Genomic DNA, 55,631 nt, shown 5'->3' with positions numbered 1-55,631 from the left:
TGCGCGGACGCGCGCGCCATGGGTCGCGCGCGACGAGCGGCACGAAGCAAAGAACGCCGGCCCCCATGGCCAAGAAGCCCGCGCCGCCGATGCCCTGGTCGACGAGGCCTTGGAATCCCACGGAAGGGGCGAACTCCCCATATATGAGCGCTGCGAACCCCCCGAACAACGCAACAAGGCCGCCTATGGCGAGCACCTTCTCGGCCAAAACTAAATCGGGGCGCAAAAAGGCCATGCGGTTTCATCCTCCCGGGATCGCGCGACGATACGAGATCAGTATAACGCGAGCAGGCGGCCGGCACGCCAGAGCCTTGACGTAGGATCAGGATGACGCGTACAGCGCGTACGGAATCGCATGACAAGAGGACGCTTTGCAGCGCGCATGCTCTCCTTTGCGCGCAAGGGAGAGCATATGTTCAGGAAAGCTTCCCCATCCTTTAACGAATCTTTAGAAACGAGGCGCATCCTGTTCTCGAAGCTAGAGAAAGGAAAACGAATGGCATATATGCTGGAAACGAACGCGATCACGAAGACGTTCAAGGGACAGACGGCGGTCGATCATGTGTCGCTGCACGTGCCGGAGGGCTCGGTGTACGGCCTTTTGGGGCCAAACGGCGCGGGGAAGTCGACGCTGCTTAAAATGGTGTGCGGCATGCTGCGCCCCACGTCGGGCAGCATCGCCTTCGCGGGGCGCCCGTGGACGCGCGCCGACCTCGACGGCATCGGCGCGCTCATCGAGACGCCGCCGCTCTACGACAACCTCACCGCGCGCGAGAACCTGCGCGTGCGCACGACGCTCTTGGGCGTGCCCGAAAGCCGCATCGACGAGGCGCTGGCCACGGTGGAGCTCGCCCATACGGGCTCGAAGCGGGCGGGGCAGTTCTCGCTTGGCATGAAGCAGCGCCTCGGCATCGCGCTCGCGCTCGTGGGCAGCCCGCGCCTGCTCATCCTCGACGAGCCGACGAACGGCCTCGACCCGGTGGGCATCCAGGAGCTGCGCGCGCTCATCCGGTCGTTCCCGGAGCGCGGCATCACCGTGGTGCTGTCGAGCCATATCTTGAACGAAGTGGAGCACGTGGCCGACCTCGTCGGCATCATCGTGGAGGGCCGGCTGGCCTTTGAGGCGCCGCTCGACGCGGGCGTCGATCTGGAGAGGCTGTTCATGGACGTGTGCATGGGGAAGGCGGTGGCATGATGGGAGCCGAAGCGGGAACGTTTCCCTCCGTGTTCAAGGCGGAGGTGCTCAAGGGCCGCCGCGGCGCCCCGCGCAAGGTGGCGCTCATCGCGCCGCTGCCGTTCTGCGCGCTGGGCGTGCTGTCCTCGGGCGTGATCCCGGGCACGGGCGCCATCGGCGGCATCGCGACGTGCTTGTGGAACTACTGGTACGCGCTCATGATGCCGGTGGCCATCGCGCTCATCTGCGCGTCCATCGCGAACCTCGACGCGCGGCAGAAGCTGCGCCCGGTGCTCGGGCTTCCGCTGCCGCCGGCGCGCACGTGGTGGGCCAAGGTGGCCTACGCGCTCGCGCTCGTGCTGGGGGCGAACCTCGTCGTGCTCGCCTGCTCGACGGTGCTCACGGCGCTCGGCGCCGAGGGGCCGAGCTTCGCCGAAGGGCTGGCCGCGGCGGTCCTGCTGACCGTCGCCAGCTCGTGGATGGTTCCCGCCGCGCTCGCGCTGACCCTGCGCTTCGGCACGCTCGCCGGCATCGCGATTCCGGCTTTGGCGCAGGTGGGCGTGGGCATCGCGCTGTGGACGTCGGGCGCGTGGTTCGCGTTTCCCCCGGCCACGACGCTGTGCGCGGTAGCGCCGCTCTTGGGCGTGGCGCCCTCGGGCGTGCCGCTCGAGGCGGGAGACGCGCTCGGCACCTTCGGCGGGGACGCCGCGTGTGGCATCGCGGTGGCCCTCGCCCTGTTCGCGGCGCTCGCCATCGTCGGGGCGGCGTGGTTCTCGAAGCGCGAGGCCGCATGATGGCGCGGGTGACGTTCGCGCACGCGCTGCGCTCGGAGGCGGCGCGGTTGCGCCGCTCGCCCCTCGTGTGGCTCCATGCGGTGTTGGCGACGGTCCTCGGCGGGCTGGCGGGCGCGTACTTCGCGTTCTCGGCCTGGGATTCGCTCATGGGGACCGACGCGTTCTTCCAGCTGCTCGGCGCCGGCGCGCCGCTTTTGGCGGGCATCTCGTGCGGGCTGGCGGCCGACGCGGAGCAGCGGGCGGGCGAGGCGGCGAACCTCTTGGGCGTGTCGTCGCGCAGAAGCGCGCTCGCGGCGAAGATCGTCGCGCTTTTGGGGCTCGGCCTCGCGGCGGCTGCCTGGGCGGCGGTGCTGTTCTGCGCGGCCCTCGCGCTGGCCGGGCGCCCGATGCCGGAGCTTCCGGCCCTCGCGCTGGCCGTGCTGGGCATCGCGCTGGGAAGCGCGTGCTCGTACGCGATCTTCCTGATCGTGGCGCTGAAGTGGGGGCGCAACGCGTCCATCGGCCTGGGAGCGCTCGGGTTCATCGCCGCCATGGCGCTGCTCGGCGGGCTGGCGAACGGGCTGGTGACGGGAACGCTGTCGGGCGCGCTGGGCGTCGAGGCGGCCGCGCTCGTGCCGTTCGCCTGGCCGTCTCGCCTGGCGACGCTGCCCCTCGAGGCGTCCATCGCCTCGGCGATGGGCGCGGCCGGCCAGGCCCGGGCGCTCGCGTCGGCCTGGATAACGGTGGCGCTCGCATGCGTCGTCCTGACGGCCGTCGTGGCAGCCGCGGTGCTGGCCTGCGCGAACCGTTTCGAAGGCCGGCGCGGCGGGGAATAGAGCGTACCCGCTTCGTCCGCATCGTTGCCCGATGCTGGTTGCCGCGGGAGAAATCGCGCTCTTCGGACGACAATGCAGGATCGAGATTCGGGCGGGTACGGAAACGAGGACCCATGTTACACTCGGCGGCGATAGGAAGGAGATCGCGGATGGCGCGGATACTGGCGGTGGACGACGAGCCGGCGATCAGGAACCTGCTTGCGCGCGTGCTGATCAAGGACGGCCACGACGTACGCTGCGCGGCGTGCGCCGAGGAGGCGCTCGCTGCGCATCCCGAGCGCTACGACCTCGTGCTGCTCGATGTGATGATGCCCGGCATGGACGGTTTCGAGCTGTGCCGCATCGTCCGTCAGCGCACGGATGCGCCCATCGTGTTCCTCACGGCGAAGGCCGCGGAGGAGGATGCCGTGTTCGGTCTGGGCGTGGGCGCGGACGACTACATGCGCAAGCCCTTCGGCGCGGCCGAGCTGCGCGCAAAGGTGGCGGCGCATCTTCGGCGCGAGCGACGAGAGCGCACTCATGCGCTCACGTTCGACGATGTGCGGCTTGACCTGGGATCGAGGATGGCTTACGTCGCAGGAGCCGAGGTGGCGCTCACGCCGAGCGAGTACGCTATCTGCGAGTTCTTGGCACGTCATCCCGGTCAGGTGTTCTCGCGCGATCAGATTGCCGAGTCGGCCTTCGGCTGGGACGTCGGTGCGAAAGGAGCATCCGTGCCGGTGCACGTGGGCAATCTGCGGGCGAAGTTCAAGGAGCGCGGTGTCGATCCGCTGCGCACGGTGTGGGGGATGGGGTACGCATGGAATCTGTAACGAAAGTGCGTTGCGACGACGCTGGCCGTGCGTCCTTTTGGTCGGGCATGGTCGATCCTGCCGCAGCCCCGGATTCCAAGGCGGCGGGCGCGAAGCGCGGTCTGCGTTTCCCCCTGAGCGCGCTCATCCTACGCTACTTCTTCTATGTGCTGGCGGTGACCATCGCGCTCGCGCTGTGCGTGTACATCGCATTTGGTCTGCTCTTGGAGACGGGCGTCGCGTATCCGGCCAACTACGGCGACACGATGCTCGCGGAGACATCGGAACGTCTCGCCCCGCTTGGTTCGAACGACGTGGAGGCGATCGATGGTGCGGTACCGTCGAGCTTCCGCTGGGCTGTGTTCGCGGCAGACGGTGCGTACGTAGCCGGAGATGCGTCCGAGAGCACCCAGGAAGCGATGCACGCCGCTGCGTTTGATGGCTTGTCCGTCGAGTACGGGGCGCTCAGTACGACCCGTTATGATCCGGTCGAACTGGCTGACGGATCGGTGTGCGTGCTGATGCACGACTATCTGCCTCAGTTCGTATCGAAGGAGGTGCGTGATGCGCTGCCTAACCCGCAGAACCTGCTTCTCGCCTTGTTCGCCCTGTTGTCGCTCGTCGCGCTCGTCGGTATCGCCGCGCGTGCCTCGCACGTGCTGCAGCGGAAAATGGATCCCCTCGTCCGGGCTGCAGGGCGCATTGAGGATCGAGATCTGGATTTTGACGTGGGCAGCAGCAACGTGAAGGAGATCGACATGGTGCTCGCGGCTATGGAGCGCATGCGAAGCTCGCTTGAGGAATCGCTCGATGCACGCTGGCGTTCAGAACGGCGTCAACGCGACCAGGTGGCTGCGCTCGCTCATGATTTGAAGACTCCGCTCACCGTGGTGCGCGGCAACTTGGACATGCTTTTGGAAGAAGACCTGGGCGTGGAGGCGCGTGCATGCGCGATCGATGCGGCCGCGGGCTGCACTCAGATGCAGCGGATGCTCACGGCGCTTCTGGAGGTGTCTGTCGCTGCGGATGATCAGGACAAGGACGGCAGGATCCGATCGAAGCTGGCACTGCGTCCGTTCGCGGCCGATATGTGCAGACAGGCCGAGGCGCTTGCGGCGACGGGGCGAGTCAGGCTCTCGTACAACGAGCGTGCGCTACCGGAGAGCGTTCCAGGTGACGAGGAGCTGCTCGCGCGCGCTGTCATGAATCTTGTGGCGAACGCCGTGGATCATGCGCCTGCAGACTCGACGGTCGAACTCTCTTTCACGGTCGAGGATCCGGCAGCGCCAGCTTACGATGAGCCGGCGGATGAGTATGGCGGGAACGGCGGCGCGGGCGGCAGTGTTCAGGTAGAAGGGAGCGCAGTCCGAACGCACGGAGCTTCCGATTCCGCAATGCTCTCAATTCGCGTGAGAGACGAAGGACCCGGCTTTTCGGCGCAGGCCCTCGTGCATGCCGTCGAGCGCTTTTGGCGCGGAGATTCGGCACGTACGGTTGGCGACCATAGTGGATTGGGTCTGTCCATTGCGGCCTCCATCGCGCAGCGCCATGGAGGAAGGCTCGATCTGGCGAACCGAGAGGATGGAACAGGGGCCTGTGCTACGCTGCGCATCCCCCTCGTGTAGTCGATACCGGCGTAGCCGGGCATTCGGATCAGACGCTGCAAGCACTCCGACTCAACGCCGTATGATGATTTCGCGAAGCGCAGCGATGAGCTTCTCGTTGTCGGCGCGCGTGCGAACAGCCACGCAGAAGAACCGCTCGTCCAGACCGGTCGTGCTCTCAAGCTTGCGGATGAGGAAGCCGGCGAGTTGAAGGCGACTTGCCAGCTCGTCGGTGCTCGAGACGCCTAGATCGAGATCCGATCCGCCATCGAAGGTGCACATGACATAGTTCGCCTCGGCGGGAAAGATGTCGATGCCTGGAATGAGGTTAAGCATGCACTGCATCCAGGGGATCTCGGCGTCTAGGAACTCGCGCGTTCGTTCCAGGTGCTCGGTCTCGGCGAGTGCAAGCTCTCCTATGACCTCGGCGAACATCGGAACGCCGGAACTGTCGTAGAAGCGCGCGATCTGAGCGATGGTATCGGTATGGGCGATGCAGTAACTCACGGGAATGCCCGGCATGGCGAATGGCTCGCAGAGCGATCGCACCACGATGAGGTTGCGATGCTCGGACACGAGCGGCACCATGCTCTCCCCGCCGAGCGTGAGTTCGATCGAGCGCTCGTCGACTACCACCCAGGTGCAGGACTTCAGATATGCGAGAAGCGTCGGCACCGGCAAGAGGCGGCTTGTCGGGTATCCTGGATTGGCCAGCACAGCCGCGTCGAATTCGATGCCGCAGCGCTCGGCGGCCGAGGGGTCGGGCACCACGAAGCCTGCAGGGCTGGCGATGTCCACGACGCGGTGCCCGGCGTTTCCTGCGGCGAGGGCGTACTCGACCGGTCCCGGCACGGCGACGCCCACGGTGCAGGGCTGATAGGTTTGAGCGACGGCGCGCACCATGTCGCCAACGGTGGAACCCACGAGAAACGACCCGACGGGAAGCCCGAACTTGCGTGCGAGCACGCTTCTGAGCGCATGAGCCTCGCGATCGGGAGGGTAGTTCAACTCTCCGGCCTCCAACGCGCACTTCATAGCCTCAATAAACGAGGGAGGCGTGCCGAGTGGATTGGCCGTGCCTGAGAAGTCTATCCAGTTCATCTCAGTGCGGAGCTCGTAAGGAGGGGAGAGCAGCTGCTCAGGCAGTGCGGTCACGCAGTCGCGCACGTTGGGACGCGCATCGGCTCGCATCGTCTCTCCTTTCCGGCATGTCCTTGTCGGACCGCAGATGAGCTCGATGTCTGAACCGGAGGGATGTTCCAGCTAGCGGGTGTGCGGTCTCGCTTGCAATGCTCACGCCCCGGAAGCGGGACGAGAATCCATATCCTAGCACAAATTGGTTGCATGCGAGCCGCGCATGGTAGACTTATTCAGGCAATGACCGATAGATTTCAGCATACGCGTTTCGAAGAACCTGCCGTCGGCGGCGGGCTGCCGCCGCTTGATCCCTGGGAGGGGCCCGCTATCCTGCTCGTGGATCTCGATGCGTTTTTCGCTTCGGTCGAGCAACTCGACCATCCTGCTTGGCGCGGCAAGCCCGTCATCGTGGGGGGCGATCCCGACAAGCACGGCGTGGTATCCACGGCATCCTACGAAGCGCGCCCCTTCGGCGTGCGAAGCGCCATGCCGTCCTCCACGGCCAAGCGCCTCTGTCCCGATGCCATCTGGACGCATGGGCACTTCGACCGCTACCGCGAGATGTCCGATGCCATTATGGGAATCCTTCGTGCCGAAACGCCGCACGTGCAGCAGGTGAGCATCGACGAGGCGTTCCTCGACGTCACGCCAACCGCGGTGAACCGCGAGCATCCGGCGCGGGTGGCAGAGCGCATCCAGCGCCGCGTGGAGGAACAGGGCGTGACGTGCTCGATCGGCGTTGGCACGTCGAAGACTATCGCGAAGATCGCCTCCGACATGGACAAGCCGCGGGGCTTGACCTTGGTGTACCCCGGCGGCGAGCGCGACTTTTTGGCGCCGTTGCCCGTGCGCACGATGAGCGGGATCGGCGCGGCGGCCGAGGAGAAGCTGAGATCGCGCGGTATCTGCACGCTCGGGCAGCTGGCCGACGCCGACCTGCGCATGCTCGAGCGCGTGTTCGGCAAGCTGGGGCGCGTGATGTACGTGCGGGCCAACGGCGGCGATGACGCGCCTGTCGAGCAGGACGACGAGGTGAAATCGGTGTCGAACGAGATGACGTTCGCTCATGACCTCACGAAACGCCAGGATGTGGAGGCGGCTATAGCCACCATGGCTGCGAAGGTAGGCCGGCGCCTGCGGCGCAAGGGCCTCCGCGGCCGCACGCTGGCCCTCCGCGTAAAGTTCGACGATCTGAGCGTGCGATCGGTGCAGCGACAGCTGATCGAACCGAGCGATGACGAGCTGGCGTACACGCCCCTTTTGTACCGTATGATAGACGAGGTATGGCGGCCCGGTACGCCTGTGCGGCTCATCGGCGTGGGTATGAGCGGCTTCGAGGAAGAGGGCGCTGTGCAGGAGAGCCTGTTCGACGTAACCGAAGCCGCACCGTCGACAGGCGACGTCGAGCCTGTCGTGCGCGACAAGTGCAAGCGTCGCGGTCTCATCGAGGCAACCGACCTCGTGAAGAATCGTTTCGGCGAGACAGCCGTCCGTTTCGGACGCGAGCTGCGCAACGAGGAGAACACGACCGGCTCGTCCAGCAAGAACCCGGCGGATTACAAGTAAGAGAAGCATCGCAGGTTGTTCCCCAAAGCGAAGCCGGTCGCAAGCCCCCCAGTTTACAGCCTGCAAACGACGAAGGGAGGCCAACGGGGCATGCCTCGCGCAGTTCCGCACGAGCCGAAGCGTCCTGTGGACGCTTCGCGCGAGCTCAGGACTGTCCGAGCACGGCATGCCCTGCCGGCCTCCCCGGCAGGTTAAATCAGGTGGAAAGAGCCTAGCGCTTGTCGGCCAGGAAGAACAGGGCCATCGTGCCGGGACCGGAGTGCGCGCCGATGACGGGGTCGACGTAGTTGATGACGACTTCTTTCACGCCGAAGCGCTCCTTCACCTGATCGGCCACGTACTCGGCCTCCTCCAGGCAGTCGCCGTGCGTGATGAACACCATCTGGTTGTCAATGGGTTGGACGGCGCTCTTCTCCATATGGTCAACGAGCGCGTTCAGAGACTTCTTGCGCCCGCGCACCTTTTCGAGGGGGATGAGGTGCCCATCGTCGTCCACGTGCATGACCGGCTTGATGTTGAGCATGGTGCCTGCCCAGGCTGCCGTCTTCGATACGCGCCCGCCGCGGAACAGGAACATAAGGTCGTCCACCGTGAACCAGTGGGCCAGGTGCAACTTGTTCTCCTCCACCCAGTCGCGCACCTCCCCGATGGTGGCGCCGGCGCGGGCGCGCTGCACGGCGTGCCACACGAGCAGGCCCTCGCCACCGGAGGCCGCCAGCGTGTCGACCGCGTACAGCTTGCGCTCGGGAAATTCTGATGCAAGGTCGCGAATAAGCAACTCAGTGGCCTCGAACGTGCCGGAAAGGCCGCTTGAGAAACCGAGGTACAGGATATCGCGCCCTTGCTCAAGAAGGCCGCGCATGAGCGCTTCAGAGTCGGCCAGGTTCGGCAGCGAGGTGGTGATCACTTTGCCCTCGCGCATCATGGTGTAGAACTGCTTGAGGTCGGTGTGCCGACCTTTGAGATAGCTCTGGTACTCCTTGCCGTCCACCATGAAGGTAAGGGGCAGGATATGCAGCCCGAATTCGTCGATCATCTCCTCGACGAGGTTGCTGCTCGAGTCGGTGACGATTTCAAAATCCATGTCGTTCCTCCGATGTGCGGGGCCGCCGCGAAAGGGCGCCGTGGTTACCTTCTAAAGTATACCTATTTCCCTGCAATTTCTTGTGTCGCATTTTTGAAATGTGGCCGAGGGGAGGGGAATATGCCCCTGGCGCGCGTGCAATCCGCGCACAATCGCCTATACTATACAGGTTTGAATCGGAAACGCCCTGAAACTCATGCACAGGATGAAAGGTACTCACAACCGTGGCGAACACGTACAAAGAAACGATGAACCTGCCCAAGACCGACTTCGCGATGCGGGCGAACCTGCCCGAGAACGAGCCGAAGCGCCTCGCGAAGTGGGAGGAAGAGCGCATCTACGAGCGCGTGCTGGAGAAGAACAAGGACGGCAAGCCCTTCATCTTGCACGACGGCCCCCCGTACGCCAACGGCCCCATCCACATCGGCCACGCCTTCAACAAGATCCTCAAGGACTTCGTGAACAAGTCCCATGCGCAGCGTGGCTTCTTTACGCCGTACGTGCCGGGCTGGGACTGCCACGGCCAGCCCATCGAGCACATGGTGGAGAAGACCCTCGGGCCCGAGAAGATGGCGAAGATCGACCAGCCCACGCTACGCCGCCTGTGCCGCGAGTGGGCCGAGAAGTACGTCGACGTGCAGCGCGAGGGCTTCAAGCGCCTCGGCGTGAACGCCGACTGGGACCATCCGTACCTCACCTTCACGCCGAACTACGAGGCGGGCAACGTCGAGGTGTTCAAGAAGATGTACCTCGACGGCTCGGTGTACCGCGGCCGCAAGCCCATCCACTGGTGCAAGCGCTGCCACACCGCGCTCGCCGAGGCCGAGATCGAGTACTCCGACGAGACGTCGCCGTCCATCTTCGTGAAGTTCAAGATGGACCTCATGCCCGGCATGTTCGAGGCCGCCGGCGCGACGGGCGACGCCTACGTGCTCATCTGGACCACCACGCCCTGGACGCTGCCGGCGAACACGGCCGTGTCGCTGGCGCCCGACGCCGACTACGTCATGGTGGTCGCCGACGGCTCCAACATGATCATGGCGCGCGAGCTGGTGGAGCAGGTGGCCGAGATCGCGGACTGGGAGTCCTACGACCTCGTGCGCGGCGCGGACGGCGAGCCCGTCTCGCTCAAGGGCCGCGAGTTCACCGGACTGACCTACACGTGCCCCATCCGCCAGGACCTCAAGGGGACCATCATCTACGGCGACCACGTCACGCTCGACTCGGGCACAGGCGCGGTGCACACCGCCCCCGGCCACGGCCAGGACGACTACCTGGTCGCCCTCGAGTTCGACGTGCCGCTGCTCATGCCGGTGGACGACAACGGCGTGCTCACCGACGAGGCGGGTCCCTTCGCGGGCCTCGACGTGGACGAGGCGAACCCGGCCATCATCGCGTGGCTGCGCGAGCGCGGCACGCTCGTGGCCCAGAAGGAGATCCTCCACAGCTACCCGCACTGCTGGCGCTGCCACGAGCCGGTCATCTTCCGCGCCACCGACCAGTGGTTCGTGTCGATGGACAAGAACTCGCTGCGCGAGAACGCGCTCAACGCCATCGACCGCGAGGTGGAGTGGATCCCCGCATGGGCGAAGAACCGCATCGGGTCCATGGTGGCCGACCGTCCCGACTGGTGCATCTCGCGCCAGCGCTCATGGGGCGTGCCCATCCCCGTGTTCAAGTGCGCCAAGTGCGGCAACACCGTGGCCACGGCCGAGACGTTCGACGCGGTGATCGACCTGTTCTACCGCGAGGGCGCCGATGCGTGGTTTACGCACGATCCGTCCGACTACCTGCCGCGCGGCGTGAAGTGCGAGACGTGCGGCTGCACCGAGCTGACCCCTGAGAAGGACATCCTCGACGTGTGGTGGGAGAGCGGCGTGTCGCACACCTCCGTGCTGAAGCACCGCGAGGCCGAGGGCCTGCGCTTCCCGGCCGACATGTACCTCGAAGGCTCCGACCAGCATCGCGGCTGGTTCCAGTCCTCCCTGCTCACCAGCATGGGCGCCTACGGCGTGCCGCCGTACAAGTCCGTCATGCACTGCGGATTCACGGTGGACGAGCAGGGCCGCAAGATGTCGAAGTCGCTCGGCAACGGCGTGGATCCGGCGGACGTCATGGCGAAGTACGGCGCCGACGTGCTGCGCCTGTGGGTGGCGAGCGTCGACTACTCGCAGGACGTGAGCATCTCCGAGAACATCCTCAAGCAGGTGTCCGACGCGTACCGCCGCTTCCGCAACACGTTCCGCTTCCTGCTGGGCAACCTGGACGACTTCGACGACGCGCGCGATATGGTGGCGTGGGACGTGCTGGAGCCGCTCGACCGCTACATGATGGTGAAGACGGCGTCGTACCTGTCGGACGCGGAGGAGGCCTACGACGCGTACCGCTACAACACGGTGTACCGCATGACCTACGACTTCGTGGACGACCTGTCGGCCGTGTACATGGACGTGACGAAGGACCGCCTGTACGCCGAGGCGCCGGACTCGCCGCGTCGCCGCGCCGTGCAGACGGTGCTCATGAACATCCTGGAGGTGCTCGTGCGCGTGCTGGCGCCGGTGCTCACGTTCACGTGCGACGAGGTGTGGGAGCACTACCCCCGGGCCATGCGCGAGCGCGCGGGGCGTCCCGGCAGCGTGCAGCTTGCCGGCTGGCCGAAGGCGTCCGACTTCGCGCCCGCCATCCCCGCGAGCGCGGCGGGCGAGACGGCCGTGTTCTCCATGGTGCTGACGGCGCGCGACGCCGTGACCAAGGCGCTCGAGGACGCGCGCACCGCCGGCGCGGTGAACAAGAGCCAGGAGGCGAGCGTCGTGGTGCGCGGCCCGGAGGCCCTGGTGGGCTTCGCGGAGCGCTTCGACGCCTCCGTGCTGGAGGAGCTGTTCATCGTGGCCGCCGTGCGTTTCGAGGACAACGGATCCGAGGACGAGATAACGGCGCAGGTGGAGCGCACGACGGCCGAGAAGTGCCCGCGCTGCTGGAACTACCGCGCGCTCGGCGGCAACCCGAACCATCCGGATGTGTGCGAGCGCTGCGGCGACGCGCTCGACGCCCTCGGCTATGCGGAGGGCGAGTAGCACGTGGAGCAGGCAAACGCCATAAAGTCGCACCGTGGACGCGCCGCGTTGTTGTTTGCGGCCGTCTTCGTCGTCTGGCTCGCCTTCGACGTGGTCACGAAAGGTTGGGTCGCGGGCGGGTGGTCGGAGGGAGAGCTCGTCACGGGACCCATCCTGGGCCTCGTGCGCTTCCATCTCGTCCATAACACGGGCATGGCCTGGGGCATGTTCGGCGATTCGACGTTCGCGCTGGGCGTCATGTCGCTTGTGGTGTGCGCGATTATGGTCCTGTACCTGTTCGCGTTCTCGCCGAACGCCGGCAAACTGGAAATCGTGGGGATCGCGCTTGTGGTGGCGGGCGGCATAGGTAACGCGCTCGATCGCTTTACGCTCGGTTACGTGGTGGACTTTATCGAGCCGGTGTTCATCGACTTCCCGGTGTTCAACGTGGCCGACATCGGCGTGACGTGCGGATTCGTTCTGTTTCTTGCAGGCATGCTGCTTTCATGGCATCGCGGCGATCGCGCGGATGCCCAGGCTGCGCCAGGCCCCGGGGAATCCGACGCTCGATGACGCGCCTTTTGAGCCATATCGTCGACCCTGCTGACGCGGGGCTGCGCCTCGACGCGCTCCTCGCCGCGCGCGGACTGTATCCCAGCCGCAGTGCGGCCGCTCGGGCCGTGGACGAGGGAGCCGTGTACGTCAACGGCTCCACGGTGCCCAAGAAGCACGCCGTGACCGCAGGCGACACCATCGTGTTCCAGGTAGAGAACGCGCCGACGCCCGGGCCTGTGGCGGGGCAGCCTATCGATCTCGATATCCGCTACGAGGACGAGCATCTCATCGTGTTGTCGAAGCAAGCGGGTCTCGTGTGTCATCCGTCCGTCGATCACGACGACGGCACGCTCGTGAATGCGCTCATCTATCATTGCGGCGCGGATAATCTGTGCAACGTGCAGGGTCAGGATGATCGCCTGGGCATCGTGCATCGGCTCGACCGCGACACCACCGGGCTTATGCTGGCGGCGAAAGACGATGTGACCGGCTCTGCCCTCATGGCCGATATTCGCGACCGCGCGGTCGATCGCCGCTACTTGGCGCTCGTTCACGGCGTGATTGCGCATGACACCGGCATGATCGATGCGCCCATCGCGCGTTCCGCCTCCGAGCGCACGCGCATGGCCGTGCGCGACGCGCCGTCGGCTCGCGAGGCGGTCACGACGTTTCGCGTGCTCGAGCGCTTCGAGCATGGATCACGCGACGACGGTTACACCCTCGTCGATTGTAAGCTGTTCACGGGGCGTACACATCAGATCCGCGTGCACATGGAATACGCGAAGCATCCCCTCGTAGGCGATCCGTCGTATACGGCGAACGCACCGAAGGATCCTACTGCTGATCTTGGACTCGCGCGACAGTTCCTCCACTCGTTCCAGATTACCTTTGTCCATCCCGTCACGGGGAAGGAGATGCATTTCCTCGATGCGCTGCCCGTTGACCTTCAAGATGCGCTCGACAGCCTGGCTTCGCGCAGCTTGGGACGCACCATGGCGGGCGAGGAAATGCTCGAACTGCTGAGGGGGCGGACCGAGGCCGGGGCAGGAGAAGAAGGCTGACTCCCTGTCTGAGAGACGCTCGCTGCTCGGTTGCTTTCGTCAATCTCTGCCGTACACGCTCATGTTCTGCATGCGGGATTGGAGGTAGTCGTCGGGAAAGTGCTCATCGAAGAACAGCTGCTCCCAGGTGGTTGCCGGCACGCCGATGGCACGCTGGCTTTCTCGATCAAGCGCGAGCAGCGTCACGACCACATCGAGAGCCAGGAATATGCTCAGAGCACCTGTGAAGAGGCGGGCGGCAAGGCTCTTTGCGCTCACGTAGGCGAAAACGTTCTTGATGGCGGGAAGGACCGTGCGTACCCATACGAGGCCGAGCAGTCCCCACATCACTCCGAATGCGAAATTCGTTCGTCCATGAATGGATCCGAAGGTGCCATCGTAGTTCCAGGCAACCGCGCCCCAGAGCTCCTCCATCATAAGGCTCGCTGAGTATTCGATAACTGAACCCAGCAGCATGGAGACCAGGAAAATAATGAGGTTGTGCGAATGGTAAAACCGGTTGAGGAAGGCGGTGAGCGCTACGGCTGCCACGCCATAGATAGGCGAGAAGGGCCCCCACACGAGCCCTGCCCGGCTTTCGTAGCCGCCGTACACAATGGCATGGAACACCGTCTCTACGACAAGGCCGAATACGCATCCCGCCACGAAGATCCAGAACAGCGTGAAGTAGTCGATGCGAAGATAGCCACTATCGGGTTTGACCTGCTCTTTGACCTCCTGGCCGAGCTCCCTGAGAACGCCGGGCGATGACTGGACGTCAAAGGAAGAAGCGCCGTCTCGATCCGCCTTTCGTCTGCTGATAGGCAAAGAGCCGTGCGGCGCATGCCCCGCCGCCGTTTTTTTCGGTTCTTTCCCCATTCGCCTGCCCTCCGATAAGCCAATGGGCTAAACTATATCAGATTTTGAGAGGCGGAATCCGACCTTTCGTCCTGTCCCTGTTTCTGGAAGGTGATGGTCTACGTGGCTGCGAGGGATCGCTGCGGAGTACTCCTCGTGAACACGGGCACGCCAACGGAGCCCCGTCCGCGTGCCGTGCGGAAGTATCTTGCAAAGTTCCTGATGGATCGCCGTATAGCTCCTATGAATCGCGTCGCGTGGTGGTGCATCCTGCACGCAGGCATCCTGCCCAAGCGCGGGAGGGCATCGGCGGAGAAGTATGCGCGGATATGGACCGAGGAAGGCTCTCCATTCACCATCGTCCATACCAGCCTCCAGGCAGGACTCGCCGATGTTCTCAAGCAAGAGGGGTTCGATGCCGTGGTTCGCTGCGGCATGAGTTACGGCGAACCGGCGGTGACGGATTGCGTGCGCGAGCTCAAAGAGGCGGGCTGCACGCATCTTGTTGTGCTGCCGCTGTACCCCCAGAGCGCCTATTCGACGACGGGGGCGGTGTCTGATGGTGTACAACGCGCGCTGCGTAAAACGCGCTGGGATGTGCCATGCGATTTTATCGACAACTACCACGACCATCCGACCTACATTGGCGCCATAGCGGCTTCGCTGCAGCATGCGGGCTTCCGCATCGATTCCGATGACAAGGTACTGTTCTCCTACCACTCGATTCCGTTGAACGATATCGAAGCGGGCGATACCTATGAGCTGCAGACCGGTGCCTCAAGCCTGCAGATTGCCGGCGAACTCGGTATCGATCGCACCCGCTGGACCATCGGCTATCAGTGCCGCTTCGACAAGAACCGCGAATGGCTTTCGCCCTTCACCCGTGATGTGCTGTCGCGCTGGGCTGAAACGGATGCGCCGCGGGTGTTTCTGATATGTCCGAACTTTGCCGTGGACTGTCTCGAAACGCTCTACGATATAGACTATGAACTGAAACCGCATTATTTGGAGCGGATTGCAGCGGCGGGACGCGAGCCCGGACAGGAGGCGCTCGTGTACGTTTCCTGCCTCAATCGGAGCCGCGCACACCTCAAGGTGCTTGCCGATGTGGTTCGACCGCATATGAAAGGGGGCCGCAATGGCCGATATGACCGGTGAAGCAGGCAGCTCGCAGCAGGGTTCTGCACAGAAGACGGTGCTCGTGGGTGTCACGGGCTGCATTGCCGCATATAAAACCTGTCTGATTGTGCGCGGACTGCAGAAGGCGGGTGTTCGCGTGAAGGTGGTCATGACGGAGCACGCGACCGAGTTCGTGGGTCCGGCAACCTTTCGCGCGCTCACGAACGAGACGGTGGGCGTCGGTTTGTTCGACGACCCGTCCGATCCCATTCATCACGTTTCGCTCGCCCAGGAAGCGGATGCGTTCCTTATCGCGCCGTGCACGGCGAACGTCATTGCGAAGATTGCCAACGGCATCGCCGACGATCTTCTGACGACGACCGCACTTGCTGTCACGGCGCCGCTCATCATCGCGCCGGCCATGAACGTGAACATGTACGAGAACGCCGCGACACGGTACAACATCGGCAAGCTGCACATTCGCGGAGTCCGCATCATCGAGGCGGGCGACGGCTACTTGGCGTGCGGCGACGTGGGCAAAGGCCGTTTGGCTGACGTAGACGACATCGTTGCGGCCACGCTCGACGAGCTGGGGATGTCTCGCGATCTGGAGGGCCGCCACGTGATGGTGACAGCTGGACCGACCGTCGAACCTATCGATCCTGTGCGCTATTTGACGAACCACTCGTCGGGTAAGACGGGCTATGCAATCGCGCGCGCCGCGTCCTTGCGCGGAGCCGACGTCACCTTGATATCGGGCCCCGTCCCTTTGCCGGCGCCTGAGGGAGTTCGCCTTGTTCCGGTGCGTACGGCCCTCGATATGATGGCGGCGGCTGAAGCGGCATTTCGCGACGCGGATATTGCGGTGTTCGCTGCGGCGGTGGCCGACATGCGTCCGAAGAAGGCAGCCGAGCACAAGCTGAAGAAAGGGGTTGCCGATGCCGAGCTGGGCACGATCGAGCTTGTTGAAAACCCCGACATTCTCGCCACGCTCGGTGCGCGCAAGGAGCACCAAGTGGTTGTGGGCTATGCAGCGGAGACGCACGATGTGGTAGGGAACGCACAGAAGAAGCTTCTGGCAAAAAACGCCGACTTCGTGGTGGCCAACGATGTGAGAGAAGGCCGTGCGTTCGGAGCCGATGTCAACGAGGTGCTATTCGTAGATGCGGAAGGGGTCGAAGAACTGCCCCTCATGACGAAGGAGCGCCTGGCAGATGCCGTGCTCAACAAAGCGCTTCAGTATCTGCGCTGATACAGGCGGCTTGACGCGTCGCACACGTCCTGCATCGCGGGGTTGATGCGGTATCTGCGCGTGAGCGTATCAGGAGTCTTCTTCTTCGAAATCCTCCGTGTCCTCCGCGCTAGGATCCCATTTGAATTCCGTCGTGAATTCGATAAACGTCTCCACCGCTCTCGTCTTAAAGGCGCGTTCCTTGTAGACGAGGCAGATCGGATGGAAGTCCTTCGGCACGTCCGAAAGGGGTACTGCCACCAGATTGATGAAAGGCGCGAGACCGAGCGTATTGAGCACGAGTCCCACCGAATCGTTCTCGGAATCTACGAGCGCGCCCAGCGAGATCTCGTCGTCAGCATGCGCGGCGGCTTTCAAGCCTGCCGCATCGAGATGACGGGCGACTTCCGTTCCGATGGGCGTTTCCGGCCGGTAGGTGATAATGGGGCAGTCATGAGATGCGAGCTCTGCGAGCGAAAGGCTTTCACGCGAAGCGAGCGGGTGGTTGCGGTGCAACAGCGCTACGAGCGACTGCGAGAGCACGGGTACGAAGGTGAGACCCGGGCGGTTCTCGACGTAGGCTGCGAATGCGAGTTCGTAGCGGTCGCGCTCTAGATCTTCAAGGAGGGGCAGGGTGAGACCCTGAAACAGGTTCACGGTTAGGCCGTCGCCGTAGGATGCTCGGTAGGCGCGCATCAGAGCGGGAAGATAGCTATCTTGGACAGTGTAGACGGTGCCGATGTCGATAGTCCCGGTCAAAAGCTCTGCCTGTTCGCGAGCTCGCTCAACGCCTTTGTCAAGCGCATTGAGCGACTCGATAACCGCGGCTTCGAATTCGCGGCCGTACTTTGTGAGCTCGACGGTCCGCCCCTTGCGGGCGAACAGTGGAACGCCGAGCTCGCGCTCGAGGTTTGCCATGGCATTTGAGAGGGTGGACTGGGCGATGAACAGCTCGGCAGCGGCCTTCGTATAGTGCTGCAGCCGCGCAAGTGTCCTGAAATAGTACAGTTGCGAAAGGTTCATGCCGCCTCCTCCGTTGTTCGTCACCTACATCGCCTGCAAAGACGAACTGTGACTCGAACCGTACCCACTGTATCATAGGCCATGCGGGTGTCCGGGCAAACGGAGACATCGGTAAAAAAACAGGATCCGCAGGAAGTTTCTGCGGATCCTGTTTTCATGAGACGATCGCGTCGGCGAATTAGAACTGGTAGTTCAGCCTTCCGCCGCGGTTCTGGCAGCCGCGCGCAATGGTGATGCGCTGGACGTTAGGAGCGCCCTCTTCCAACCACATGGCGCGTGCGTCGCGGTAGAGGCGCTCGACCGGACCGTAGGGGCAATCCTCGAAGTAGCCGTCGCCACCGAAGATCTCGAGCATGCCGTCGGAAACGATGCGCGTCGTGTAGATGGAGAACAGCTTGCAGATGGCGGCCTTCTCCTCGATGTCGATGCCGTGCGGGTCGGCGTCGAAGTCGCGGGCGAAGTCGTAAACGAGCGTGCGCAGAGCGTGGGTGTAGGTCTGCATCTCGGCGATCTCGCGCTTGATCATCTGGCGGCTGGCGATGGGCTTGCCGAAGGTGATGCGGTCGGCGGCGCGCTTGAGGCTGAGCTCGAGCATACGCTGAGCCATACCCAGGTTGGAGCAGGCGATATGCACGCGGGAGACGGAAAGCGAGTGCATCGCGATCTCCATGCCCTGGCCCTCCTCGCCGAGCAGGTAGATGGGATCGAGTTCGACATCATGGAACACGAGGCCTGCGTGGCCTGCGCCGCGGCAGCCCATCATGTGGGGCATCGGAACAATCTCGAAGCCGGGGGCGTCGTTGGGAACGAAGAAGGCCGAGAGGCGGGAATCCTTGTCGGAGTCGAGGTCGGTCGCCGCGATGACGTAGGTGAAGTCGCTGCAGTCCGTGTGGGAGATGAGCCACTTCTCGCCGTTGAGGACGTATTTACCGTCGGCGTTCTTGACGGCGGTGGTGTGGATGTCGGCACCGGTGCCGCCCGTCTGCTCGGTGATGGCGAAGTTGCAGTAGATAGTCTTGTCCTGGAACTTGTCCATGTACTTGGCCTTGAGCTCCGGCTTGCCGTAGTCGTCGAGGATGCGCCAGTTCATATCGGCCGCATGATGCAGGTGCATGCGCATGCCGCCCGGTCCGCGGGAGAACTCTTCCTGCACGCGCAGGATCTCAAGTTCGTTGAGATCCCATCCGCCGTACTCGCTCGGCATATAGAAGCGGTACAGATCGTTGTCGCGGGCAAGATCGTAGAATTCCTGCGGGAACTTGTTGGAAATCTCGATCTCCTTCTGCATTTCCTCGAACGGGCCTTCGGCCAGCTCGCGAATCTGCTCCAGATAAGCCTCGAACTGCTCGTCGGTGATCTTGGCGTTCGGATTCATAGCGCTCCTCCGTCTCTCGTGCCCGCTCGGCGCCCTCCGCCGTGCGCGGCGTTTCATTCATTATGCGACTTGAAAGGGGAGGATGTCCAATTCACATTATAGCTGATTCGGGGGTAAATCGATCGATTTTGCGAATGAAACTGTTTGCGGGATCGATGGTGGGACGAATACAAGAGCTCCTACGAGCCGGCAGAGGCCGTGTCGGGCGACTCGTAGGAGCATACTGGACGAGGTAGCTTACAGGTTGCGGAACCGATACTTCTCGGGATCTGCTTTGACCGCTTCTTTGTTCTTCGGATTCATCTTCAAGCGGCCCATGCGGCCATCGTCGGTTATGGTCCCGAGCACCTGGTTGCGGTTCTCCATCTTGATCTGCGTCTCGAAACACGTGCCGTCGATAGAGGAGAGCATCGCCTCTTTGGTGAGCCTGAGACCGAAGGGCGAGGTGGTCTCGCACAGATGGTGCGCGAGTGCCACCGCTTCGGCCACTGCCTCATCATCGGGAACCACCTTTAGTCCGAAACCCCAGCTGTGCAGTGTCTCGGCGTCGAAACGGTCGGTGGATGAGAGCACGCGGTATGCCCGCTCGTAGCCGATGATTTTCGGAAGGTAGAACGAGCCGCTCATATCCGTTCCCGTGAGTCCGATGGCCAGGTAGCCTGCGTTCATCTTGAAGGACTCGCCCAAGATGCGCATATCGCAGGCGCAGGCCAAGGAAAGGCCTCCGCCCACAGCATAGCCTTTGAGCGCGCCGATGATGGTCTGCTCGCAGCGGTGCATGTAGACAGCCTGATCGGAGCAGATACGCTGCATGATGTAGTACATGTACTGCGTTTCGCCCATGTCGTCGGGATGCGGCAAAGCGTGGTCATCCAGGTTGAAGCCTGCGCAAAAAGAGCGTCCTTCTCCGGTGAGCACAATTACGCGGCAGTCCTTGTCCAGGCGTACTTTGAGAAGGAAGTCGTTGAATTCGCTCATCTGCAGGTAGGACATAGCGTTCAAGTTGCCCGGATCGTCGAACGAGCAGATGTAGACCGGCCCGTCCTGCTCGATCTTGATCTTCTCGTAGCTGCCGTAGTCGAATGCTGGAAGATGGTACTGATCCTGATAGACGCTCATTCGGTCTCCTTCTCCTCGTATGTCTGTCCCCCCCCCGGCCGCTGTTCTTCATCTCTCCGAACCGGTGCGACGGCATTGGGGCTTGGGGGCGCCCCTGCTTCATCCATAGTAGGGCGGCCGACAAGGCGCGGTCAATGCCCATGCGCGCTAGGTTGTACCCTGCGCGCATGGGCATTTTCAACACGGCTATCATGCTGTCCGCAGCAGATCGATAGGCCCGCTTGTGCGGCTGGCTGCACAAGCGATACCTGTGCTTCCTGCGTCGTTTTTCCAGCCTCTTCGGACCGTCGGCGCCTTCTCTCCGGTGGATCTTCTCCCCGAGTTCCCCAGAGTGGTTCTCGAGCTGAATCCGCGAGCAGAAAAGTTGGAAAAAGGGGTTACCAAAGCGTTGGAAACCGCCTATACTGCCTCCAGTCCTTTAAAAGCGGTACAGAGAGACCGACAAGGTAACAACCACCAAGCGCTCGCCCGGAAAAGAGCGCGCGGAGTCGAAGCCTTTGTCTGTCGCGGAGGCTTTTTTCATGCCCGGCGACAGGCGCCTGCGAGGCGGGGGAGCGCGAAGGCGCGAACCGCACGACGGGGTGAGGGTCGCCTGTACCATCCCGAACGGAAGGGGTGGGTGCATGACCGACACCGGCACTGTCAAGACCGTCTGCATGGACGCGGACGAGATCGAGCGGTCGTTGACGCGCATTGCGCATCAGATCCTCGAGGCGAACAAGGGCGCGGACAACATCGCGCTCGTCGGCATCGTGACGCGCGGCGATTTGCTCGCCAAGCGCCTGGCCGAGAAGATCGAACAGATCGAGGGCACGAAGGTGCCGCTCGGCAAGCTCGACATCAGCTTCTACCGCGACGATTTCGCGACGCATCTCGCTCCCGAGGTGCACTCCACCGACATCTTCTTCGATCTCGACGGCAAGGACATCGTCCTCGTGGACGACGTGCTGTACACGGGCCGCACCATCCGCGCCGCGCTCGACGCGCTCATGGACATCGGTCGCCCGGCCACGGTGCAGCTGGCCGTGCTGGTTGACCGCGGGCACCGTCAGCTGCCCATCCGCGCCGACTTCGTGGGCAAGAACGTGCCGTCGGCGGCGGACGAGAACGTGCGCCTCTTCCTGGAGGAGACGGACGGCACGACCGAGGTCGAGATTCTGGAAATCGCACCGGGCTCCCGCGCGGGTTCGGCACCGCTGGGAGGTGAATAGGGCATGGCCTTCAATCACAAGCATCTGATCGATATCACGGAGTACTCCGCCGAGGACATCATGACCGTCCTCGAGACGGCCACGCGCTTCAAGGAAGTCAACGAGCGCCGCATCAAGCAGGTCCCCACGCTCAAGGGCGTCACGGTCGTGAACATGTTCAACGAGCCGTCCACCCGCACGCGCTCCTCGTTCGAGATCGCCGAGAAGCGCCTCTCCGCCAACAGCCTGAACTTCGGCGGCAGCTCCACCTCCACGGTGAAGGGCGAGAGCCTCGTGGACACGGTGGAGACGCTGTGCGCCTACAAGATCGACATGATCATCGTCCGCGACAAGCACGCGGGCGTGCCCCGCAAGATCGCCGACGTCTCCGGCGCGCACGTCATCGACGCGGGCGACGGCAAGCACCAGCACCCGACGCAGGCGCTGTTGGACCTGTACTCCATCTGGGAGGTCAAGGGCGACCTGGCCGGCCTCAAGGTGGGCGTCGTGGGCGACATCGGCCACTCCCGCGTGTGCGGCTCGCTGATCCCCGCGCTCAAGATCATGGGCTGCGAGGTCACGGTCATAGCACCCCCCACGCTCATGCCGGCGCGCCCCGACATCCTTGGCGCCGACCATGTGACCACGAAGCTCGACGAGGCGCTGCCCGACCTCGACGTGGTGTACATGCTGCGCATCCAGCGCGAGCGCCTCGAGGGCGCGCCGTACCCGTCGCTGCGCGAGTACAACATGCTGTACGGCCTCACGAAGGAGCGCGAGCCCCTCATGAAGCCCGACGCCCTCATCTGCCATCCCGGCCCCATCAACCGCGGCGTCGAGCTGGACAGCTACATGGCCGACCATCCAAATCGCTCGGTCATTCTCGATCAAGTCTACGCCGGCATCCTCACGCGCATGGCGGAAATGTATCTTCTTCTGGGAGGGAGCGAAGATGGCCTTACTGCTTAAGAACGCCCATGTGATCGACCCGCAGGTCGGTCTGAACGAAACGGCCGACATCCTCGTGCGCGACGGGAAGATCGTCGAGATCGGCCGGAACCTCGCGATGGAGAAGGGCGTCGAGCGCGACCTGGGCGGCAAGATCGTCGTCCCCGGCCTCGTGGACATCCACGTGCACCTGCGCGAGCCCGGCTACGAGACGAAGGAAGACATCGCGTCCGGCACGCGCGCCGCGGCCCACGGCGGCTTCACGGCGGTGTGCTGCATGCCGAACACGAAGCCTGTCATCGACAACGCGGTGGGCGTCGAGTATGTCAAGGCCCGCGCTGCGGCCGTCGGCAAGTGCCGCGTGCACGTGGCCGGCTCCTGCTCGCAGGGCCTCGCGGGCGACACGCTGTCCGAGATGGGCGACATGGTGGCCCACGGCGCCGTCGCCTTCACCGACGACGGTCGCGGCGTGCAGGGCGCGGGCATGATGCGCCGCGTCATGGACTACGCCGCGCAGTTCGACCGTGTGGTGATGAGCCACTGCCAGGACGAGGACCTCGTCGGCGCCGGCCAGGTGAACGAAGGCGTCGTGTCCACGCGCCTCGGGATGCTGGGCTGGCCGGCGGAGGGCGAGGAGATCCAGATCGCCCGCGACATCGCCATCTGTCGCCTCACGGGCTGCCCGCTGCACGTGCAGCACCTCACCACCGTCCGCGGCCTGGAGCTCGTGCGCGCCGCGAAGGCCGAGGGCCTGCCCGTCACCTGCGAGGTCACGCCGCACCACCTGTTCCTCACCGAGGACGCCATCAGCGACGACTACAACACCTTCCTCAAGGTGAACCCGCCGCTGCGCACGGCCGACGACGCTGCCGCGCTCGTCGAGGGTGTTGTGGACGGCACGGTGGACGCCATCGTCACCGACCACGCGCCGCACAACGACTTCGAGAAGAACGCCGAGTTCGAGCTGGCTCCCTTCGGCATGATCGGCCTGGAGACGTCGCTCGCGCTCGTCATCACGAACCTGGTCGCGCCCGGTATCATCAGCTGGGAGCGCGCCGTCGAGCTCATGGCCGTGCGTCCCCGCGAGATCCTGCGCGTCGAGCGCGTGGCCCTCGAGCCGGGCGCTGTGGCCGACCTCACGGTCATCGACCCGGACGCCGCCTGGACGGTGGACGCCGCCGACTTCCTCTCGAAGGCCGTGAACTCGGGCTTCATCGGCGCCGAGCTCACGGGCCGCGCCACCGACGTCTACGTGGGTGGCTACGCCACCCTCGAGGACGGCGCGATCGTCGAATAGCGGGAAGCACGCACGTCGTTTGCGACTCGCACGCCCAGTATGGAATACCAAGGCCCGCGCCGGCATTTTCGACGCGGGCCTTCTCGTTTTCTTGCCTAAGAAGTCACAGTTTTGACCGCTCTGAAGCTTTACTTGCATGTATCGGAAAGGCTCTCGAAAACGGTTCCTGAAAAGTCCCAGGTTGCAGGCTTACGTACGCATAGTGGCCTGGCATCAGCTTCTCGGGACCGCGTTTCGACGCGCGAAAAAGCTTCAGAGCGGCCAAAACTGCGACTCGCACATCCGTTTTTGAACGTACCAGACGCGCCGGACGGGGGGGGGTTGAGACGGCCTACAACGTTCCCGCTCTCTCGTCAACACGCGAGCTGCTCGCTTTCCTCGCGCGCAATCTTTCGCTCGGCGGCGCTGGCAAGCTTGCGCGGGCCATGGCGTATATCGCCGACTGTTCGGCTTCGCCGCGCGAGACAAAACAGGCGCTTGTTTTGGGATTGCCTCATCGCTACGGTGGATACGGCCTTGGCATTCCGCACATGAACTTCGAGGTGAAGGCGAATCCGGCCGTGCGAGCGATGACGGGCAAACGCAGCTTTCGCCTCGATCTATGTTGGCCGGGTGCGAAGCTCGATGTGGAATACCAAAGCCGCTTCTCGCACGAAGGCGAGGCTGCACGCCTCAGCGACTCTCGAAGGGCGAATGCGCTCATGGCTATGGGCTGGACTGTTGTTGGAGTCACGAACGAAGAACTCGACAGCCTCGCTGCCACCGACGCGATCGCGAACACGATCCTGCAGCAGCTGGGAAAACGTGCTCAGGTTCGCACGCCGGATTACCATGCTCGCAAGCTGAAGCTTCGACGGCAGCTGGGACTTCCCGCAGGACGCATGTAAAGATTCGACGATCTATTCACGGAAACGCTCAAGGTCGCCATATAACCGGATGCAAGCGCTTGATTGTCGGCTTATTTTTATAAGTCATTAGATAATCAAATCCGAAGGGATGTAAGCTTAGGAGCGATTCAAGGGTCTTAGAGCCGATAATGATGCTGGAACTTGAAGCGCCCGATCACAGATGCTCCGGGCGCTTCGCTGGGCGATCGGAAATGCGGGGTCAAGACGGTCGAGTTCCCGAATCCGATCCAACGCGGGCATGCTCGACGTGACGTTCAGGCATTCGCGCTGGGAGGGGCGGAAGAGGAGGCCTCGGCCGTTTCGCGGTTGACGATGATGTGGTTGATCACCACGAATACGGCCAGGAGCTTTTCGATTTGACTCTCGTCCAGAATTTTGATGTCGTATACGCCGTGCAGCGACACGATATGGCGATGCGCAGTAGCCAGCACGCGCTCCTGCGCGTCAACGATCTGGAATTCGAACGCCAAGATGCTGCCGCGCAGCTGCCAGCCCAATTCGGGGATGTCGATGATGTCCTTAATGTGGAAAAGTTGCTCGGACAGTTCGAACGAGGCGCCATCGGCCATATCCACGAAGTACTTATGATGGATGGAGACGGCTTTTGCGTGGATGGATGCGATCTCGTTGCCGTCGAGGTCGGTGATATGCGTCTTGTCGTGGAGGCTGATGGGCTTTCCCGATACGTGGTAGACCGGTTGGTCGTCGTCGTCGAGAATGTCCATCTTGTGGTGGATGGAGACGAGCTTCGATTTGATGTGTAAGTTCATGGTGAGCTCCTTGCTCATTCCGATATCCGATGCATTTTACACATGGAGCATAGTAGTCGAACAGGCATGGTTCGTGCGGGTTGGCGAGGGCCATGAACCCAATTTTGAAACGCGACGTGAGACGATGACGGAAGGCGTCTCTGTTCCCGATACTCTCGGTAAAGGGCGACGGTAAAGCGGAGCGATGCCTACCGCCAACTTTCTTGGAATTGCATATATCATGCCGAATACCATAAAAAAATGCATTTCGTCATGAATATACATGATTGAAGCGTATACTATGAAGCAACCTTTAAGGCGGTACGGAGAGACCGACAAGGTGCGCAGCATAGCTTTCCCAGGATAACGTGCGCCTTTGTCCCCGACGAAGGCGTTTTTTCGTATATGCTGCCCGAGCGGAAGGATGATTTTGAGCGAGATAGCGAACAAGCTCTTGGAGGGCACGTCGAAGCCCGCGCCCCGGCCGGCGGCGCTCGTGCTGGAGGACGGCGCGGTATTCCGCGGCACGGCGTGCGGCGCTTCCGGCGAGGTGTACGGCGAGATCTGCTTCAACACGTCGCTCGAGGGCTACCTCGAGGTGATAACAGACCCGTCCTACGCCGGACAGATAATCACCATGACGTATCCGCAGATCGGCAACTACGGCGTGAACCCCGATGACGCCCAGGCGGGAGAGCCCGCGCTGCGCGGCCTCGTGGTGCGCGACATGTGCGCGGCGCCGTCGAACTGGCGCAGCGCGCAGAGCCTGCCCGACTACCTGCGCGAGCACGGCGTCGTGGCCGTGGAGGGCGTGGACACCCGCGCGCTCGTGCGCCACGTGCGCGACTGCGGCGCCCAGCGCGCGGTGCTCTCGACCGTCGACGTGGACGAGGCGAGCCTCTTGGCGAAGGTGCGCGCGAGCGAGCCCCTCGTGGGGCAGAACCTCGCCGCCACGGTGTCGTGCGAGAAGCCGTACGCCGTGGGCGTTGGCGACCTGCCTGCGAGCCATGCGTTCGCCGTCGCGCAGGCCGCGTCCGCGCGCCACCGCGTGGTCGCCTACGACTGCGGCGCGAAGCGCTCCATCCTCCAGAACCTCGTGCGCTCGGGCTGCGAGCTCACGGTCGTGCCGTGGGACACGCCGGCGGAAGAGGTGCTGGCCATGGGACCCGACGGCGTGTTCCTGTCGAACGGCCCCGGCGACCCCGAGGCCGTGGAGGGCACGTACTCCCAGGTGGAGAAGTTGCTGGGACAGGTGCCTGTGTTCGGCATCTGCCTCGGGCACCAGATGATCGCGAAGGCCGCCGGCGCCGGGATCGAGAAGCTCAAGTTCGGCCACCGCGGCGGCAACCACCCCGTGATGAACCTGCTCACGGGCCGTGTGGAGATCACGGCGCAGAACCACGGCTTCGGCCTTCTGTTCCCCAGCCTGGGCGCGCTCGTGCCGGAGCTCTCGGGCGGCTTCAAGGGCCATGAAGACGACCTGCGCTTCTGGGCGCGCTCCGGCATCGCGCCGGTCGTGGACAACGAGCGCTTCGGCCGCATCCGCCTCACGCACGTGAACCTCAACGACGGCACGGCCGAGGGCGTCGCCTTCCTCGACATCCCCGCGTTCAGCGTGCAGTACCATCCCGAGGCCTCGCCCGGGCCCACCGACGCACACTACCTGTTCACCGCCTTCGGCCGACTTATGGATTCCGCCGTTCTGACGAACGGCGGAGCAGCCGACGCTGCGGCCGTGGCTGGCACCCCATCTTGCCCTTCTGCCGCGGCTGGACGGACCGAAGTCCAGTCCAGCCTTGCATCGGGGCAATCTGGGGTGCCAGCCGCGCCCTCGCTGACTTCACCCGACCCGTGGGAATGTGCAAGCTATCTGGACATCGATATCGCCACCGACCGCCTGGCCGGCTGGACGTTCGGCGAGCAGGCTGCCACGGTGGCGGGGGCGGAAGGAGGCTCCCATGCCTAAGCGCACCGACATCAACACCATCCTCGTTATCGGCAGCGGCCCCATCGTCATCGGGCAGGCGTGCGAGTTCGACTACTCGGGCGCGCAGGCCTGCAAGGTGCTGAAGGCCGACGGCTACCGCGTGGTGCTCGTGAACAGCAACCCCGCCACCATCATGACCGACCCGGGCCTGGCCGACCGCACCTACGTGGAGCCCATCACGCCCGAGTTCGTGGAGCAGGTCATCGCCAAGGAGCGGCCCGACGCGCTTTTGCCCACGCTCGGCGGCCAGACCGGCCTCAACACGGCCGTCGACCTCGCGCGCGCCGGCGTCCTCGACAAGTACGGCGTGGAGATGATCGGCTGCGACCTGGCCGCCATCGAGCGCGGCGAGGACCGCAAGCTCTTCAACGAGTGCATGGCGGAGCTCGGCATCGAGACGTCGCGCTCGGGCTACGCCTACTCCCTGGCCGACGCCGAGGCCATCGTGGCCGAGCTCGGCTACCCCGTGGTGCTGCGCCCCTCGTTCACGCTCGGCGGCGCGGGCGGCGGCATCGCGCACGACCCGGCCGAGCTGCACGAGATCGTGGGCCAGGGCCTAGAGCTGTCGCCGGCCGGCGAGGTGCTCGTGGAGGAGAGCATCGAGGGTTGGAAGGAATACGAGATGGAGGTCATGCGCGACCATGCCGGCAACGGCATTATCGTGTGCTCCATCGAGAACTTCGACGCCATGGGCGTGCACACGGGCGACTCCATCACGGTGGCCCCCGCGCAGACGCTCTCCGACGTGGAGTACCAGCGCATGCGCGCCGCGTCGCTTGCCATCCTGGAGAAGATCGGCGTGGAGACCGGCGGCTCCAACGTGCAGTTCGCCGTCAACCCCGACAACGGGCGCATGATCGTGATCGAGATGAATCCCCGCGTGTCGCGCTCCTCGGCGCTCGCGTCGAAGGCCACCGGGTTCCCCATCGCGAAGGCGGCGGCGAAGCTGGCCGTGGGCTACACGCTCAACGAGATCGTGAACGACATCACGAAGGCCACCCCGGCGTGCTTCGAGCCGTCAATCGACTACTGCGTGGTGAAGGTTCCGCGCTTCGCGTTCGAGAAGTTCCAGGGCACCGACGACACGCTGTCCACGCGCATGAAGGCCGTGGGCGAGGTCATGGCCATCGGCCGCACGTTCGAGGAGGCGCTCGGCAAGGCCATGCGCTCGCTGGAGAACGGCCGTGCGGGCCTGGGCGCGGACGGGAAGGACGCGGGCCTGCCGGACGGCGAGGCGTTCGACGACCTCGTGGCGCGTCCCACGGCCGACCGCGTGTTCTACCTGGCCGAGGCGCTGCGCCGCGGCTGGACGGTGGAGCGCGTGTGCGCGGCCACCGGCATCGACCCCTTCTTCATTGCGCGCATGGCCGACATCGTGCGCGTGCAGGAGAACCTGCGCGGCATGCACCTCGACGAGCTGGATGCCGACGCGTTCCGCCTGCTCAAGCGCATGGGCCTCTCCGACGCGCAGATCGCGCACCTCACGGGCTCCGACGAGCTCACCGTGCGCACGTGCCGGAAGCTTCTGGGCGTGAGGCCGGCGTTCAAGACCGTCGACACCTGCGCGGCCGAGTTCCCCAGCTCCACGGCCTACCACTACAAGACCTACGACGCCGACGAGACCGAGGTCGCGCCGAAGACGCGCAAGCGCGCGATGATCCTGGGAGCCGGCCCGAACCGCATCGGCCAGGGCATCGAGTTCGACTACTGCTGCGTGCATGCGAGCTACGCGCTTGCCGAGGCCGGCTTCGAGACCATCATGGTGAACTGCAACCCCGAGACCGTGTCCACCGACTACGACACGTCCGACAAGCTCTACTTCGAGCCGCTCACGTTCGAGGACGTCATGGACATCGTGGACGTCGAGCGCCCGGACGGCGTGGTGGTCACGCTCGGCGGCCAGACGCCGCTCAAGCTGGCGAACGCGCTCGCGGAGGCGGGGGTGCCCATCATGGGGACCTCGCCGGAGGCCATCGATTTGGCCGAGGACCGCGACCGCTTCAGCGCCATCCTCGACGAGATGGCCATCACCTACCCGGCCGCCGGCATGGCCTCCACCTACCAGGAGGCCTGCGTCGTGGCCGACCAGATAGGGTTCCCCCTGCTCGTGCGCCCCAGCTACGTGCTGGGCGGGCGCGGCATGGGCATCGTTTACGACGGCGCGCAGCTGGAGAAGTACATGGCCGAGGCCGCGAAGATATCGCCCGACCATCCGGTGTACCTCGACCGCTTCCTCGAGGGGGCGGTGGAGGTGGACCTCGACGCGCTCTGCGACGGCGAGGCGGTGTACGTGGGCGGCGTGCTCGAGCACATCGAGATGGCCGGCATCCACTCGGGCGACTCGGCCTGCTGCACGCCGCCGTTCGCGCTGTCCGAGGCGCTGGTGTCGCAGCTGCGAAGCGTCGCGCGCGACCTGGCGCTGCGCCTGGGCGTGGTGGGCCTCATCAACATCCAGTTCGCCATCAAGGACCAGGTCATCTACATCATCGAGGCCAACCCGCGCGCCAGCCGCACCGTGCCGTTCGTGTCCAAGGCCACCGGCGTGCCGCTGGCGAAGATGGCCGCGCGCATCATGGCGGGCGAGAAGATCGCCGACCTGGGCCTGCCTCCCGACGACCGGCGCCTCGAGCACTACAGCGTGAAGGAAGCCGTCATGCCCTTCGGCCGCTTCCCCGGCGCGGACACGGTGCTCGGCCCCGAGATGAAGTCCACCGGCGAGGTCATGGGCATCGCCGGCAACTTCCCGGCCGCGTTCGCGAAGACGCAGCTGGCCATCAGCTACGCGCTGCCCGAGGGCGGCACCGTGTTCATCAGCGTGTGCGACCGCGACAAGCGCGCCATCGTGTCCATCGCGCGCGACATCGTGCGCCTGGGCTTCAAGGTGGTGGCCACGGGAGGCACGGCCCGCGCCCTGCGCGCGGCGGGCGTGGACTGCGAGGAAGTGAAGAAGGTGCATGAGGGCGCCCCCAACGTGCTCGACCGCATCGCCGCCGGCGAGATAGCGCTCATGATCAACACGCCGTTCGGCCATGCCACGCGCGCCGACGGCTACGAGCTGCGCCTCGAGGCCGTGAAGCACGGCGTGACCCACGTCACGAACCTGGCCGGCGCCCAGGCCATGGTGGCCGGCATGGAGATGGCCCGCGCGAACGGCCTGTCCGTCGTGGCCCTGCAAGACCTGCCCCAGTGGGGGTAGGGAGACGCGGATGACCTATTGCCGGCAGCTTCGCTCGTCAGCAGCTGCCGGCACCACGCATGGAGCTTGCCATACAGCACGATCGGTGGAAAGATATCTATAAAGATATCTTTAGGGAGGTGCGTGGATGTCAAGGATCGCCGACAAGGTAACGCAGCTTTGCGCCTGGGGCACGTCGCGTGCCGTCCGCATTCCCAAGGACATGTGCGAGCGCATGGGGATCGATGTGGGCGCGCGCTTGACGATGAGCCTCGGGCATGATGAGCGCGGCTCGTTCATGCTCGTTCGTCCCGAGGAAGCCGAACATCGCGCCTATCGAGATATCCCCTATGTTTCCATGGACGAGCTTTTTGCGGGATACACGGGGGACTACCAACCAGGGGAATGCGATTGGGGCAAGGACGTGGGTGCCGAGGTGATTCCGTGATCCTCGAGCAAGGCGATGTCATCATGGTCGATTTCAACCCGTCGATCGGCTATGAGCCGGCAAAGATCCGTCCAGCTGTTGTGGTGAGCGGTTACGGTTTCAATTCGCGTGCGAACCTGGTTGCCGTCGTGCCGACAACCACCAAGGACAACGGGTACCCGCTTCATTTGCCTGTGAAGTGCTCAGGGCGCTCAATAGGTTTCGCTTGCGTGGAGTTGTTGCGGACCATAGACGTGGGGCGACGTGGGTACGAGTACCTCGGATGTGCGGACGATGAAACCGTGCGCACTATCCTCGCTTCCATTCGGGGAATGCTGGAGCTGCGTTGATCCTTAGCTGTCCAGGAACTCCGCGAGCAGGCGGTCGGGGTCTTCCAGGAAGCGGTGGAGGGCGTCCCATTCCATGGTCTGCTCGAGGCTTACGCGGCGCACCTCGTCCTCGAACTGGTAGATGACCGCCCCCGGCGCCGAGAGCAGGATGGGGGAGTGCGTGGCCACGACCAGCTGCGACCCCGCGTTGGCCAGCCGCACGATCTCGGCCAAAAGCGCCACCTGCCCCAGCTGCGAGAGCCCCGTCTCGGGCTCGTCGAGCACGTAGAACCCCTCGCCGCCGAAGCGGCGCGACACGAGCGTGAGGATGCCCTCGCCGTGCGAGCGGGCGTGCAGCGACCGTCCGCCGAAGTAGCGTTGGTCGTCCTCGAGCGCGTCCATCTCCGATATGAGGTTGAACAGCGTGTCGGAGCGCACGAGGAAGCTGTCGCGCGGCCGGCAGATGCCCTTGAGCAGGCGCACGTGGTCGCAGAGCTCCGAATGGCCGTCGTGCACGGAGAACGTGTAGTTGCGCGAGCCGCCCTCGGGGTTGAGGCCGTAGGCGACGCTCATCGCCTCGAGCAACGTCGACTTGCCGGTGCCGTTCTCGCCGCAGAAGAACGTGATGGGCTGGCCCAGGTCGAGCGCCCGCAGGCTCGCGATGGCCGGCACGTTGAACGGGTAGACGCCCTTGTCGGGAACGTCCGCCCAGTCGATGGCGAGCGAGGTGACGAAGACATCGTCGCGCATGGCGTGCTCCTCTCATCCGCTTATGTCTTTTCGCAAATGCTACTATAGCTCCAAAAGCGCCATCTCGCATGACGCGCGGATAGGCGGGAGGATAGGGAATGAACGGCATCGAAGTTGAACGGCTCGCAGCGGACGATGATCTGGCAGCGGTGGCGCGCGTGTACGTGCGCAGCTGGCGGCACGCCTACCGGGGCATCGTGCCGCAGGACTTTCTCGACACGCTGTCTGAAGGGTTCTGGCAGCTGGGCCTTGAGCAGAGCGTCGATCGCACGTTCGTCGCCCGCGAAGGCGGCGAGATAGTCGGCGTGTGCACCTACGGGCCCGCCCGCGTCGAGGCGTTCGCGGGATGGGGCGAGGTCGTGTCGCTCTACGTGCAACCGGAGCGCATGGGGCGCGGCATCGGCTCGAAGCTGCTCGACCCGGCCCTCGACGCACTAGCGATCGAGGGCTATGAAAACGTCTATCTTTGGGTGCTCGCCGACAACGCGCCCGCGCGCGCTTTCTACGAGAAGCGCGGGTTCCAGCTGCTCGAGCGCGAGAACGCCGTCGAAATCGCAGGCGAGCGCCTGCTCGAGGCCTGCTATGCGAAGGCGCTCGACTGAGCAGCCGCTCCTGCGCGTCACGACGCGTGCGGCTCGTCCACGCGCTCCATCAGGTACGCGGCCACCTCGGGGAAGTCGCGGATGACGCGCATGAGCGTGTCGGCGGTGCGGTTCTGGAACACCGAGCCCCTCTCCCAGCGCACGACCGTCTTCGGCCCCGCGCCGATGAGCTTCTCGAACTTGGCCTGCGAGAGCCCCAGACCCTGCCGGAGCTCGCGCACCTCGTCGCCCGAGAGCAGCCCGTTGTCGCGTTTGTACTGGTCGACCGCGCGGCGGTGGATGATGCCATCCATCCCTCCTTCGAGGTAGATTTCGCCGCAGCTGGCGCACAGGCAGTAGTCGGCATCGTCTACGACGATTTGCTCGCCTTTGACGTCCCACTCAATCGGTCCATGGATATCCATGATCTTGCCGCCGCACGCTGGGCATTTCGTCATCATCACCATGCATAACCCCATTCCTTGCACGACATGAGCATGACGGTGGCCACGTCGCCTTCCACGATGAACTTCACGTAAAAGCAGACAGAGACGCCATCTTCATTGTAGTCGCAGCAATACACGTCCGCCCAAGAGCCGTCGTCGCGTCTCGGCTTAAGCGATTTCACGAACTCTTTTTCCTGAAGGGAAAGGATTATGCGTCGCGCGAGGATTGGGCTGAAACCGTGGTTTCGCAGCCAGGACGTGCTCTTCTTCGAAGCGCTGTACCGGCCCTCCCGGACCAACCGTTTCACCTCTGCGAGGTCGTAGCGCGGCTCCTTCCCTTTCATGGTAGCACCTTGCTACCATCTGCAGTATACGGAACGGGCACGCGAATTGCAAGAGGGCTGGGCATGTCGCCACCTCCCTGTCGAAGCACGGCTGTCCCCGAGAGGGTTAGGAGGTCGCTCCAGCCACCAAGAGAACTTATGTACGTATTGTAATACGATTCGAACGATAAGGGAACATATGTTTGTGCATACTATTTGAATTCGAATGCGGACATACGCAGCGGACGACGGGGCCTGCTACACTTGGTTCGTCTCATCGTTTCATATGATTCCCTGACGAGGGCAGCCGTACCAGGATCGCAAAGACGGCGCGTTGCTTCACGGAAGGGAGTTTTCTCATGGCATGGATCGTTCTGGTGGCGTCGGGCGTCTTGGAGGCGGTGTGGGCCACCGCGCTCGGACGGGCGGAGGGGTTCACCAAACTCGTCCCGTCCCTCGTGTTCCTCGTCGCGCTCGTCATGAGCATGGCGGGGTTGTCGTACGCAGTCAAATCGCTGCCCACGGGCACGGCGTACGCCGTCTGGGTGGGCATCGGCGCCTCGCTCACGGTTGTCTACGGCATGCTCTCGGGAACCGAGCCCGTATCGGTGGCGAAGGTGCTGCTCATAGCAGGCCTCATCGCGTGCGTCGTCGGACTGAAGCTCGTTCACGACGCGGGATGACGTCGGGCGATCCTCCGCATTCCCGTCCCTGCGCGGACATCCTCCTTTATACTGGGATCTAAAGGCGTGCCACACCACGACGAGCCGAGGAGATTCGCCATATGGACGACGAGCTGACGTTCTCAACCCGCGACGAGTTCAGGGCGTGGCTAGGCGATAACGGCGAGGCGAGCGGCGGCATGTGGCTCGTGTTCAGCAAGTCCGGCGGCCCAAAGACGCTCAAGGCGTCCGAGGCGCTGGAGGAGGCGCTCTGCTTCGGCTGGATCGACGGGCGCATGCAGCGCATCGACGACGCGTCCTACCGCAAGTATTTCGCCCCGCGCCGCGCGAAGAGCGTGTGGTCTGAAAAGAACAAAGCGCTTGCGCGCGAGCTCGAGCGGCGCGGCTTCATGGCCGATGCCGGCAGGCGCGCCATCGAGGCGGCTAAGCGCAACGGTAGCTGGGACGCGAAGAAGGCCCCGGACGTCACCGAGGAGGACACGGCGGCCCTCGAGGCGATCATAGCCGGCCACGAGCCTGCGGCCTCGAACTTCCGCGCCATGTCGCCGTCGGTGCGGCGCACCTACACGCGCGCGTACTTCGATGCCAAGACCGACGCTGGCCGCGAGAAGCGCCTCGCCTGGATGCTCGACCGCCTCGACCGCAACCTGAAGCCCATGTAGGGAAGCGCAAGCGGATCGCGTGTACTACAGGAAAGCCCGGTGCCACCGCTCGTAGAACGAGGCCACATGGTTGTCGGCGCAAATGCTCTCCGCGATGCGGCCGAGGCCCGTTTCGATCACGCTGCCCGTGTCGGAGGGCTTGGACACGTGCGGCTCCCGTACCTATTGTGCGATAAAACGAGAATAATTGTACGATTCAACGCTAACCCTTGAGGAAACCCACGATCTCGCACTCCTGCTCGGCGGTGAGGGCGCCCATGTGGGCGCGGCCTCTCATGAGGCGGCACGTGACGTTCGGGATGATGGCCTCGGCCTGCGGGAGAACGCGCGCGGCGGGGAAGAGGCGGTCGGCGTCGCCCGCCATCACGAGCGTCGGCGCCGTGCAGGCGGCCATGCGCTCGGGGTCGACGTCGGTGGGCATGCCGGCCTTCACCTTCGCATGGTCGATGGTGGCCTTCGCCGTGGCCAGCGTCTCGGCGTCGATGACGTCAGGCGCGCCGGCCATGGGCAGAAGCGTTTTCACGAACCACTCCTCGCGGCGCGAGAGCAGATACATGATCATGGGCCCCATCATGCTCATCGAGTGCCACACCGGCGCGTTCTTGATGCCGGAGGGAACGAACAGTACCGCGCGCTCCACCTTCCCGGGCGCCGCGCACATGAGCTTCGCCAGGATGCCCGCGCCGAACGATCCGCCGATGCAGCGCATGCGCGGAAAGTCTAGCCCGTCGATCACCTGCGACGCCCATTCGCCGTACGCGTAGCCCGACGGCGGCAGGCACGCCTCGTCGCTCTTGCCGGGATGCCCGATCGTGTCCACCGCGAACACGCGGAAGTCGCCGCGCAGCAGGAAGGGGGACGTGACGAGGTTGTGCGCCGTCGTGGAGTTGCCGCCGTGGAACGAGAGCAGGGGGATGCCATCGGGGTTGCCCGTGGCCACGACGTGCGTGCGCCCGAAGGATGTGTCCACGAAGACGTCCTCGAACGGCGCGCCGATGCGGGCAAGCTGCTCGTCGTACAGGTCGAGAATCGCGCGCTTGCCCTCGGCGCTCTTGTAGATGGATTTCACGGCGATCACGCCTCCTTCGGCTTAGCCCTCGGAGGGCGGGCGGCCCCGCGCTTGACGGCGACGTCCAGCGCCGCGAGCGCGTCCATCACCACATGGGCGGCGGCGTCTGCCTGGGCTGCGTCCAGGCCGCGCTCGTCCACGATCTCGCGCACGGCCGCCGCGTAGTCGCGCTTGTGCCGCTCGTTCAGCTCGGTCCAGTCCACGTGCGCGAATCCCTCGGCTGCGGCGCGATCGAAGGGCAGCCGGCCCTGCGCCATGAGCGCGGCGATGACGGGATAGCCCGCGTAGCCCTGCCAGTAGGTGGCGTTGTCGTTCGAGGAGTAGGTTCCGCCGTCCTCGCTCCATGCCACCGTGTAGGCTTTCAGGCCGTTCGACGAAGTCACCGTCGCGCGCCGCTCCTCGTCGTCGAGCGACACGCGCCCGTCTGCCAGCGCGCTCCACGCCTCGAATACCTTCGCCAAAGGCGGCATCCTCTCCATCATCGCTCCCGTTCTCGCGTCGCCTGTCGATGGCAGTATACCCCTCGGCTCCGCGATCCGGCCAAGCCGATGGTAGAATGGCACGGCGAATCGCATGCGACGAAAAAAGACTTCCTTGGCTTTCGTTCTCCAACGACGCGAGTCCTACGATAGCCGTCGAGGCACGCAGGCTTCTGGCCTGCGAAGACGCGCGATGACACGGATCGTGTCTTTCCGTAGCGCGCCGCGTCGTCCAAGCTGGGCGTGAAAGGAGGCGTGCCCTCATGGAACTCGGAGAGAAGCTGAAAGCGCTGCGCACCGAGCGCGGTCTGACGCAGGAGCAGCTTGCGGCCAAGCTGTACGTGTCGCGTACGGCCGTGTCGAAGTGGGAGACGGGCGGCGGCGCGCCGTCCGCGCCGAGCGACGGCGTGCGGTTCGCGAGCGACGCCTCCCATGCGCCGGGAGGGGAGTTCTGCATGTCGCACGCCCCGACGAGCGCGAGCGCGTCCTCCGCCGGATGGGCGCGATCCAGATGGTGCGCGCGCAGCCGGAAGTTCCTCACCGATGCGCTCCGCCATCGTGTGGATGGCCGATGGCGGAACGAGCGCCCGGCTCCCTCTCCAGCGCCCGCATCCCCGCCGCGGCGAGGACCACGCGCTCGCATGCGAGCATTGCGGACACTCCCATGCACTTTCCTTGGCATTTAGGCCTGTCAGATGCGTGCTCTTACGCGCAGATGCTACAATCGGCCCTCGAGAGACGAAGGTGCGCCGCGGCAGCCGGCCGGCGGCGACGGATCGAAAGGTGAGAACGTGGCACTCGTCAACGAGAGGGCGCGCATCCTCGCGAACGCGAAGGTCGGCCCAAACCTCTACCTCATGGAGCTGGCTTCGCCGCGCATAGCGGCGGCCATCGAGCCGGGGCAGTTCGTGCACATGAAGGTGCCGAACATGGAGGCGCACATCTTGCGCCGCCCGTTCTCGGTATACGCGCGCGACGCGGCCGCGGGAACGCTCGAGATCCTCTACCAGGCCGTGGGCTTCGGCACCGATCACATGACTCGCATCGAGCCCGAGCGCGCCGAGCACCTCTCGGGCGCGGAGCTTATCGGTCCGGTTGGGCGCGCCTGGGAGCCGCCTGCGGACGCCCGCCGCGCTCTGCTCGTGGGCGGAGGCGTGGGTGCGGCCCCACTCTTCATGCTGACCGAATCGCTCGTGGCGGCCGGCGTGCGCACGGACGTCGTGATGGGCGCGCAGACCGAGGCCGCGCTTACGTGTCGCGCGCGATACGAGGCGTTGCTCGGCGCTCCGCCGCTCTGTGCCACCGACGACGGCAGCTTCGGTCGCGAGGGTTTCTGCACCTCGCTCGTCGCCGAGGCGCTCGCCGAGACGGACGCAGCGGGCGAGCCGTACGACTACCTGGCCGTATGCGGCCCGGAGCCCCTCATGAAGATCGTTGCCGGCATGGCCGCGGAGGTCGGCGTGCCCTGCGAGGTGTCGATGGAAAAGCGCATGGCGTGCGGTATCGGAGCCTGCCTGTCGTGCGTGGTGGACACGGTAGACGGCAAGAAGCGGGCGTGCGTCGACGGCCCCGTGTTCGATGCGCGGAAGGTGGTGTGGTAGATGGCGACGATGGGCGCGGGTCCGCGTACGACAGCCCCCACAAGCGTGCGCATGGCCGTGAACCTGGGCGGCCTAGAGATGAAGAACCCAGTCACGGTGGCGTCGGGCACGTTCGCCGCCGGGCGCGAGTACGGCGATTTCGTGGACGTGGCCGCCCTCGGCGCGGTCACTACGAAGGGCGTGTCGCTCGCCGGCTGGGAGGGCAACGCCAGCCCTCGCATCGCCGAGACGCCCTCGGGCATGCTCAACTCCATCGGGCTGCAGAACCCCGGCGTCGCACACTTGAAGGAATGCGACCTGCCGTGGCTCGAGGAGCGCGGCGCGACGGTCATCGTGAACGTGTCGGGCCACAGCTTCGATGAGTACGTGCAGGTGATCGAGGCGCTCGAAGACGCGCCGGTGGACGCGTACGAGGTGAACATCTCGTGTCCGAACGTGGACGCGGGCGGAATGACCATCGGCACGTGCACCTCGAGCGTCGAGGAGGTCGTATCCCGGTGCCGCGCGGCCACGAAGCGACCGCTCATCGTGAAGCTCACGCCGAACGTCACCGACGTCGCCGAGATTGCTCGCGCCGCCGCAGCCGCCGGCGCCGATGCGCTCTCGCTCATCAACACGCTTCTGGGCATGGCCATCGACGCCGAGCGTCGCCGCCCGCAGCTCGCGCGCGGTGTGGGCGGGCTGTCGGGCCCCGCCGTCAAGCCCGTGGCGCTGCGCATGGTATGGGAGGTGCACCAGGCGGTCGACGTGCCGCTGCTCGGCATGGGCGGCATCTCGAACGCGACCGATGCGGTGGAGTTCATGCTGGCGGGGGCCACGGGCGTGGCCGTCGGCACCGCGAATTTCGTGAATCCGCACGCCACGGTTGAAATCATCGACGGAATAGCGCAGTATTGCAAGAGGCACGGCGTGGAAGACGTGCAGGAGCTGATAGGAGCGTTGGAATGGTGAACTCGTTCGAAAAGATCCCCGCAAGGGAGCGCGTGATCGTCGCGCTCGACTGCGATATAGAGGAAGCCTTCGACCTCGCCGATCAGCTGCAGGACAAGGCATCGTGGATGAAGGTGGGCATGACGCTGTTCTATGCGAACGGCCCGGCGATCGTCTACGCGTTGAAAGAGCGCGGCTTCAAGGTGTTCCTCGACCTCAAATTCCACGATATCCCGCACCAAGTCGAGGGCGCGGCATATTCCGCGGCTCACAGCGGCGCGGATATGCTCACCATGCACACGGTTGGCGGCGTGGATATGATGTCGGCTGCTCAGCGCGGCGCGGAACGAGCGGCAACCGAGTATGGACACGACGTGCCCGCCACACTTGGCATCACGGTGCTCACCAGCATGAACGATGCCGCCCTCGCCGAGACGGGCGTAAGTCGCGCCATGGCCGATCAGGTGGTGGTGCTCGCCGAGCAGGCCAAGCGCGCAGGCATCTCCGGCGTGGTGGCGTCCCCGCAGGAGGCCGCGCGCCTGCGCGAGATCCTCGGTCCCGACGCCTATATCGTCACCCCGGGCGTGCGCCCTGCGGGCAGCGATCGCGGCGACCAGAGCCGCGTGGCCACTCCCGCGCAGGCGTTCGAGAACGGCGCGTCGCACATCGTGGTGGGCCGTCCCATCACGCAGGCCGAGGATCCCGCAGCCGCGTTCGAAGCCATTGCGGCCGAATTGTAGCCTTGGGACGTTGCAGAGGAGTTAGGCCTGATCGGGCGTTGTTGGTGACGATTAGGCGACGAAAAGCCGTCGAATGCCCCGACGCCTTCTAAAATGTGGTCGCGGCGCTGAAATTTTTTATGATTTGTGGTAATCGACAAGGCGAAACAAGTGAGAGCGTGATAGTATCACGGCATCGCTTTAGGAACAGAAGGAGATAAACACGATGGCTATTCCTCAACTCAGCCCTGAAGAGCGTCAGGCAGCTTTGGAGAAGGCGAAAGCGGCCCGCATCAAGCGCGCCGAGGTTCGGGATGAATTGAAGTCGGGCAAGCTTACCCTCGACCAGGTTCTCAAGATGAAGAACGATCCCGTTGTTGGCCGCATGAAGGTGTCCACGCTGATCGAGACGCTTCCCGGCTACGGCAAAGCCAAGGCTGAGAAGATTATGAAGGAACTCCAGATCGCCGAGAGCCGCCGTCTGCGCGGTCTGGGCGAGCGTCAGCAGACCGCTCTGCTGGAGCGTCTGGGCTAGTCGTTCCGGCATGCGTAACGGCAATCTGTTCGTTATCTCAGGGCCATCGGGTGCCGGCAAGGGCACGCTGGTGGCCCGACTTGTGAGCGAGGTTCCCGACGTGTGGGTATCGCGGTCGGTCACCACGCGCCCGCCCCGCTCGGGCGAGGTCGACGGAGTGCAGTATCAGTTCCTGACCGACAAGGAGTTCGACCAGCTGATCGCATCGGACGGCCTGCTTGAATGGGCGACGTACAACGGAAACCGCTACGGTACGCCTCGGGCAACGGTGGAGGAGCATATAGCTTGCGGCGAGCAGGTTGTGCTGGAAATCGACGTGCAGGGGGCCTTCCAGGTACGGGAAAAACTGCCTCAGGCTCGGCTCGTCTTTATCGAGCCTCCTTCGCTTGAAGCGTTGGAGATTCGCCTACGGGGACGCGGCACGGAGTCCGACGAGGCCGTTGAAGAGCGCCTGGCGGCTGCAAGAGTAGAGCTTTCCCGCAAAATGGAGTATGATGTACGGCTTGTAAACGACGATTTGGATGAAGCCGTCCAAACACTGGTTCGTTACGTCAACGAACAAGCCGAGAAAACGCGAGGTTGATTCGATATTATGAGCATCATTGAACCGAAGATCGACGTCCTGCTCGACCAGGCCGACAATGACCGCTTCCTGCTGTGTGCGCTTGCATCGAAACGCGCCCATGATATCAACGATATGATGAGAGGCCAGCGAGATCGCGCCATCCAATTGCAGACGGCTGTCGAGATCGCACGGGCTGCCGACAAGAAACCGTTATCGCTAGCTTTCGACGAGATCGCGCGCGGCGAGGTTTCATACGATCCTGAATCTATCGACGTGAAGAACCATTAAGGTTCCGCCGCTCGAAGAACGGCGGAACTTGCCGACGCTGCGAAACCCCGAGGCATTCGGCTTTGGCGCTTTTGCGCTTGCCCTCGCGTGCGGAAGCACGCTCGGCCACGCAACGCGGCAATCCTGAAAGCCTCGGGGTTTCTCGCTGGCTTGCCCGCCAATCTGCGCGCTTGTTTCGCGCTTTGCGCACATCGCGCGACCGACGCGGCCGATGCCTGCGCTCGCGCGAACCGTTCGAACCTGCGAATCCGAGGGACTTCCATGACTGATTTCCAACGCATCATCCTCGTCCACTACCACGAGATCGGACTCAAGGGCCATAACCGCGCCTCATTCGAGATGCGCCTGCTCAAGAATCTCGAGGCATTGCTCGCGCCGTTTCCCGTTGTGACGATCCATCGCATCGCGGGGCGACTCCTCGTGTTCTTACGCGAGGGGACGGACTGGGAAACAGCGAAACTCGTCTCCGATGCGATCGGCGGAATACCGGGCGTCGCACGCGTGTCATGCGGCTTCAAGTGCGCGCGCGAGTTGGACGTGATGGCCGAGGCGGCACTGGTCGCGTTGGCCGAAGCGGGCACCTTCGCCACGTTCAAGGTTGCGGCTCGCCGCAACCACACCGACTTCGCCACAGGCTCGATGGACATGAACCAGATCATCGGCGCTGCGTTGTGCGAAGCTTATCCCAACAAGCAGGTGCGGATGAAGAACCCCGATGTCACCGTGGGAGTCGAGGTGGTCCAGAACGCATCGTACGTGTACGCCCGCTCGCTTCCAGGCATCGGGGGCCTGCCGGTGGGCAGCTCGGGCAAAGTTGTATGCCTTCTATCTTCGGGTATCGACTCGCCCGTAGCCACCTGGAAGCTCGCGCGGCGCGGCGCAGTATGCGTTGGCGTGCATTTCTCGGGTCGTCCGCAGACTTCGGACGAAAGCGAGTATCTTGTCGACGACATCGCGCGCGTACTCGAACGAACGGGGTGCATTGCGCGCGTGTACACGGTGCCTTTCGGCGACTACCAGCGCGAGATCTCGCTCGCGGTGCCACCCGAACTGCGCGTGATCATGTACCGCCGCCTCATGTTCAAGGTAGCGGAGGCAATTGCGCACCACGAGCGCGCTGGCGCGCTCGTCACCGGCGAGAGTCTGGGGCAGGTTGCCTCGCAGACCCTTGATAATATTCGCTGCACCGATGCCGCGGTGGAGCTACCCGTGTTTCGCCCGCTGATCGGCACCGACAAACTGGAAATCATCGCAGAAGCCGAACGGCTTGGCTCCTTCGAGATATCTTCGCAGGATGCTCCCGATTGCTGTACGCTGTTCATGCCCCGCGCACCCGAGACCCATGCGAAGCTCCCCGTTGTTCTCAAAGCCGAATCCTCGCTGCCTATCGAACGCTGGGTGGACGAAATCGTCGACGCAGCCGAGGTTCGCGACTACGCCTGCCCTGCATACAGAGGCAAGAAGAGGGCTTGACGAACTGCTCGCACGGACCAAGGTGCAGGAAAGGCGTTTCGCCGCGCATCCGATTCGACATATCGGATGTTCGTTTGGACCGCGCAACGGCGTAGGCGTCGAGCGTGAAGGCCGCATCGGATTCATGTTAGGAATACGTCGGATCACGCCGCTTCCCATGTAGAACGCACGTCATCTACCTGCGAGATGACGCTGGTATGCTGATCTCCCGAAAAACGATGGGGAGGTCGGTTATGCCGTTTGCGAAACAGGCTCTGTCATGGCGGTCGAAGGCGCATCTGGACGGTGTTCGCCTGCCGGTGCTTGTGGGGATCACTGCGTTGATCGTCCTCGTGCTGGGACTGGCATGCGCTTCTTTGCTGCAAGCCGCCTCATCGCATGGGTTTGCCGTGACGCGCGCCGACGAGGAGCAGAACGCGGACGAGGCGCCGATCGATAGCACCGATGAGATGGCTGCGCGCGTATTCGTGCACGTGGGCGGCGCTGTAGTTCATCCTGGAGTGCAAGAGCTCGAGGAGGGCTCGCGCGTCCAAGACGCCGTAGAGGCTGCAGGGGGATTCGCTGACGGCGCGGCGCGCGATGCGCTCAACCTTGCGCGCGTCCTCCAAGACGGCGAGCAGGTGGTGGTGCCCACCGAGGAGGAGCTGACGGCATCCGTATCCCCCTCAGCCGAAGTATCGGCAGCGCCTGCGGCGCGCGGGCGAATCAACATTAACACGGCAACGGCCGAGGAATTGGATGCGCTTCCCGGGATTGGCCCTGCGACGGCTGAGAAGATCGTGGCCGATCGCGAGGCCAACGGTCCGTTCTCCACTATCGAGGATCTCAAACGCGTTTCGGGAATCGGCGACAAGAAGTACACCGAACTCGCTGATTCTGTATGCGTCGGCTGACGCGACTCGGCGGTTCGCTTCCCATTGCGGAGGCTGAGCTTGCCGACGGCGTCGGAAGGGGATGTGTATCGGCCATGCCCCCTCGTCCGTCGTTGCCGCCGCTTTTGGGATGCGCGCTTTCTCAATGGGCATCGTGCGCGGCGGTCTTCTCAGCTGCTGCGTCGTGGGATGTGCGGATATGCATCGGTGGAGGTGCTATCGCAGCGCTCGCGACGGCAGTCGCTATCGCGGCTCTTTGGAGGCACCGTGCCGTACAGGCGTGGGCTGCACTCGCAGGAGCCTTGTTGGGGGTTGCGTGCGCGCTTGGGTGCGCGGCCGTTCAGCACACCGAGTCCCGCAATCTCGAGGACGCGCCGAGTCGCGTCCGATTCGAAGCGCTTGCTGACGGCTCGCGAAGCATGTACGGATCGTCCGTTCTCGCCCGGACAGAGCTACCCTCCGGTGTGCATGCTATCGTGCTCGTCAGAATCTCCGAGGATGATATTGTGCGCTATGGCGAGGTGTTTGAGGCGGACGCTTCGCTTGCGGTTCCGTCGGGATCCTCGGCCGCATACTGTTGGAGACAGGGAGCCGTCGCCACCGCCCGGGCGAGCGACATCTCCCTTGTCGAGCGTCACGATCTTCTTGGGACGCTTGTGGGGCTTCGTAACAGGGTGATCGACGCGTTGGCCGATCTCGACGCAGGAGATGGTTCCGCCGTCCTTGCGGCGCTCGTGTGCGGGTGGCGCATTCCACTTGAAGAAGGGGAGGTTTACGAAGCTTTCAAAGTCACAGGGCTCGCGCACCTGGTTGCGGTATCCGGAGCGCACTTGTCCATTGTTTCGGCCTTTATCGCAGGCGCCCTGCGCCTTATGAGGGTGCCTCGCGTTCCGGCTATGGCCGTGCAGGCGATGCTGCTGCTCTCCTATCTCGTTCTTGCTGCGGCGCCTCCCTCGGCCGTGCGCGCAGCGGTGATGGCTTTCGCAGGCATGCTATCATTCGCGGTTCGACGCAGACCGGCGTCGCTCGGCGCGCTTTCGGCGTGTATGCTGGGCTTCGTCGCTTTGGAGCCGACTGCTGCATTGTCCGTCTCTTTCGCGCTTTCTGCTCTCTCGACGCTCGGCATCGTGGTGTTTTCGGGGTTGTGCTCATCGTGGATAGCGGACCTTGTCCCCGTGCTTCCTCGCATAGTGCGTGAGGCGCTCGCGCTTACCGCTGCGTCGAGCATTACGGCTGCGCCTTTTTCCGCTTCGCTGTTTTCGATGCTGCCACTCGTCGCTCCGCTCGCTAACGTGGTCGCCGCGCCCCTGTTTCCACTTGTCTGCGCAGGTGGTCTGGTCGCTGCGATGGGATCGCTCATAGCACCCGCGGCGTCGGCTCCGTTGTTGGGGGTCGCGTCGACCGGTGCCGCCGTCCTGACGGGAATCGTGCACTTTCTTGCGAATCTTCCCCATGCAAGCGCGCCCGTCGAGCTTCCGCTTCTGTTCGCGCTCGGGGCTACCGCCGTGCTCGTCGCAGTCCTCTGGACGGCCTGGCCGCGCCCGCGTCCTGCCGTTGCTGGGGCTGTGTTCGGCACGACGCTCTGCATCGTCGTGTTCGCCATAGCGCTCGTCCCGCGCATGGCAGGAGACGAGATTATCATGCTCGATGTCGGCCAGGGAGATGCATTCGTTGTGCGCAGCAATGGAGCGCACGTGCTCGTCGACACCGGTAACCAAGAAAGACTTTTACGCGAAGCGCTGGCGCGTCATGGCGTTCTCAGCCTCGATGCAGTCGTCGTCACGCACGGAGACGACGATCATATGGGAGCGCTCGCCTCCTTGAACGGCGTGGTGGAAGTAGGGTGCGTACTGTTGGCCGACGACGCCTTGTCCTGCCCATGCAATGCGTGCGCGCGCCTCCGCAAGGCAGCGTGCGACCTTGTGGGAGACGGAGGCGTCAAGGGACTCGGGGTGGGGGATCATGTAGTCGTCGGGGCTTTCGATCTGTCCGTTGTATGGCCCGAGGAGTTCACGGACGAGGGCGGCAATGCCGATAGTCTCTGCCTGCTCGCCGAGGCCGATGCTGACGGCGACGGATCGGGCGATTGGACGGCGCTGTTCGTGGGCGATGCCGAACGCGATCAGCTGGCGCAGCTCGTTGAAAGCGGCCGCGTCGGCAAAGTCGACCTGTACAAAGTGGGGCATCACGGCTCCAAGAACGCTCTCGACAACCGGTTGGCCGATGCGCTCTCGCCAAGCATCGCGCTTGTGAGCGCGGGGGAAGGAAACCGCTACGGGCATCCCGCCCCCGAAACCGTTGCACTGCTTGAGGACACGGGGGCGCTCGTCATGCGCACCGATATCTCGGGGGATGTTTCATGCAGAATAGAGGCCGATCGGATAGCGGTTGAGACGCTGCGCTAGAATGGGGACATGGCTATGAATTCCAAACAGGACGCGCTGCTGCCCGTCTACCTTGTTGTAGGCGAAGACGCGCTCAAGCGCGATACCGTGATGCGGCGTCTGCGCGCGCGCCTTTCATCTCTGGGAGATCTTTCGTTCAATTCGGATGAGTTTTCCGGCGATATCGCGCTTGGTTCCGATATTGTGGCCGCATGCAACACGGTGCCGTTCGCAAGCCCGGTCAGGCTCGTCGAGGTTCGCGCAACCGACAAGCTGAAAAAGGCCGATGCGGAGGAGATCGTCTCCTACCTCGACGCTCCGAGCGACACAACGGTGTTGGCGCTTGTAGCGGAGAAGCTGCCGAAAAACACCCGCCTGTACAAGGCGGTCGCCAAACATGGCGCATCCGCTGTTATCGACTGCGCTCCGGTCAAACACTACCAACTGCCGAAGATGGTGCGCTCGATGGCTGTCGGGCACGGCGTGACGCTCACCGAAGGTGCCGCTGCGAAGTTGGTCGAGCTGGTGGGGGAGGATACCGTCCGTCTTGACGGTGAGGTGGGAAAGATTGCGCTAGCTCATCGGGGCGCAGATGCGGTTAACGAACATGAGGTCGTCGCTTTGGTAAGCCGCACGGCCGAAGTGAAACCTTGGGAATTCGTCGACGCCTTCTCCGCGCGCGATGCGCGCAAGTGCCTGTTGTATATGGGACGCATGCGCTCCGAGTCTTCGTACGCTCTCCTTGCCCGGTGCACGACGCGCCTGCGCGAACTCGTCTGCGTTCGCTCGCTTATCGATCGCGGCGATCAGCGCGGCGTGGCCGCTGCCCTCAAAAGACCTGACTGGCAGGTAAAAAATCATGTTGCTTGGGCGCAGGGGTTCACTGTCGAAGAGTTGCGTTGCGCGCTTGTGTCCGCGCGCGACACCGAGCGGGCCATGAAGAGTGGCTCCGATGCGCAGACCGCCTTCCTCGAGTGGATGCTCGCCGTTGTCGCGCACCGCGATTCGGTATAGAAGCGCCGCTGCTTGCCCGCAGCTCGCTGTTCGGTTGTCGAGTAAGAGGAAACCGTCGAACCCGCTGGATGAGGACGGCGTGATTTCACAAGCGCGCCCGGTACGCGAAAAGGCCCCTTGCGGGGCCTTTTCGCTCTTGATATGCGGAAGGATCGCGGGGCGATCTCCGTTCGAAAAAACTATTCGGCTGCTTCCTCGGCTCCTTCGGCCTCCGCAGCGGCCTCGGCCTTGGCGGCTTCCTCGGCTTCCTTTGCCTTCCGCTTCTGGGCGGCGGTCTCTTCCTTGAGCTGCTTCTCGCGGCGCTTCGCCTTCTCCTTTGAAGCGGCTTCCATTTCCGCCTTGCGAGCAGCCTTGCGTTCGGCCTTCTTGGAGCCGGTCTTCTGCTCCTTCTTAGCCGGTTTCACATAGGCTGCGCGGTCGGCGTCGGTGGCTACGCTGTTGGCAAGAGCCATGATGCCGCTCTTGCGATTCGCGGCCTGGTTCTTATGGATGACGCCTTTGCTTGCAGCCTTGTCCATGAGGCGGCAGGCTGCAAGTGCGGCGGCGTAGGCCTCGGCACCGTTGCCAGCAGCCACGGCATCCTTAACGCGACGGGTGGCAGTTTTAAGCTCCGACTTCACCGCGCGGTTGCGCATGCGAGCCTTCTCGTTGGTGATGATGCGCTTCTTCTGGCTCTTGATGTTCGCCATAGGTGTTCTTTCCTCCAATGAATCACAAACCTGACTTTGCGAAGCCTTCGGGCTCCTCGCGCATCCGGCGCTCATGCTGCCGCGGGCGTCCGATAGCTCGCGCATGCGATCCAAGAGGATCGGCCTCGTACAATAGAGGCGCTATATGCACGCGGAACAGGCGGGATTTCTCTGCTCCTTCGACCTATCGGTCACCCAGCGATCACGAATCGTAAAGCGCAGCCACGTCTGCCGAATCGGCGATGAAGGTTCATCGCGCGCACGTACCGCTGGATACACAATGAGATAGAATACCAAAGGATCGGCACGTTTGCACGACGAATCGCAAAAACACCCATTTTGATCCGCCTCGGGAGGGAAGGCCCCCAGGAAGCGCAGGCTCTCAGTGAAGGCTTGCACGAGGATCGAAGGGGCGTGTCGGCCCGCCTCGATACGCCTGAGGCACGTTCGAGAGAGGCGGGGGACGTCCCTTGCAGCATCCCTATCGATCCCAAGGTTCTGTGGTCAAATGTAAGCCGCTCCGCTGAGTTGCCGGCTTCCGTGGGTTTTCGGCGAGCGCCGCGTTCAGGCGCGGTGCTCGCTGGTAGAATAAGTGCGTTTTCCCCGCAGCGCCAGCATGTCGCATGGCGCTGCACGACGTGAAAGACAGGATATGACCGACCCGAATCTCATCCGCAACTTCTCCATCATCGCGCACATCGACCACGGCAAGTCCACGCTCTCGGACCGCATCTTGGAGCTCACGGGTACCGTGGCGCACCGCGACATGCAGGCGCAGCTGCTCGACAGCATGGACATCGAGCGCGAGCGCGGCATCACCATCAAAAGCCAGGCGGTGCGCGTGGACTACACGGCCGACGACGGTCAGACCTACCAGTTCAACCTCATCGACACGCCGGGCCACGTGGACTTCACCTACGAGGTCTCGCGCTCGCTCGCCGCATGCGAGGGCGCCGTACTCGTGGTGGACGCCACGCAGGGCGTCGAGGCGCAGACGGTGGCCAACGCCATGATGGCCATGAACGCGAACCTCGAGATCATCCCGCTCATCAACAAGATCGACCTGCCTGCCGCCGATCCCGACCGCGTGCGCAGCGAGATCGAGGAGGGTCTCGCCATCCCCGCCGACGACGCCGTGCTCGCCTCCGGCAAGACCGGCGCGGGCGTGCACGATCTGCTGGAGGCCGTGGTATACAACATCCCCGCGCCCACCGGCGACCCCGATGGGCCGCTGCGCGCGCTCATTTTCGACTCGTACTTTGACCCCTACCGCGGCGTGGTGGCGCTCATCCGCGTGGTGGATGGCTCGCTCAAGAAGGGTGACCGCGTGCTCATGATGGCCACGGGCACCGAGGTGCTCGTGGAGGAGGTGGGCGCGCGCCGCCCTGCCGAGACGGCTATGCCGCAGCTCTCGGTGGGCGAGGTGGGATACCTGGTCACAGGGCTTAAAGACGTACGCCAGGTGAAGGTGGGCGACACGATCACCGCCACCGCACGCGGCGTGTCGGAGCCGCTGCCGGGCTACCGCGAGGCCAAGCCGATGGTGTTCACGGGCCTGTTTCCCATCGACGGCGACCAGTACGAGCCGCTCAAGGAGGCGCTCGAGAAGCTGTCGCTCAACGATCCTGCGCTGGTTTGGGAGCCGGAGAAGTCGCACGCACTCGGCTTTGGCTTTCGCGTGGGCTTTCTGGGGCTGCTCCACATGGAGGTCATCAAGGAGCGCCTCGAGCGCGAGTTCGGCCTGGACCTGTTGGCCACCGCGCCGTCCGTGGAGTACCACGTGTACCGGGCCGGCGGCGAGATGATCAGCCTGCACTCGCCGCAGGAAATGCCCGACCCCGGCGAGATTGAGCGCATCGAGGAGCCCTACCTCAAGGCGAAGATCCTCATCCCGCCCGACTACGTGGGCGCGGTCATGGAGCTCACCACCGCGCGGCGCGGCACGTTCGTCACCATGAACTACCTCTCGCCCACCACGGTGGAGATGATCTGGGAGATACCGCTGTCGGAGCTCATCATGGATTACTTCGACAAGTTGAAGTCCAACACGAAGGGCTACGCCAGCCTCGACTACGACTTCGACGGGTACAAGCCGAGCAAGCTCGTGAAACTGGACATCCTCCTGTCTGGTAAGCCGGTGGACGCGCTGTCGTTCATCATCCACAAGGACAAAGCATACGACCGAGGGCGCATGCTCACCGAGAAGCTGCGCGGCATCATCCCGCGCCAGATGTTCGAGGTGCCCATCCAGGCCGCCATCGGCGGGCGCGTGCTGGCTCGCGAGACGGTGAAGGCGAAGCGCAAGGACGTGCTGGCGAAGTGCTACGGGGGCGACATCAGCCGCAAACGTAAGCTGCTCGAGAAGCAGAAGGCCGGCAAGAAGCGCATGAAGAACATCGGCAGCGTGGAGGTGCCGCAGGAGGCGTTCATGGCGATTCTGAAGGTGGACGACTGATGAGCAAGAAAGACGATTTCGATTGGTTGGACGACCCGTTTGACGAGAAGAAGGCCGCACGGCAACCTGAAGGCATGAGCGGCCGCGCAAAGGCGGCGGTGGGCTGCGGGTGCCTCGTCGCCGTCGTGGGCTTCGTGCTGCTCGTGATCTTCTCGTTGGTGAATATGGCCGACATCCTGGCGGGTTAGGATGTCGACGAAGGAGAAGCGCATGTCGATCGACCCCATCATCGAACTCATGCTCGAACTGCGTTCCGCCTGCTCTTTCAAGGACGCACCCATCGCGCGCGAAGACCTTGAAGCCATCGCGGCCTGCGGGCGGCGGACTCCTTCTACGTACGGCCGTCGAGAAAGGACGTTCGACGCGTTCGACGCGCCGGCGCGCGGCGAGGAGCACGATGCGTGCGCGCTGGGACGCGCAGCCGCCCCTGGCAGAATCAGCGATCACGCAAGATTCGTGGCATGGGCGTAGACGGCATGTTCGATTACTTCCGGCAGCATAGGATCTTGCTGGCGCCCATGGCGGGCGTGAGCGACGAGGCGTTCCGCGCCCTCTGCCGCGAGCAGGGGGCCGACCTCGCCTTCACCGAGATGGTGTCGGCGAAGGGGCTCTCCTACGCCAACGAGAAGACGCGCCATCTGCTGCGCCTCGCGCCCGGCGAGGACCAGGTGGCCGTGCAGCTGTTCGGCCATGAGCCGGACACCATGGCCGAACAGGCCGCATGGATCGAGCAGGAGATGGGGGAGAGCCTCGCCTACCTCGACGTCAACATGGGCTGCCCCGCGCGCAAGATCGTGTCGAAGGGCGACGGCTCGGCGCTCATGAAGGATCCGGCCCTCGCCGCCGCCATCGTGCGCGCCGTGAGGGCGGCGGTGAGCTGCCCGGTGTCGGTGAAGTTCCGCCGCGGGTGGGCGATGGGCGAGGAGACGGCTCCCGAGTTTGCGCGCCGCATGGAGAACGCGGGCGCGTGCGCCGTGGCCGTGCACGGGCGCTTCGCCGAGCAGCTTTACCGGGGCAGCGCCGATTGGGGCGCGATCGCGCGCGTGAAAGAGGCCGTGGCCGTGCCCGTCGTCGGCAACGGCGACGTGCGCTCGGGCGCGGATGCGGTGGCGATGGTCGAGCGCACCGGCTGCGACGCCGTGATGATCGCGCGCGGCGCCGAAGGCAATCCCTGGGTGTTCGCGCAGGCCAAGGCGGCGCTCGCGGGCGAACCCGAACCGCCGGCGCCAAACGCGGGGGAGCGCGTCGCCATGGCGCGTCGCCACGCGCGGCTGCTTTCAGAGCGGGAGGGCAAGAACATCGTGCGCATGCGCAAGCATGCCATGTGGTACCTGGCCGGGCTCCCGGGAGCCTCGGCGGCGCGGGCGAAGATCAACGCGTGCGTGTCGGTGGAGGATTTCGACGCCGTGTTCGACGAGCTGCTGGATTATGGGGGTCGTCCGCGTGAGGCGGGGTCGGCGGGCACGCCGTGCTCGGACAGTCCTCGCTTCGCTGCGGAACTGCGCGCGGCATGCCCGCCGACCCCGCCTCACGCTGCTCTTCCGCCATCCTGAGCGAGCGGAGCGAGTCGAAGGGTCCGTCTAAAAACAATCGCACTGTTCTCCCGGCGGGAGGAGGCTCCTGGAAGCCTTCGGCTGGGGGGAGGGGGAGGAGACTTGCGTTATGCCCCATGATCCGTACAAGGCTTTGTACCTGCATCTGCCGTTTTGCGTGAAGAGGTGCGCTTACTGCGATTTCGCGACGGCTGCCGTGCCGGCGGACTCGCCGGAGATCGACGCGTACGTCGAGGACCTGTGCCTCCAGATCCGCCGCAAGGCGAAGGAGGGGGAGCTCAGCGCGATCGAGACGGTGTATCTTGGCGGGGGCACGCCCTCGCATGCAGGGCTCTCGCGGTTGTCGATGCTCTTGTACACGCTGTCGCTCTCGATGCGCCTCGAACCCGATGTGGAATGCACGATGGAGGCGAATCCGGAGAGCCTCACCGAGCGCATGGTGCGCGACATTTGGGCGCTCGGAGTGAACCGTCTGTCCATCGGCGTGCAGAGCTTCGACGACGAAGTGCTGCGCATCCTTGGGCGGGCGCACGACGCGGACGCAGCTCGACGCGCCGTCGAGGCCGCTCGAACGCGCTTCGAGAACGTGAGCGTGGACCTCATATGCGGCATTCCCGGACAGTCAACGGAAAGCTTCGAAGCGAGCGTACAGGAGGCCGCGCATCTCGGCGTCTCGCACGTGAGCGTGTACCCGCTTACCATCGAGCCGCACACGCCGTTCGACGCTGCGGTGCTCTCGAACGAGCTGGAGGAGCCTGACGACGACGTGGAGGCCGCGCACATGGAAGCGGCCGCACGCGTGCTCACCGAGGCGGGATTCGCACGCTACGAGGTTGCAAGCTACGCGCAGCCCGGCTTCGCCTGCCGTCACAATATCGCATACTGGACAGGAGTGCCGTACTTAGGGCTTGGCCGCTCGGCCGCAACGATGACGCAGAACGCGGAGCGGCGCATGCGCATGCAGGACGGGCGTGCAACCGACGATCTCGATGCGCGCCAGATGGCCGCCGAGGATCTCATGCTGGGCATGCGCATGTCGCAAGGTGTTTCCGACGCGCAGGTGAAGCAAGCCGAAGCACTCGGCCTCGCAGCGGATGAGGCGTTCACCGAACTTTCCGAGCAGAGCCTCGTAGTTCATGAAAATGGCCGCTGGCGCCCCACCGAGCGCGGATGGCTCTGCGGAAACGAGCTTTACGGCCGCTTGTTCGACTTGGCATAGAAAGTAGCGCAAGGCGGGGAGGCGGTTCGGAGCAGCGGGCAGCGGGGAACTGTCGAGTTTCTCCACATTTCAGCGCTTTCGTTAGCACTCTCCCGCCTCGGCTGCTAGAATGATGCGTCGGCATCGTCGAGGAGAGGACGGCCTGCCGCACGTCGCCGCCGCGCAGCATGCGCGCCAGCGACGCTCGGGGCAGGATTCGGAGGAGAGAGGAAGGTGGAGAAGCGTGCTATCGGACAGGCGGCAGCGGGTGCTTGCGGCCCTTATCGAAGAATACGTTGCACGCGCTCTACCCGTGGGTTCGCGTACGCTCACCGAGCGCTATCAACTGGGGGTGAGCCCCGCCACTGTGCGCAACGAGCTCTCCGTGCTCGAGGACGAGGGCTATATCGCTCAGCCGCATACCTCGGCCGGCCGTATCCCGACCGATCACGGCTACCGAGCTTTCGTCGACAACCTTCTTGAGACCGATATGGGGAATGACGACGTCCGCTATGCGGAAGTCGTCGACGAGCTGCGCCGCAGCGCGAGCGAGCTCGACTCTCTTTTGGGTCGGACATCGACGGCCCTTACGCGCCTCACAGACTGCCTTTCGATCGTTCTCGCTCCTTCGGTGCTGAATCTGCATATCAAGCAGCTCTCGCTCGTGTCGCTCAATCCTCACCGAGCTCTCGTGGTGCTCGTCACCGAAGACGGCCAGGTGTTCAACCGTCAGATGGAGTTCGCCGAAGAGGTGGCCGCCGAGGATCTCGCGCAGGTTCAGCGTTTCCTGGGCGATGTGTTCACCGGCAAGACGCTGCACGAGATCGAGGACGGCCTCGGCGCGGGGATGGTGGAGGCGTTTCGCGACCCTCTCGTTCGCATGGCGCTCGACGAAGTGCTGTCCTGCCTCCAGGAAAGCTCATCGTCGCGGGCGCGACGGCTCGGGGTGTGCTCGCTTCTCACGAAGCCCGAGTTCAGCCAGTCCCAAGCTCTGCTGCCGGTCATGCAAGTGCTCGAGGACGATACCGTGCTGCTGCACATTCTCGACGACGCGGCTGCCGGCGGGGCGGGGCCCACGGTTCGCATCGGTCGGGAGAACGAAGCGGAGGAGCTGGCGGGCGTGTCCGTGGTCGCCAACCACTACGGCCGGGGTGAATCGGCGGGCATCGTAGCCGTCATCGGACCCACGCGCATGGATTATTCCAAAGTGATCAGGGCGGTTCGCATTGCAAGTTCCGCCTTGGAGGACGTGTAAAAACAATGGAGAGCGACAGGGGACGAAGCACGTTGCCTTGTCGACGAGGAAAGGTAAGACACGCAGATGGCCAAGGATCTGTACGAAGTTCTCGGCGTTTCCCGAGATGCGACCGAAGACGAGATAAAAAAGGCGTTCCGTCGCAGAGCTCGAGAGCTGCATCCCGACGTGAATAAAGCTGCCGATGCTGAGGATCAGTTCAAGGAGCTGAATGAGGCCTACGACGTGCTTTCGGACCCGCAGAAGCGCAGCGCTTACGACCGTTTCGGCACGATTCCCGGAGCAGCGGGCGGCGGCAGCCCCTACGGCGGCGGTTACGTGGACTTCGAGGATCTGTTCGGCGGCGGCTTCGGCATGGGCGACATCTTCAGCTCGTTTTTCGGCGGGCAGGCTACCGGGCGCACGCCTATGCGCAAGGAAGGTCGTGACATGGGCGTGGGCTTGCGCTTGACGCTTGAAGAAGTCGCGGCCGGCGCCAAGAAGGAGATCGTCTACGATCGTCTGGCCCCGTGTCCCGACTGCGAGGGCTCGGGTCTGGGTCCTGACGGTCGCGAGATCACCTGTCCCGACTGCCGCGGCCAAGGCCGCGTGGTTAGCGTCCAGCATACATTCCTCGGCGACATGCAGACCTCCGCCACGTGCAAGACCTGCGGCGGCACGGGGCATACGATCGAGAACCCCTGCCCTGAATGCGAGGGCCAAGGCCGCGTTCCTGACAGGCAGCGGGTGACGGTGGAGGTGCCGGTAGGCATCCGCGACTCGCAGCAGCTGCGTCTTTCCGGATTCGGAGAGGCGGGCATGCACGGTGCGCGCCCAGGCGACCTCATTGTAACCTGCCGCATCCAGCCCCACGAGTTCTTCGAGCGCGACGGCGACAACTTGCATGCACGCGCGAACGTCTCCATTGTGCAAGCAGCACTCGGCGCCGAAATCGAACTCGACGGCATTTTCGAGGACGAGAAAGTGCTCGTCCGCATTCCCGAGGGATGCCAGAACGAGCAGGTCGTGCGCGTGAAGGGCTACGGCATGCCGAAGTTCCGCAGCGAATCGCGCGGAGACATGTTCGTACATGTGAACGTCGTGGTGCCCAAGAAGGTGACGAAGCGTCAGCGCGAGTTGCTGGAGCAGTTGGCCGAGGAACTGGGCGAGGACGTGGCCGAGGAGCGGACGCCGTTTCAGAAGCTGCGCGACGCGTTCAACTAGCAGGTAGCGATGTCCCTGCAGCATTTTTACCTTGAAGATCAGGTACTAGGTGAAGAGGTCGGCGAAGTGTTCCCGCTGCGCCTCTCGATCGATGACGCGAAGCACGCCCGCGTGCTCCGGCTCGCATCAAAAGAGCATATCGCGGTAATCGATGCGGTTCAGGATTATTTCGAATGCGAGGTTGTCGCTTTCGATGACGCGCTCCCGCTCGTGCGCATTGCGCGACGCTTCGAAGCGGAGCCGGACGGCCCGACCGTCCTGCTCGTGCAGGGTCTTGCCAAGGGCGACAAAATGGAAACCGTGATCAGACATGCTACCGAACTGGGCGTTGCAGGGTTCGTGCCTTACACGGCCGATCGATCCATCGTGAAGCTGGACAGAAAGAAGGCCGCGGCGAGAACCGAGCGTTGGCGCGCCGTAGCGAAGAGCGCCGCTATGCAGTCGGGGCAGCGTTCCGTTCCGGAGGTATGCAAGCCGGCGTTACTTGACGAGGTGTGCGGGATTCTCGCGAATGCTTCGGCCGTGCTCGTATGCTGGGAGGATGCCCCTTCGCATG

The 55,631-nt window shown here is 64.2% G+C and carries 56 protein-coding genes and 1 riboswitch (2 of these 57 only partly in view); of the genes, 41 read left to right on the top strand and 15 right to left on the bottom strand.

Translation table 11 applies throughout. From position 1 onward, the window contains the following. Positions 1-235, bottom strand: partial view of a hypothetical protein gene (locus ABGT83_RS06800; protein ID WP_346686598.1) — the start only. Its footprint begins 605 nt before the window's first position; the window shows 235 of its 840 coding nt (coding positions 1-235); the start codon lies at positions 233-235; the stop codon falls past the left edge of the window. A 261-nt stretch (positions 236-496) separates the two neighbouring features. Here ABGT83_RS06800 and ABGT83_RS06795 point away from each other — a divergent pair, with 261 nt between their 5' ends. The 5 genes from ABGT83_RS06795 to ABGT83_RS06775 all read left to right on the top strand — a co-directional run bounded on the left by ABGT83_RS06795 (position 497) and on the right by ABGT83_RS06775 (position 5,199). Further along, positions 497-1,195 (top strand): lantibiotic protection ABC transporter ATP-binding protein, encoded by a 699-nt coding sequence (locus ABGT83_RS06795; RefSeq protein ID WP_346686596.1) that lies wholly within the window; start codon positions 497-499, stop codon positions 1,193-1,195. Then, a complete protein-coding gene (locus ABGT83_RS06790) occupies positions 1,192-1,968 on the top strand; it encodes a hypothetical protein (RefSeq protein ID WP_346686595.1) in 777 nt (258 codons plus the stop codon). Before ABGT83_RS06795 ends, ABGT83_RS06790 begins: the two co-directional genes overlap by 4 nt. Then, a complete protein-coding gene (locus tag ABGT83_RS06785; RefSeq protein WP_346686593.1) occupies positions 1,965-2,783 on the top strand; it encodes an ABC transporter permease in 819 nt (272 codons plus the stop codon). Before ABGT83_RS06790 ends, ABGT83_RS06785 begins: the two co-directional genes overlap by 4 nt. A gap of 149 nt (positions 2,784-2,932) precedes the next feature. Further along, entirely contained in the window at positions 2,933-3,595 is a 663-nt protein-coding gene (locus ABGT83_RS06780) for a response regulator transcription factor (RefSeq protein ID WP_103264567.1), read from the top strand. Continuing rightward, positions 3,583-5,199 (top strand): sensor histidine kinase, encoded by a 1,617-nt coding sequence (locus tag ABGT83_RS06775; protein ID WP_346686591.1) that lies wholly within the window; start codon positions 3,583-3,585, stop codon positions 5,197-5,199. The genes ABGT83_RS06780 and ABGT83_RS06775 overlap by 13 nt, the downstream gene beginning before the upstream one ends. Before the next feature lie 51 nt (positions 5,200-5,250). Here the strand turns inward: ABGT83_RS06775 and ABGT83_RS06770 are convergent, their stop codons facing one another. Next, the gene (locus ABGT83_RS06770) at positions 5,251-6,369 is read right to left on the bottom strand and encodes a pyridoxal phosphate-dependent aminotransferase (protein WP_103264568.1); all 1,119 of its coding nucleotides are present in this window, start codon (positions 6,367-6,369) and stop codon (positions 5,251-5,253) included. A 186-nt stretch (positions 6,370-6,555) separates the two neighbouring features. Here ABGT83_RS06770 and dinB point away from each other — a divergent pair, with 186 nt between their 5' ends. Next, entirely contained in the window at positions 6,556-7,881 is a 1,326-nt protein-coding gene (gene dinB, locus ABGT83_RS06765) for a DNA polymerase IV (RefSeq protein WP_346686589.1), read from the top strand. Between the two features lie 211 nt (positions 7,882-8,092). Here the strand turns inward: dinB and ABGT83_RS06760 are convergent, their stop codons facing one another. Further along, positions 8,093-8,965, bottom strand: a complete 873-nt coding sequence (locus ABGT83_RS06760) for a DegV family protein (RefSeq protein ID WP_103264570.1) — start codon at positions 8,963-8,965, stop codon at positions 8,093-8,095. 224 nt (positions 8,966-9,189) lie between these two features. Between ABGT83_RS06760 and ileS the strand changes: the two genes are divergently transcribed. The 3 genes from ileS to ABGT83_RS06745 are packed head-to-tail and all read left to right on the top strand — an operon-like array spanning position 9,190 to position 13,634. Continuing rightward, entirely contained in the window at positions 9,190-12,039 is a 2,850-nt protein-coding gene (ileS, locus tag ABGT83_RS06755) for an isoleucine--tRNA ligase (RefSeq protein WP_346686587.1), read from the top strand. Positions 12,040-12,042: 3 nt separating this feature from the next. Beyond that, positions 12,043-12,591: a signal peptidase II gene (gene lspA / locus ABGT83_RS06750; protein ID WP_103264572.1), complete on the top strand. Its 549-nt coding sequence runs from the start codon at positions 12,043-12,045 to the stop codon at positions 12,589-12,591. Beyond that, positions 12,588-13,634: an RluA family pseudouridine synthase gene (locus tag ABGT83_RS06745; RefSeq protein ID WP_103264573.1), complete on the top strand. Its 1,047-nt coding sequence runs from the start codon at positions 12,588-12,590 to the stop codon at positions 13,632-13,634. The genes lspA and ABGT83_RS06745 overlap by 4 nt, the downstream gene beginning before the upstream one ends. 39 nt (positions 13,635-13,673) lie before the next feature. Here the strand turns inward: ABGT83_RS06745 and ABGT83_RS06740 are convergent, their stop codons facing one another. Then, a complete protein-coding gene (locus ABGT83_RS06740; protein ID WP_103264574.1) occupies positions 13,674-14,492 on the bottom strand; it encodes a putative ABC transporter permease in 819 nt (272 codons plus the stop codon). 93 nt (positions 14,493-14,585) lie between these two features. Here ABGT83_RS06740 and hemH point away from each other — a divergent pair, with 93 nt between their 5' ends. Both hemH and coaBC read left to right on the top strand, forming a co-directional pair. Further along, positions 14,586-15,629, top strand: coding sequence for a ferrochelatase (gene hemH, locus ABGT83_RS06735; RefSeq protein ID WP_103264575.1), 1,044 nt, complete (start codon positions 14,586-14,588; stop codon positions 15,627-15,629). Further along, positions 15,610-16,842 (top strand): bifunctional phosphopantothenoylcysteine decarboxylase/phosphopantothenate--cysteine ligase CoaBC, encoded by a 1,233-nt coding sequence (coaBC, locus tag ABGT83_RS06730; RefSeq protein ID WP_239926352.1) that lies wholly within the window; start codon positions 15,610-15,612, stop codon positions 16,840-16,842. The genes hemH and coaBC overlap by 20 nt, the downstream gene beginning before the upstream one ends. Positions 16,843-16,911: 69 nt before the next feature. Here the strand turns inward: coaBC and ABGT83_RS06725 are convergent, their stop codons facing one another. The 3 genes from ABGT83_RS06725 to ABGT83_RS06715 form a co-directional block, all read right to left on the bottom strand. Next, on the bottom strand, positions 16,912-17,844 hold the full coding sequence (locus ABGT83_RS06725) for a LysR family transcriptional regulator (RefSeq protein ID WP_103264576.1): 933 nt from the start codon (positions 17,842-17,844) through the stop codon (positions 16,912-16,914). 178 nt (positions 17,845-18,022) lie between these two features. After that, entirely contained in the window at positions 18,023-19,219 is a 1,197-nt protein-coding gene (locus ABGT83_RS06720) for an acyl-CoA dehydrogenase family protein (protein ID WP_103264577.1), read from the bottom strand. A gap of 237 nt (positions 19,220-19,456) precedes the next feature. After that, positions 19,457-20,338, bottom strand: a complete 882-nt coding sequence (locus tag ABGT83_RS06715) for an enoyl-CoA hydratase/isomerase family protein (RefSeq protein WP_346686584.1) — start codon at positions 20,336-20,338, stop codon at positions 19,457-19,459. 623 nt (positions 20,339-20,961) lie between these two features. On the opposite strand from ABGT83_RS06715, the gene pyrR reads away from it, so the two are divergent. From pyrR to ABGT83_RS06695, 4 genes are all read left to right on the top strand, one after another. Beyond that, on the top strand, positions 20,962-21,549 hold the full coding sequence (pyrR, locus tag ABGT83_RS06710) for a bifunctional pyr operon transcriptional regulator/uracil phosphoribosyltransferase PyrR (RefSeq protein ID WP_103264579.1): 588 nt from the start codon (positions 20,962-20,964) through the stop codon (positions 21,547-21,549). Between the two features lie 3 nt (positions 21,550-21,552). Beyond that, positions 21,553-22,497, top strand: a complete 945-nt coding sequence (locus tag ABGT83_RS06705; protein ID WP_103264580.1) for an aspartate carbamoyltransferase catalytic subunit — start codon at positions 21,553-21,555, stop codon at positions 22,495-22,497. After that, positions 22,481-23,773, top strand: coding sequence for a dihydroorotase (locus ABGT83_RS06700; protein WP_346686581.1), 1,293 nt, complete (start codon positions 22,481-22,483; stop codon positions 23,771-23,773). The genes ABGT83_RS06705 and ABGT83_RS06700 overlap by 17 nt, the downstream gene beginning before the upstream one ends. 425 nt (positions 23,774-24,198) lie before the next feature. Then, positions 24,199-24,660, top strand: coding sequence for a hypothetical protein (locus tag ABGT83_RS06695; RefSeq protein ID WP_346686580.1), 462 nt, complete (start codon positions 24,199-24,201; stop codon positions 24,658-24,660). Positions 24,661-24,935: 275 nt separating this feature from the next. Here the strand turns inward: ABGT83_RS06695 and ABGT83_RS06690 are convergent, their stop codons facing one another. Further along, positions 24,936-25,451, bottom strand: a complete 516-nt coding sequence (locus tag ABGT83_RS06690) for an LURP-one-related/scramblase family protein (protein ID WP_346686579.1) — start codon at positions 25,449-25,451, stop codon at positions 24,936-24,938. Between the two features lie 409 nt (positions 25,452-25,860). On the opposite strand from ABGT83_RS06690, the gene carA reads away from it, so the two are divergent. The 4 genes from carA (at position 25,861) to ABGT83_RS06670 (ending at position 31,369) form a co-directional block, all read left to right on the top strand. Next, the gene (gene carA / locus ABGT83_RS06685) at positions 25,861-27,396 is read left to right on the top strand and encodes a glutamine-hydrolyzing carbamoyl-phosphate synthase small subunit (RefSeq protein WP_346686578.1); all 1,536 of its coding nucleotides are present in this window, start codon (positions 25,861-25,863) and stop codon (positions 27,394-27,396) included. Then, positions 27,389-30,613: a carbamoyl-phosphate synthase large subunit gene (carB, locus tag ABGT83_RS06680; RefSeq protein ID WP_346686577.1), complete on the top strand. Its 3,225-nt coding sequence runs from the start codon at positions 27,389-27,391 to the stop codon at positions 30,611-30,613. Before carA ends, carB begins: the two co-directional genes overlap by 8 nt. A gap of 127 nt (positions 30,614-30,740) precedes the next feature. After that, positions 30,741-31,040, top strand: a complete 300-nt coding sequence (locus tag ABGT83_RS06675) for an AbrB/MazE/SpoVT family DNA-binding domain-containing protein (RefSeq protein WP_123674619.1) — start codon at positions 30,741-30,743, stop codon at positions 31,038-31,040. After that, positions 31,037-31,369: a type II toxin-antitoxin system PemK/MazF family toxin gene (locus ABGT83_RS06670; RefSeq protein WP_157938926.1), complete on the top strand. Its 333-nt coding sequence runs from the start codon at positions 31,037-31,039 to the stop codon at positions 31,367-31,369. The genes ABGT83_RS06675 and ABGT83_RS06670 overlap by 4 nt, the downstream gene beginning before the upstream one ends. Positions 31,370-31,372: 3 nt before the next feature. Here ABGT83_RS06670 and ABGT83_RS06665 read toward each other — a convergent pair whose 3' ends face one another. Continuing rightward, a complete protein-coding gene (locus ABGT83_RS06665) occupies positions 31,373-32,098 on the bottom strand; it encodes an AAA family ATPase (protein WP_103264586.1) in 726 nt (241 codons plus the stop codon). Positions 32,099-32,196: 98 nt separating this feature from the next. On the opposite strand from ABGT83_RS06665, the gene ABGT83_RS06660 reads away from it, so the two are divergent. Then, positions 32,197-32,700 carry a GNAT family N-acetyltransferase gene (locus ABGT83_RS06660; protein ID WP_103264587.1) on the top strand — a complete coding sequence of 168 codons (504 nt, stop codon included), beginning with the start codon at positions 32,197-32,199 and terminating at the stop codon, positions 32,698-32,700. A 17-nt stretch (positions 32,701-32,717) separates the two neighbouring features. Here the strand turns inward: ABGT83_RS06660 and ABGT83_RS06655 are convergent, their stop codons facing one another. Together ABGT83_RS06655 and ABGT83_RS06650 are read right to left on the bottom strand one after the other, a co-directional pair. Next, positions 32,718-33,146 carry a type II TA system antitoxin MqsA family protein gene (locus ABGT83_RS06655; protein ID WP_239926354.1) on the bottom strand — a complete coding sequence of 143 codons (429 nt, stop codon included), beginning with the start codon at positions 33,144-33,146 and terminating at the stop codon, positions 32,718-32,720. Continuing rightward, positions 33,140-33,469: a type II toxin-antitoxin system MqsR family toxin gene (locus tag ABGT83_RS06650; RefSeq protein WP_103264588.1), complete on the bottom strand. Its 330-nt coding sequence runs from the start codon at positions 33,467-33,469 to the stop codon at positions 33,140-33,142. Before ABGT83_RS06650 ends, ABGT83_RS06655 begins: the two co-directional genes overlap by 7 nt. A gap of 250 nt (positions 33,470-33,719) precedes the next feature. After that, a riboswitch (guanidine-III (ykkC-III) riboswitch) is annotated at positions 33,720-33,784 on the top strand. A 23-nt stretch (positions 33,785-33,807) separates the two neighbouring features. Here ABGT83_RS06650 and ABGT83_RS06645 point away from each other — a divergent pair. Together ABGT83_RS06645 and ABGT83_RS06640 are read left to right on the top strand one after the other, a co-directional pair. Continuing rightward, positions 33,808-34,131: a DMT family transporter gene (locus tag ABGT83_RS06645; protein ID WP_103264589.1), complete on the top strand. Its 324-nt coding sequence runs from the start codon at positions 33,808-33,810 to the stop codon at positions 34,129-34,131. A 101-nt stretch (positions 34,132-34,232) separates the two neighbouring features. Beyond that, positions 34,233-34,793, top strand: coding sequence for a YdeI/OmpD-associated family protein (locus ABGT83_RS06640; protein WP_346686572.1), 561 nt, complete (start codon positions 34,233-34,235; stop codon positions 34,791-34,793). 24 nt (positions 34,794-34,817) lie between these two features. Here the strand turns inward: ABGT83_RS06640 and ABGT83_RS06635 are convergent, their stop codons facing one another. Genes ABGT83_RS06635 through ABGT83_RS06625 form a run of 3 tightly spaced genes read right to left on the bottom strand, consistent with a single transcriptional unit; the run spans position 34,818 to position 36,332 of the window. After that, a complete protein-coding gene (locus ABGT83_RS06635; protein WP_346686570.1) occupies positions 34,818-34,940 on the bottom strand; it encodes a hypothetical protein in 123 nt (40 codons plus the stop codon). Between the two features lie 55 nt (positions 34,941-34,995). After that, positions 34,996-35,862, bottom strand: coding sequence for an alpha/beta fold hydrolase (locus ABGT83_RS06630; RefSeq protein WP_346686568.1), 867 nt, complete (start codon positions 35,860-35,862; stop codon positions 34,996-34,998). A gap of 5 nt (positions 35,863-35,867) precedes the next feature. Next, positions 35,868-36,332: a hypothetical protein gene (locus ABGT83_RS06625; protein ID WP_346686708.1), complete on the bottom strand. Its 465-nt coding sequence runs from the start codon at positions 36,330-36,332 to the stop codon at positions 35,868-35,870. A 272-nt stretch (positions 36,333-36,604) separates the two neighbouring features. On the opposite strand from ABGT83_RS06625, the gene ABGT83_RS13455 reads away from it, so the two are divergent. The 11 genes from ABGT83_RS13455 (at position 36,605) to holA (ending at position 46,722) form a co-directional block, all read left to right on the top strand. Next, positions 36,605-37,027: a helix-turn-helix transcriptional regulator gene (locus tag ABGT83_RS13455; protein ID WP_428994602.1), complete on the top strand. Its 423-nt coding sequence runs from the start codon at positions 36,605-36,607 to the stop codon at positions 37,025-37,027. Between the two features lie 105 nt (positions 37,028-37,132). Then, positions 37,133-37,942 (top strand): dihydroorotate dehydrogenase electron transfer subunit, encoded by an 810-nt coding sequence (locus ABGT83_RS06615; protein ID WP_346686566.1) that lies wholly within the window; start codon positions 37,133-37,135, stop codon positions 37,940-37,942. Continuing rightward, positions 37,943-38,893 (top strand): dihydroorotate dehydrogenase, encoded by a 951-nt coding sequence (locus ABGT83_RS06610; RefSeq protein WP_346686564.1) that lies wholly within the window; start codon positions 37,943-37,945, stop codon positions 38,891-38,893. Beyond that, the gene (gene pyrF / locus ABGT83_RS06605; protein ID WP_103264593.1) at positions 38,887-39,612 is read left to right on the top strand and encodes an orotidine-5'-phosphate decarboxylase; all 726 of its coding nucleotides are present in this window, start codon (positions 38,887-38,889) and stop codon (positions 39,610-39,612) included. Before ABGT83_RS06610 ends, pyrF begins: the two co-directional genes overlap by 7 nt. Positions 39,613-39,817: 205 nt before the next feature. After that, complete coding sequence (gene mihF, locus ABGT83_RS06600) at positions 39,818-40,126, top strand: integration host factor, actinobacterial type (protein WP_103264594.1); 309 nt, start codon at positions 39,818-39,820, stop codon at positions 40,124-40,126. A 10-nt stretch (positions 40,127-40,136) separates the two neighbouring features. Then, positions 40,137-40,709 carry a guanylate kinase gene (gene gmk, locus ABGT83_RS06595; RefSeq protein WP_103264595.1) on the top strand — a complete coding sequence of 191 codons (573 nt, stop codon included), beginning with the start codon at positions 40,137-40,139 and terminating at the stop codon, positions 40,707-40,709. Positions 40,710-40,718: 9 nt separating this feature from the next. Continuing rightward, on the top strand, positions 40,719-40,979 hold the full coding sequence (locus ABGT83_RS06590) for a DNA-directed RNA polymerase subunit omega (protein WP_103264596.1): 261 nt from the start codon (positions 40,719-40,721) through the stop codon (positions 40,977-40,979). A gap of 261 nt (positions 40,980-41,240) precedes the next feature. Then, on the top strand, positions 41,241-42,452 hold the full coding sequence (gene thiI, locus ABGT83_RS06585) for a tRNA uracil 4-sulfurtransferase ThiI (protein WP_346686560.1): 1,212 nt from the start codon (positions 41,241-41,243) through the stop codon (positions 42,450-42,452). Positions 42,453-42,685: 233 nt separating this feature from the next. Further along, positions 42,686-43,345, top strand: a complete 660-nt coding sequence (locus ABGT83_RS06580; RefSeq protein WP_346686559.1) for a ComEA family DNA-binding protein — start codon at positions 42,686-42,688, stop codon at positions 43,343-43,345. Between the two features lie 74 nt (positions 43,346-43,419). Beyond that, a complete protein-coding gene (locus tag ABGT83_RS06575; RefSeq protein WP_346686557.1) occupies positions 43,420-45,729 on the top strand; it encodes a ComEC/Rec2 family competence protein in 2,310 nt (769 codons plus the stop codon). A 9-nt stretch (positions 45,730-45,738) separates the two neighbouring features. Then, complete coding sequence (holA, locus tag ABGT83_RS06570) at positions 45,739-46,722, top strand: DNA polymerase III subunit delta (RefSeq protein WP_103264599.1); 984 nt, start codon at positions 45,739-45,741, stop codon at positions 46,720-46,722. A 179-nt stretch (positions 46,723-46,901) separates the two neighbouring features. Here the strand turns inward: holA and rpsT are convergent, their stop codons facing one another. Continuing rightward, positions 46,902-47,411 carry a 30S ribosomal protein S20 gene (gene rpsT, locus ABGT83_RS06565; RefSeq protein ID WP_103264600.1) on the bottom strand — a complete coding sequence of 170 codons (510 nt, stop codon included), beginning with the start codon at positions 47,409-47,411 and terminating at the stop codon, positions 46,902-46,904. Positions 47,412-48,063: 652 nt separating this feature from the next. Between rpsT and lepA the strand changes: the two genes are divergently transcribed. From lepA to ABGT83_RS06525, 8 genes are all read left to right on the top strand, one after another. Then, complete coding sequence (lepA, locus tag ABGT83_RS06560; RefSeq protein WP_103264601.1) at positions 48,064-49,866, top strand: translation elongation factor 4; 1,803 nt, start codon at positions 48,064-48,066, stop codon at positions 49,864-49,866. Continuing rightward, positions 49,866-50,054: a hypothetical protein gene (locus ABGT83_RS06555; protein WP_346686554.1), complete on the top strand. Its 189-nt coding sequence runs from the start codon at positions 49,866-49,868 to the stop codon at positions 50,052-50,054. Before lepA ends, ABGT83_RS06555 begins: the two co-directional genes overlap by 1 nt. Positions 50,055-50,076: 22 nt before the next feature. Continuing rightward, entirely contained in the window at positions 50,077-50,337 is a 261-nt protein-coding gene (locus ABGT83_RS06550) for a hypothetical protein (RefSeq protein ID WP_346686552.1), read from the top strand. Then, positions 50,328-51,419 (top strand): tRNA dihydrouridine synthase DusB, encoded by a 1,092-nt coding sequence (gene dusB, locus ABGT83_RS06545; RefSeq protein ID WP_346686550.1) that lies wholly within the window; start codon positions 50,328-50,330, stop codon positions 51,417-51,419. The genes ABGT83_RS06550 and dusB overlap by 10 nt, the downstream gene beginning before the upstream one ends. 109 nt (positions 51,420-51,528) lie before the next feature. Next, positions 51,529-52,638, top strand: a complete 1,110-nt coding sequence (gene hemW / locus ABGT83_RS06540) for a radical SAM family heme chaperone HemW (protein ID WP_103264605.1) — start codon at positions 51,529-51,531, stop codon at positions 52,636-52,638. A 223-nt stretch (positions 52,639-52,861) separates the two neighbouring features. Further along, positions 52,862-53,872, top strand: a complete 1,011-nt coding sequence (gene hrcA, locus ABGT83_RS06535; protein WP_187143264.1) for a heat-inducible transcriptional repressor HrcA — start codon at positions 52,862-52,864, stop codon at positions 53,870-53,872. Between the two features lie 66 nt (positions 53,873-53,938). Next, positions 53,939-55,075 carry a molecular chaperone DnaJ gene (gene dnaJ, locus ABGT83_RS06530; RefSeq protein WP_346686547.1) on the top strand — a complete coding sequence of 379 codons (1,137 nt, stop codon included), beginning with the start codon at positions 53,939-53,941 and terminating at the stop codon, positions 55,073-55,075. A gap of 9 nt (positions 55,076-55,084) precedes the next feature. Continuing rightward, positions 55,085-55,631 carry the 5' portion of an RsmE family RNA methyltransferase gene (locus ABGT83_RS06525; protein WP_346686545.1) on the top strand. It continues 365 nt past the right edge of the window, so only the first 547 of its 912 coding nucleotides appear in the window; the start codon lies at positions 55,085-55,087; the stop codon falls past the right edge of the window.

Origin of the sequence: Enteroscipio rubneri (assembly GCF_963929405.1) — a bacterium.
GTDB lineage: Bacteria > Actinomycetota > Coriobacteriia > Coriobacteriales > Eggerthellaceae > Enteroscipio > Enteroscipio rubneri.
This window is presented reverse-complemented; position numbering and strand designations above follow the sequence as displayed.

Bases quoted from the DNA above. Each gene is read 5' to 3' on its own strand.
- ABGT83_RS06795 (WP_346686596.1), top strand. From the start codon at position 497: ATGGCATATATGCTGGAAACGAACGCGATCACGAAGACGTTCAAGGGA.
- ABGT83_RS06790 (WP_346686595.1), top strand. From the start codon at position 1,192: ATGATGGGAGCCGAAGCGGGAACGTTTCCCTCCGTGTTCAAGGCGGAG.
- ABGT83_RS06785 (WP_346686593.1), top strand. From the start codon at position 1,965: ATGATGGCGCGGGTGACGTTCGCGCACGCGCTGCGCTCGGAGGCGGCG.
- ABGT83_RS06780 (WP_103264567.1), top strand. From the start codon at position 2,933: ATGGCGCGGATACTGGCGGTGGACGACGAGCCGGCGATCAGGAACCTG.
- ABGT83_RS06775 (WP_346686591.1), top strand. From the start codon at position 3,583: ATGGAATCTGTAACGAAAGTGCGTTGCGACGACGCTGGCCGTGCGTCC.
- ABGT83_RS06770 (WP_103264568.1), bottom strand. From the start codon at position 6,369: ATGCGAGCCGATGCGCGTCCCAACGTGCGCGACTGCGTGACCGCACTG.
- dinB (WP_346686589.1), top strand. From the start codon at position 6,556: ATGACCGATAGATTTCAGCATACGCGTTTCGAAGAACCTGCCGTCGGC.
- ABGT83_RS06760 (WP_103264570.1), bottom strand. From the start codon at position 8,965: ATGGATTTTGAAATCGTCACCGACTCGAGCAGCAACCTCGTCGAGGAG.
- ABGT83_RS06745 (WP_103264573.1), top strand. From the start codon at position 12,588: ATGACGCGCCTTTTGAGCCATATCGTCGACCCTGCTGACGCGGGGCTG.
- ABGT83_RS06740 (WP_103264574.1), bottom strand. From the start codon at position 14,492: ATGGGGAAAGAACCGAAAAAAACGGCGGCGGGGCATGCGCCGCACGGC.
- hemH (WP_103264575.1), top strand. From the start codon at position 14,586: ATGGTCTACGTGGCTGCGAGGGATCGCTGCGGAGTACTCCTCGTGAAC.
- coaBC (WP_239926352.1), top strand. From the start codon at position 15,610: ATGGCCGATATGACCGGTGAAGCAGGCAGCTCGCAGCAGGGTTCTGCA.
- ABGT83_RS06725 (WP_103264576.1), bottom strand. From the start codon at position 17,844: ATGAACCTTTCGCAACTGTACTATTTCAGGACACTTGCGCGGCTGCAG.
- ABGT83_RS06720 (WP_103264577.1), bottom strand. From the start codon at position 19,219: ATGAATCCGAACGCCAAGATCACCGACGAGCAGTTCGAGGCTTATCTG.
- ABGT83_RS06715 (WP_346686584.1), bottom strand. From the start codon at position 20,338: ATGAGCGTCTATCAGGATCAGTACCATCTTCCAGCATTCGACTACGGC.
- pyrR (WP_103264579.1), top strand. From the start codon at position 20,962: ATGACCGACACCGGCACTGTCAAGACCGTCTGCATGGACGCGGACGAG.
- ABGT83_RS06705 (WP_103264580.1), top strand. From the start codon at position 21,553: ATGGCCTTCAATCACAAGCATCTGATCGATATCACGGAGTACTCCGCC.
- ABGT83_RS06700 (WP_346686581.1), top strand. From the start codon at position 22,481: ATGGCCTTACTGCTTAAGAACGCCCATGTGATCGACCCGCAGGTCGGT.
- ABGT83_RS06695 (WP_346686580.1), top strand. From the start codon at position 24,199: ATGGCGTATATCGCCGACTGTTCGGCTTCGCCGCGCGAGACAAAACAG.
- ABGT83_RS06690 (WP_346686579.1), bottom strand. From the start codon at position 25,451: ATGAACTTACACATCAAATCGAAGCTCGTCTCCATCCACCACAAGATG.
- carB (WP_346686577.1), top strand. From the start codon at position 27,389: ATGCCTAAGCGCACCGACATCAACACCATCCTCGTTATCGGCAGCGGC.
- ABGT83_RS06675 (WP_123674619.1), top strand. From the start codon at position 30,741: ATGTCAAGGATCGCCGACAAGGTAACGCAGCTTTGCGCCTGGGGCACG.
- ABGT83_RS06665 (WP_103264586.1), bottom strand. From the start codon at position 32,098: ATGCGCGACGATGTCTTCGTCACCTCGCTCGCCATCGACTGGGCGGAC.
- ABGT83_RS06660 (WP_103264587.1), top strand. From the start codon at position 32,197: ATGAACGGCATCGAAGTTGAACGGCTCGCAGCGGACGATGATCTGGCA.
- ABGT83_RS06655 (WP_239926354.1), bottom strand. From the start codon at position 33,146: ATGGTGATGATGACGAAATGCCCAGCGTGCGGCGGCAAGATCATGGAT.
- ABGT83_RS06650 (WP_103264588.1), bottom strand. From the start codon at position 33,469: ATGAAAGGGAAGGAGCCGCGCTACGACCTCGCAGAGGTGAAACGGTTG.
- ABGT83_RS06645 (WP_103264589.1), top strand. From the start codon at position 33,808: ATGGCATGGATCGTTCTGGTGGCGTCGGGCGTCTTGGAGGCGGTGTGG.
- ABGT83_RS06640 (WP_346686572.1), top strand. From the start codon at position 34,233: ATGGACGACGAGCTGACGTTCTCAACCCGCGACGAGTTCAGGGCGTGG.
- ABGT83_RS06625 (WP_346686708.1), bottom strand. From the start codon at position 36,332: ATGCCGCCTTTGGCGAAGGTATTCGAGGCGTGGAGCGCGCTGGCAGAC.
- ABGT83_RS13455 (WP_428994602.1), top strand. From the start codon at position 36,605: ATGGAACTCGGAGAGAAGCTGAAAGCGCTGCGCACCGAGCGCGGTCTG.
- ABGT83_RS06610 (WP_346686564.1), top strand. From the start codon at position 37,943: ATGGCGACGATGGGCGCGGGTCCGCGTACGACAGCCCCCACAAGCGTG.
- pyrF (WP_103264593.1), top strand. From the start codon at position 38,887: ATGGTGAACTCGTTCGAAAAGATCCCCGCAAGGGAGCGCGTGATCGTC.
- mihF (WP_103264594.1), top strand. From the start codon at position 39,818: ATGGCTATTCCTCAACTCAGCCCTGAAGAGCGTCAGGCAGCTTTGGAG.
- gmk (WP_103264595.1), top strand. From the start codon at position 40,137: ATGCGTAACGGCAATCTGTTCGTTATCTCAGGGCCATCGGGTGCCGGC.
- ABGT83_RS06590 (WP_103264596.1), top strand. From the start codon at position 40,719: ATGAGCATCATTGAACCGAAGATCGACGTCCTGCTCGACCAGGCCGAC.
- thiI (WP_346686560.1), top strand. From the start codon at position 41,241: ATGACTGATTTCCAACGCATCATCCTCGTCCACTACCACGAGATCGGA.
- ABGT83_RS06580 (WP_346686559.1), top strand. From the start codon at position 42,686: ATGCCGTTTGCGAAACAGGCTCTGTCATGGCGGTCGAAGGCGCATCTG.
- ABGT83_RS06575 (WP_346686557.1), top strand. From the start codon at position 43,420: ATGCCCCCTCGTCCGTCGTTGCCGCCGCTTTTGGGATGCGCGCTTTCT.
- holA (WP_103264599.1), top strand. From the start codon at position 45,739: ATGGCTATGAATTCCAAACAGGACGCGCTGCTGCCCGTCTACCTTGTT.
- rpsT (WP_103264600.1), bottom strand. From the start codon at position 47,411: ATGGCGAACATCAAGAGCCAGAAGAAGCGCATCATCACCAACGAGAAG.
- lepA (WP_103264601.1), top strand. From the start codon at position 48,064: ATGACCGACCCGAATCTCATCCGCAACTTCTCCATCATCGCGCACATC.
- ABGT83_RS06555 (WP_346686554.1), top strand. From the start codon at position 49,866: ATGAGCAAGAAAGACGATTTCGATTGGTTGGACGACCCGTTTGACGAG.
- ABGT83_RS06550 (WP_346686552.1), top strand. From the start codon at position 50,077: ATGTCGATCGACCCCATCATCGAACTCATGCTCGAACTGCGTTCCGCC.
- dusB (WP_346686550.1), top strand. From the start codon at position 50,328: ATGGGCGTAGACGGCATGTTCGATTACTTCCGGCAGCATAGGATCTTG.
- hemW (WP_103264605.1), top strand. From the start codon at position 51,529: ATGCCCCATGATCCGTACAAGGCTTTGTACCTGCATCTGCCGTTTTGC.
- dnaJ (WP_346686547.1), top strand. From the start codon at position 53,939: ATGGCCAAGGATCTGTACGAAGTTCTCGGCGTTTCCCGAGATGCGACC.